General features: G+C 60.4%; 54 protein-coding genes and 2 pseudogenes (1 of these 56 cut by a window edge). 23 read left to right on the plus strand and 33 right to left on the minus strand.

Annotation, left to right across the window (positions count from 1 at the left end; genetic code table 11):
• From APH41_RS19760 to lptE, 6 genes are all read left to right on the plus strand, one after another.
• Positions 1-1,325, plus strand: a 1,325-nt coding sequence (locus tag APH41_RS19760) for a pitrilysin family protein (protein WP_054920893.1), incomplete at its 5' end; no start/stop codon positions are given.
• 68 nt (positions 1,326-1,393) lie between these two features.
• Positions 1,394-2,425, plus strand: a complete 1,032-nt coding sequence (locus APH41_RS19765) for a DUF5924 family protein (protein WP_003187399.1) — start codon at positions 1,394-1,396, stop codon at positions 2,423-2,425.
• 54 nt (positions 2,426-2,479) lie between these two features.
• The gene (locus tag APH41_RS19770) at positions 2,480-3,628 is read left to right on the plus strand and encodes an ABC transporter permease (protein WP_034129245.1); all 1,149 of its coding nucleotides are present in this window, start codon (positions 2,480-2,482) and stop codon (positions 3,626-3,628) included.
• Positions 3,625-4,428 (plus strand): ABC transporter ATP-binding protein, encoded by an 804-nt coding sequence (locus APH41_RS19775; protein ID WP_014716351.1) that lies wholly within the window; start codon positions 3,625-3,627, stop codon positions 4,426-4,428. Before APH41_RS19770 ends, APH41_RS19775 begins: the two co-directional genes overlap by 4 nt.
• Before the next feature lies 1 nt (position 4,429).
• Positions 4,430-5,368 carry an MlaD family protein gene (locus APH41_RS19780; protein ID WP_003187394.1) on the plus strand — a complete coding sequence of 313 codons (939 nt, stop codon included), beginning with the start codon at positions 4,430-4,432 and terminating at the stop codon, positions 5,366-5,368.
• Complete coding sequence (gene lptE, locus APH41_RS19785; RefSeq protein ID WP_054920896.1) at positions 5,365-5,976, plus strand: LPS assembly lipoprotein LptE; 612 nt, start codon at positions 5,365-5,367, stop codon at positions 5,974-5,976. Before APH41_RS19780 ends, lptE begins: the two co-directional genes overlap by 4 nt.
• Before the next feature lie 11 nt (positions 5,977-5,987).
• Here the strand turns inward: lptE and APH41_RS29480 are convergent.
• The 6 genes and pseudogenes from APH41_RS29480 to APH41_RS19805 all read right to left on the minus strand — a co-directional run.
• Positions 5,988-6,074: pseudogene (locus APH41_RS29480) on the minus strand (outer membrane lipoprotein carrier protein LolA); the annotation flags it as partial.
• 28 nt (positions 6,075-6,102) lie between these two features.
• Entirely contained in the window at positions 6,103-7,332 is a 1,230-nt protein-coding gene (locus APH41_RS19790; protein ID WP_054897227.1) for a nucleoside recognition domain-containing protein, read from the minus strand.
• Positions 7,333-7,429: 97 nt separating this feature from the next.
• Positions 7,430-8,761 (minus strand): glutamate/aspartate:proton symporter GltP, encoded by a 1,332-nt coding sequence (gltP, locus tag APH41_RS19795; protein WP_003187390.1) that lies wholly within the window; start codon positions 8,759-8,761, stop codon positions 7,430-7,432.
• Positions 8,762-9,474: 713 nt separating this feature from the next.
• Entirely contained in the window at positions 9,475-9,942 is a 468-nt protein-coding gene (locus APH41_RS19800; RefSeq protein ID WP_054897228.1) for an inhibitor of vertebrate lysozyme family protein, read from the minus strand.
• 2 nt (positions 9,943-9,944) lie between these two features.
• On the minus strand, positions 9,945-10,109 hold the full coding sequence (locus tag APH41_RS28390; protein WP_003187386.1) for a DUF1328 domain-containing protein: 165 nt from the start codon (positions 10,107-10,109) through the stop codon (positions 9,945-9,947).
• 77 nt (positions 10,110-10,186) lie between these two features.
• The gene (locus APH41_RS19805) at positions 10,187-10,471 is read right to left on the minus strand and encodes a hypothetical protein (protein ID WP_020301400.1); all 285 of its coding nucleotides are present in this window, start codon (positions 10,469-10,471) and stop codon (positions 10,187-10,189) included.
• A 389-nt stretch (positions 10,472-10,860) separates the two neighbouring features.
• On the opposite strand from APH41_RS19805, the gene algB reads away from it, so the two are divergent.
• Both algB and APH41_RS19815 read left to right on the plus strand, forming a co-directional pair.
• On the plus strand, positions 10,861-12,207 hold the full coding sequence (gene algB / locus APH41_RS19810) for a sigma-54-dependent response regulator transcription factor AlgB (RefSeq protein ID WP_034129241.1): 1,347 nt from the start codon (positions 10,861-10,863) through the stop codon (positions 12,205-12,207).
• A gap of 10 nt (positions 12,208-12,217) precedes the next feature.
• Positions 12,218-14,005, plus strand: a complete 1,788-nt coding sequence (locus tag APH41_RS19815; protein WP_054920898.1) for an ATP-binding protein — start codon at positions 12,218-12,220, stop codon at positions 14,003-14,005.
• 28 nt (positions 14,006-14,033) lie between these two features.
• On the opposite strand, the gene APH41_RS19820 is transcribed toward APH41_RS19815, so the two are convergent.
• The 6 genes and pseudogenes from APH41_RS19820 to APH41_RS29485 form a co-directional block, all read right to left on the minus strand.
• Positions 14,034-14,810 (minus strand): N-acetylmuramoyl-L-alanine amidase, encoded by a 777-nt coding sequence (locus APH41_RS19820; RefSeq protein ID WP_054920901.1) that lies wholly within the window; start codon positions 14,808-14,810, stop codon positions 14,034-14,036.
• Between the two features lie 89 nt (positions 14,811-14,899).
• Positions 14,900-16,957, minus strand: a complete 2,058-nt coding sequence (locus tag APH41_RS19825) for a diguanylate cyclase (RefSeq protein WP_054920907.1) — start codon at positions 16,955-16,957, stop codon at positions 14,900-14,902.
• Complete coding sequence (locus APH41_RS19830) at positions 16,954-17,832, minus strand: endonuclease/exonuclease/phosphatase family protein (RefSeq protein ID WP_003187377.1); 879 nt, start codon at positions 17,830-17,832, stop codon at positions 16,954-16,956. The genes APH41_RS19825 and APH41_RS19830 overlap by 4 nt, the downstream gene beginning before the upstream one ends.
• 10 nt (positions 17,833-17,842) lie before the next feature.
• The gene (gene dsbA / locus APH41_RS19835) at positions 17,843-18,478 is read right to left on the minus strand and encodes a thiol:disulfide interchange protein DsbA (RefSeq protein WP_003187375.1); all 636 of its coding nucleotides are present in this window, start codon (positions 18,476-18,478) and stop codon (positions 17,843-17,845) included.
• Positions 18,479-18,645: 167 nt separating this feature from the next.
• Entirely contained in the window at positions 18,646-19,272 is a 627-nt protein-coding gene (locus APH41_RS19840) for a cytochrome c4 (RefSeq protein ID WP_014716340.1), read from the minus strand.
• A gap of 33 nt (positions 19,273-19,305) precedes the next feature.
• A pseudogene (locus APH41_RS29485) lies at positions 19,306-19,513 on the minus strand (cytochrome).
• A gap of 192 nt (positions 19,514-19,705) precedes the next feature.
• On the opposite strand from APH41_RS29485, the gene yihA reads away from it, so the two are divergent.
• A complete protein-coding gene (yihA, locus tag APH41_RS19850; protein WP_054920909.1) occupies positions 19,706-20,347 on the plus strand; it encodes a ribosome biogenesis GTP-binding protein YihA/YsxC in 642 nt (213 codons plus the stop codon).
• A gap of 271 nt (positions 20,348-20,618) precedes the next feature.
• On the opposite strand, the gene polA is transcribed toward yihA, so the two are convergent.
• Positions 20,619-23,414, minus strand: coding sequence for a DNA polymerase I (gene polA / locus APH41_RS19855; RefSeq protein ID WP_054920911.1), 2,796 nt, complete (start codon positions 23,412-23,414; stop codon positions 20,619-20,621).
• Between the two features lie 74 nt (positions 23,415-23,488).
• Here polA and APH41_RS19860 point away from each other — a divergent pair, with 74 nt between their 5' ends.
• The gene (locus APH41_RS19860; protein WP_054920914.1) at positions 23,489-23,779 is read left to right on the plus strand and encodes a DUF2782 domain-containing protein; all 291 of its coding nucleotides are present in this window, start codon (positions 23,489-23,491) and stop codon (positions 23,777-23,779) included.
• 56 nt (positions 23,780-23,835) lie between these two features.
• Entirely contained in the window at positions 23,836-24,789 is a 954-nt protein-coding gene (locus tag APH41_RS19865) for a homoserine kinase (protein WP_054920916.1), read from the plus strand.
• A gap of 107 nt (positions 24,790-24,896) precedes the next feature.
• On the opposite strand, the gene APH41_RS19870 is transcribed toward APH41_RS19865, so the two are convergent.
• A complete protein-coding gene (locus APH41_RS19870; RefSeq protein WP_054920919.1) occupies positions 24,897-25,826 on the minus strand; it encodes a zinc ABC transporter substrate-binding protein in 930 nt (309 codons plus the stop codon).
• Between the two features lie 58 nt (positions 25,827-25,884).
• Between APH41_RS19870 and zur the strand changes: the two genes are divergently transcribed.
• From zur to APH41_RS19890, 4 genes are read left to right on the plus strand one after another with little or no spacing between them, the layout of a single operon-like run.
• A complete protein-coding gene (gene zur / locus APH41_RS19875; protein WP_014716336.1) occupies positions 25,885-26,367 on the plus strand; it encodes a zinc uptake transcriptional repressor Zur in 483 nt (160 codons plus the stop codon).
• Positions 26,367-27,137 carry a zinc ABC transporter ATP-binding protein ZnuC gene (znuC, locus tag APH41_RS19880; RefSeq protein WP_003187361.1) on the plus strand — a complete coding sequence of 257 codons (771 nt, stop codon included), beginning with the start codon at positions 26,367-26,369 and terminating at the stop codon, positions 27,135-27,137. Before zur ends, znuC begins: the two co-directional genes overlap by 1 nt.
• A complete protein-coding gene (znuB, locus tag APH41_RS19885; protein WP_054920921.1) occupies positions 27,130-27,918 on the plus strand; it encodes a zinc ABC transporter permease subunit ZnuB in 789 nt (262 codons plus the stop codon). Before znuC ends, znuB begins: the two co-directional genes overlap by 8 nt.
• A 37-nt stretch (positions 27,919-27,955) precedes the next feature.
• The gene (locus APH41_RS19890) at positions 27,956-28,675 is read left to right on the plus strand and encodes a PA5502 family lipoprotein (protein ID WP_054920923.1); all 720 of its coding nucleotides are present in this window, start codon (positions 27,956-27,958) and stop codon (positions 28,673-28,675) included.
• Between the two features lie 86 nt (positions 28,676-28,761).
• On the opposite strand, the gene katE is transcribed toward APH41_RS19890, so the two are convergent.
• Entirely contained in the window at positions 28,762-30,903 is a 2,142-nt protein-coding gene (gene katE / locus APH41_RS19895; RefSeq protein ID WP_054920925.1) for a catalase HPII, read from the minus strand.
• A 265-nt stretch (positions 30,904-31,168) separates the two neighbouring features.
• Here katE and APH41_RS19900 point away from each other — a divergent pair, with 265 nt between their 5' ends.
• From APH41_RS19900 to APH41_RS19910, 3 genes are read left to right on the plus strand one after another with little or no spacing between them, the layout of a single operon-like run.
• The gene (locus tag APH41_RS19900) at positions 31,169-32,176 is read left to right on the plus strand and encodes a methionine ABC transporter ATP-binding protein (protein WP_034129230.1); all 1,008 of its coding nucleotides are present in this window, start codon (positions 31,169-31,171) and stop codon (positions 32,174-32,176) included.
• The gene (locus APH41_RS19905; protein ID WP_003187354.1) at positions 32,176-32,850 is read left to right on the plus strand and encodes a methionine ABC transporter permease; all 675 of its coding nucleotides are present in this window, start codon (positions 32,176-32,178) and stop codon (positions 32,848-32,850) included. Before APH41_RS19900 ends, APH41_RS19905 begins: the two co-directional genes overlap by 1 nt.
• A gap of 51 nt (positions 32,851-32,901) precedes the next feature.
• A complete protein-coding gene (locus APH41_RS19910; RefSeq protein ID WP_003187353.1) occupies positions 32,902-33,672 on the plus strand; it encodes a MetQ/NlpA family ABC transporter substrate-binding protein in 771 nt (256 codons plus the stop codon).
• 129 nt (positions 33,673-33,801) lie between these two features.
• Here APH41_RS19910 and APH41_RS19915 read toward each other — a convergent pair whose 3' ends face one another.
• Genes APH41_RS19915 through APH41_RS19935 form a run of 5 tightly spaced genes read right to left on the minus strand, consistent with a single transcriptional unit; the run spans position 33,802 to position 37,725 of the window.
• On the minus strand, positions 33,802-34,437 hold the full coding sequence (locus tag APH41_RS19915) for an SCO family protein (RefSeq protein WP_054897237.1): 636 nt from the start codon (positions 34,435-34,437) through the stop codon (positions 33,802-33,804).
• On the minus strand, positions 34,434-35,333 hold the full coding sequence (gene cyoE, locus APH41_RS19920; protein ID WP_054920928.1) for a heme o synthase: 900 nt from the start codon (positions 35,331-35,333) through the stop codon (positions 34,434-34,436). The genes APH41_RS19915 and cyoE overlap by 4 nt, the downstream gene beginning before the upstream one ends.
• Positions 35,321-36,400 carry a heme A synthase gene (locus APH41_RS19925; protein ID WP_054897239.1) on the minus strand — a complete coding sequence of 360 codons (1,080 nt, stop codon included), beginning with the start codon at positions 36,398-36,400 and terminating at the stop codon, positions 35,321-35,323. The genes cyoE and APH41_RS19925 overlap by 13 nt, the downstream gene beginning before the upstream one ends.
• 10 nt (positions 36,401-36,410) lie before the next feature.
• Positions 36,411-36,995 (minus strand): hypothetical protein, encoded by a 585-nt coding sequence (locus APH41_RS19930; protein ID WP_054920930.1) that lies wholly within the window; start codon positions 36,993-36,995, stop codon positions 36,411-36,413.
• Positions 36,961-37,725 carry an SURF1 family protein gene (locus tag APH41_RS19935; RefSeq protein WP_054920932.1) on the minus strand — a complete coding sequence of 255 codons (765 nt, stop codon included), beginning with the start codon at positions 37,723-37,725 and terminating at the stop codon, positions 36,961-36,963. Before APH41_RS19935 ends, APH41_RS19930 begins: the two co-directional genes overlap by 35 nt.
• A 31-nt stretch (positions 37,726-37,756) precedes the next feature.
• On the opposite strand from APH41_RS19935, the gene APH41_RS19940 reads away from it, so the two are divergent.
• Entirely contained in the window at positions 37,757-37,960 is a 204-nt protein-coding gene (locus APH41_RS19940; protein ID WP_003187345.1) for a twin transmembrane helix small protein, read from the plus strand.
• Between the two features lie 6 nt (positions 37,961-37,966).
• On the opposite strand, the gene APH41_RS19945 is transcribed toward APH41_RS19940, so the two are convergent.
• The 4 genes from APH41_RS19945 to coxB all read right to left on the minus strand — a co-directional run bounded on the left by APH41_RS19945 (position 37,967) and on the right by coxB (position 42,346).
• Positions 37,967-38,854 (minus strand): cytochrome c oxidase subunit 3, encoded by an 888-nt coding sequence (locus APH41_RS19945; RefSeq protein ID WP_003187344.1) that lies wholly within the window; start codon positions 38,852-38,854, stop codon positions 37,967-37,969.
• A 35-nt stretch (positions 38,855-38,889) separates the two neighbouring features.
• On the minus strand, positions 38,890-39,441 hold the full coding sequence (locus APH41_RS19950; protein ID WP_054920935.1) for a cytochrome c oxidase assembly protein: 552 nt from the start codon (positions 39,439-39,441) through the stop codon (positions 38,890-38,892).
• 135 nt (positions 39,442-39,576) lie between these two features.
• Positions 39,577-41,160: a cytochrome c oxidase subunit I gene (gene ctaD, locus APH41_RS19955; RefSeq protein ID WP_003187339.1), complete on the minus strand. Its 1,584-nt coding sequence runs from the start codon at positions 41,158-41,160 to the stop codon at positions 39,577-39,579.
• Between the two features lie 58 nt (positions 41,161-41,218).
• The gene (coxB, locus tag APH41_RS19960) at positions 41,219-42,346 is read right to left on the minus strand and encodes a cytochrome c oxidase subunit II (RefSeq protein WP_032894328.1); all 1,128 of its coding nucleotides are present in this window, start codon (positions 42,344-42,346) and stop codon (positions 41,219-41,221) included.
• A 369-nt stretch (positions 42,347-42,715) separates the two neighbouring features.
• Here coxB and APH41_RS19965 point away from each other — a divergent pair, with 369 nt between their 5' ends.
• On the plus strand, positions 42,716-43,363 hold the full coding sequence (locus APH41_RS19965; RefSeq protein ID WP_054920938.1) for a hypothetical protein: 648 nt from the start codon (positions 42,716-42,718) through the stop codon (positions 43,361-43,363).
• A 130-nt stretch (positions 43,364-43,493) separates the two neighbouring features.
• Here APH41_RS19965 and APH41_RS19970 read toward each other — a convergent pair whose 3' ends face one another.
• The 6 genes from APH41_RS19970 to APH41_RS19995 all read right to left on the minus strand — a co-directional run bounded on the left by APH41_RS19970 (position 43,494) and on the right by APH41_RS19995 (position 51,072).
• The gene (locus tag APH41_RS19970) at positions 43,494-45,035 is read right to left on the minus strand and encodes a SulP family inorganic anion transporter (protein WP_034129222.1); all 1,542 of its coding nucleotides are present in this window, start codon (positions 45,033-45,035) and stop codon (positions 43,494-43,496) included.
• 85 nt (positions 45,036-45,120) lie between these two features.
• A complete protein-coding gene (locus APH41_RS19975; RefSeq protein WP_003187331.1) occupies positions 45,121-45,852 on the minus strand; it encodes a carbonic anhydrase in 732 nt (243 codons plus the stop codon).
• A 228-nt stretch (positions 45,853-46,080) separates the two neighbouring features.
• Positions 46,081-47,139 (minus strand): PA0069 family radical SAM protein, encoded by a 1,059-nt coding sequence (locus tag APH41_RS19980; RefSeq protein WP_034129221.1) that lies wholly within the window; start codon positions 47,137-47,139, stop codon positions 46,081-46,083.
• A gap of 82 nt (positions 47,140-47,221) precedes the next feature.
• A complete protein-coding gene (locus APH41_RS19985; protein ID WP_054897244.1) occupies positions 47,222-48,520 on the minus strand; it encodes a cytochrome c in 1,299 nt (432 codons plus the stop codon).
• Between the two features lie 12 nt (positions 48,521-48,532).
• Positions 48,533-50,317 carry a GMC family oxidoreductase gene (locus tag APH41_RS19990; RefSeq protein ID WP_032894333.1) on the minus strand — a complete coding sequence of 595 codons (1,785 nt, stop codon included), beginning with the start codon at positions 50,315-50,317 and terminating at the stop codon, positions 48,533-48,535.
• Positions 50,318-50,319: 2 nt separating this feature from the next.
• Complete coding sequence (locus APH41_RS19995) at positions 50,320-51,072, minus strand: gluconate 2-dehydrogenase subunit 3 family protein (protein ID WP_003187325.1); 753 nt, start codon at positions 51,070-51,072, stop codon at positions 50,320-50,322.
• A 275-nt stretch (positions 51,073-51,347) separates the two neighbouring features.
• On the opposite strand from APH41_RS19995, the gene APH41_RS20000 reads away from it, so the two are divergent.
• Positions 51,348-51,998: a dual specificity protein phosphatase family protein gene (locus APH41_RS20000; RefSeq protein ID WP_054920946.1), complete on the plus strand. Its 651-nt coding sequence runs from the start codon at positions 51,348-51,350 to the stop codon at positions 51,996-51,998.
• 108 nt (positions 51,999-52,106) lie between these two features.
• On the opposite strand, the gene APH41_RS20005 is transcribed toward APH41_RS20000, so the two are convergent.
• Complete coding sequence (locus tag APH41_RS20005) at positions 52,107-52,382, minus strand: YheV family putative zinc ribbon protein (RefSeq protein ID WP_020301415.1); 276 nt, start codon at positions 52,380-52,382, stop codon at positions 52,107-52,109.
• On the minus strand, positions 52,379-54,430 hold the full coding sequence (prlC, locus tag APH41_RS20010) for an oligopeptidase A (protein ID WP_054897247.1): 2,052 nt from the start codon (positions 54,428-54,430) through the stop codon (positions 52,379-52,381). Before prlC ends, APH41_RS20005 begins: the two co-directional genes overlap by 4 nt.
• Before the next feature lie 101 nt (positions 54,431-54,531).
• Between prlC and APH41_RS20015 the strand changes: the two genes are divergently transcribed.
• Both APH41_RS20015 and APH41_RS20020 read left to right on the plus strand, forming a co-directional pair.
• Entirely contained in the window at positions 54,532-55,074 is a 543-nt protein-coding gene (locus tag APH41_RS20015; RefSeq protein ID WP_054920956.1) for a gamma carbonic anhydrase family protein, read from the plus strand.
• Positions 55,071-55,730, plus strand: a complete 660-nt coding sequence (locus APH41_RS20020) for an HAD family hydrolase (protein ID WP_054920962.1) — start codon at positions 55,071-55,073, stop codon at positions 55,728-55,730. The genes APH41_RS20015 and APH41_RS20020 overlap by 4 nt, the downstream gene beginning before the upstream one ends.
• A 95-nt stretch (positions 55,731-55,825) precedes the next feature.
• Here APH41_RS20020 and APH41_RS20025 read toward each other — a convergent pair whose 3' ends face one another.
• Positions 55,826-56,758, minus strand: the 3' portion of a protein-coding gene (locus APH41_RS20025) for an aminopeptidase (RefSeq protein ID WP_054920964.1). 111 nt of this gene lie beyond the right edge of the window; the window shows 933 of its 1,044 coding nt (coding positions 112-1,044); its start codon lies off the right edge, out of view; it ends in the stop codon at positions 55,826-55,828.

The following is a 56,758-nucleotide window of genomic DNA, read 5'->3' on the forward strand; positions in this document are numbered from 1 at the left end:
ACCGCCTGCAAGTCGAGGGCTACACCTTGCCCAACGGCCTGCAACTGCTGCTCAAACCGGGCACCGAGCGTGGGCATGTCGCTATTCGCCTAGTGGTTGGTGTGGGCCTGGACGACTTCGGTTGCGAAGAAAAAGAGCTGCCGCACTTGTTCGAGCACTTGCTGTTCAGCGGTATCGACGGCGGCGGCGAAGGCGACCTCGAAGACCGCATGCAAGCCCTGGGCGGCGAGTGGAACGCCTACACCAGCAACGCCGACACCACCTTCGTGATCGAGGCGCCCGCGCAGAACCAACGCAAGGTGCTGGACCTGCTGCTGGCAATCCTCACGCGCACGCAACTGACCGACGCCCATATCAATGCCGCCAAGCAAGTGGTGGAGCGCGAAGACGGTGGCCATTATTCACACTTGCAACGCCTGCTGGATCGCCAAGACCTCGGTCACAGCGCCAGTAACCAATTGGCCGTGGAGTTGGGCCTCAAGTGCGCCGAACGCGCCGAGGTCAGCCACCTCACCCGCGACTCGTTGGAGAAGCTGCGCAAAGAATGGTACGCGCCGAACAACATGACCCTGATCGTCGTCGGCGATCTCGACAAACTGCTGCCCGCCTACCTGGAACGCACCTATGGTCAACTCGACCCAGTGGAGCCGAGCGAACATCGCCCCCTCCCGGAAATCCAGCATACCGCCGCCAGCCACCGCGACCTGATCCGCGGCTGGGTGGGCGATGGCGCCAAGCTGCACTGGCTGTTCCCAGAGCCTGTGCTGGACGACCAGCACGATGAAACCTACAACCTGCTCAAGGACTACCTCGACTGGGCGCTGTACCGGCAACTGCGCCTCAAGCACGGTTTGTCCTACGGCCCATGGGTGGAACGCGAAGTGCTCGGCGGCGTTGGGTTCCTCAGCCTGAATGCCGACCTTGAGCGAGAAAACCTCCCTGAAGCCGAGCAGGTCTTGCAAGACCTCAAGGCCCAGTTGCTCAAGGATGGCCTCGACCCAACGGTATTCACACGCCTGCAACAAGCCGCCATTGCCCGCCAAGCCTGGGCAGTGCAAGGCAACAGCGCACTGGCCGACTATTACTGGAGTGCGGCCGGCGACTACTCCAATGGACGTTTCAGCGACCCGGTCAAACGCATCAAGGCCGTGAGCCTGGCACAAACCAACCAGGCCATGCGCGAAGCGTTCCAGCAGCCGGGCTACTGGCGCATCGAAAAACCGCTGTTGAGTTATGACGCCTTGACCTGGATCGGTGCGGGCGTACTGGGCCTGATCATCCTTGGTTTGATCGGCCTGAGGCTTTATCGCAAACCTGTTGAGTAATGAGGCGCAGAATATCGGGCCAAGGCGTTATTCTGTCTGAGATTTTTCCCACAACCAGTGAACCGTCCATGCCGAACTTGCCGCCCCTCATCCAGCGCGTTATAGAACTGATCAAGCGCTACCCAGGGGTGATCGCACTCGGCGGTTTCATCTCGGGGGTGGGCAGCTTCATCCTGGTAGACCGCCAGCAGGGCATGGCCAGCTGGATTGCGGTGATCATGCTGGTGAGCTGGTTGTGGCTGATGCTGGAGAACAGTTTTACGCAACTGTTCACCAAGGTCTTCAATCGCGAGATCCCTGAACCGCTGCTGCGCTACGCCACCCAGATGATCCACCAGGAAAGTCTGTTTTTCGTCCTGCCGTTCTTTTTCGTCACCACCGCCTGGAACAGCGGCCAATCGTTGTTCACTGGCCTGCTCGGCGCAGCGGCGCTGGTGTCGATCATCGACCCGCTGTATTACAAATGGCTGGCGCCCAAACGCTCGCTGTTCCTGGCCCTGCACACCCTGACCCTATTCGCCGCGTTGCTGACCGCGCTGCCGATCATCATGCACCTGACCACCGCCCAGAGTTACAAACTGGCGTTGGGCGTGGCCATGGTCCTGTCGATCCCGAGCCTGGCCGTCAGCCTGCCGCTGCGTAGCCTCAAGGGCTGGGCGATGCTGCTGGGGGTAACGGCCGCCATCGGCTGCGCCGGCTGGTTCCTGCGCAGTTGGGTACCGCCCGCCACCCTGTGGATGACCGAAGTCGCCATCAGCACCCAACTGCAAGACCGCACGCCGGGCGACGACCTCAAGCAAGTCACCGCCGCCCAATTACGCAGCGGTGGGCTGTATGCGTACACCGCCATCAACGCACCACGCGGGCTGGATGAGCGGATCTACCATGTGTGGAAATTCAACGGCCAGGAAGTCGACCGCATTGCCCTGGACATCCATGGTGGGCGCAAGGAGGGCTATCGCGCCTGGACCCACAAGCAGAATTTCCCGGGTGACGCCGTGGGGCGCTGGCAAGTGCAGGTGCTCACCGAAGACGGCCAGGTCATCGGCGTTCTGCGCTTCAAGGTGATAGACACAGCACAAGCGGACAACCCAAAGTAAGCCGGATCGTGCTATTACGTAGCAATTGTGGATAGCCAAACAAGCTCGGAGCTTATGACCACTCGCACGACGGCCGGCGCGGCCCATCTTGATACGTCCAGCACCCCGCCTTCGCTACGGATTACCGGCGACTGGACGCTGGCCCACTATGCCCACCTGAAGAAGCTGTCGGCCACACTCGACGGCCAATATGACGCCGGCGCCCGCATTGACCTCAACGGCCTCGGTGCGCTGGATACCGCCGGCGCCTCGCTGCTGGTGGAGCTGCTGGGCCCTGCGCGCATCGAACATTCTGCCGAACAAACTGACTGCACCCTGGCAGCCGCCGACCGTGCCCTGCTCAAGACCGTCTACCGCTCCCTGAATGACTTTTGCGTACCGATCAAAGAGCCGGAAGAGGCCGCCGGCATTCAAGTGTTGGCTCGCATCGGCCGCGCAGTAGACACGGTCTGGCAAGACGCAATGAAGCTGTTGGGCTTTATCGGCCTGATCCTCGAAACCTTCGCCCGCGGTATTTGGCGGCCCAAGCGCTGGCGCCTGACGCCCATGGTCGCCCACATCGAACAGACGGGCCTGGATGCGGCGCCTATCGTCGCACTGCTGACCTTTCTGGTCGGCGCCGTCGTGGCCTTCCTTGGCGCCACCGTGCTCAAGAGCTTCGGCGCGACGATCTTTACCGTGGACCTGGTGGCGTTCTCCTTCCTGCGTGAATTCGGCGTGTTGCTCACCGCAATCCTCATCGCCGGCCGTACCGCCAGTGCATTCACCGCGCAAATCGGCTCCATGAAAGCCAACGAAGAAATCGACGCCATCCGTACCCTGGGCCTGGACCCCATGGAGCTGTTGGTATTGCCGCGCGTGCTGGCGCTACTGGTGGCGTTGCCGATGCTGACCTTCCTGGCGATGCTCTCGGGGATCGTCGGCGGTGGTGTGGTGTGTGCGGTGGCCCTGGATATTTCGCCGGCGATGTTTCTTTCGCTGCTGCAATCGGACATTGGCGTGCAGCACTTTCTGGTGGGCATGGTGAAGGCGCCGATCTTTGCCTTTTTGATCGCGGCCATTGGCTGCCTGGAAGGTTTCAAAGTCAGCGGCAGTGCCGAGTCAGTCGGCGCGCACACCACATCGAGCGTGGTGCAATCGATCTTTGTAGTGATCGTGCTGGATGCGGTCGCGGCGATGTTTTTCATGGAGATGGGCTGGTGAGTCGTCTACACCGTGCGCCCACTGAGGCGGTGATTGAAGTGCGTGGCTTGTGCAATCGCTTTGGCAGCCAAAGCGTGCATGAGAACCTCGACCTGGATTTGTACAAAGGCGAGATCCTGGCGGTGGTGGGGGGCTCTGGCAGCGGTAAATCCGTGTTGTTGCGCAGCATCGTTGGCCTGCGGCGCCCCAGCGAAGGCGAGGTACGGGTGTTCGGCAAAAACCTGCCGAGCCTGCCTGAACATGAACGCTCACTGGTAGAACGCCGCTTTGGCGTACTGTTCCAGAAGGGCGCGCTGTTTTCCTCGCTGACGGTGACCGAGAACGTGGCTCTGCCATTGATCGAGCACGCCGGCCTCAGCCGCGCCGATGCCGAGCACTTGGCGGCGGTCAAGCTGGCCCTGGCGGGGTTGCCGCTGTCGGCGGCCGACAAATACCCGGCCTCGTTATCCGGCGGCATGATCAAACGTGCCGCCCTGGCCCGCGCACTGGCCTTGGACCCGGACATCCTGTTTCTGGACGAACCCACCGCCGGTCTCGACCCCATTGGCGCGGCGCAATTCGACCAACTGATCCTCACCCTGCGCGATGCGTTGGGCTTGAGTGTGTTCCTGGTCACCCACGACCTCGACACGCTGTACACCATCACCGACCGTGTGGCGGTGCTGGCGCAGAAGAAAGTGCTGGTGGCCGACGCCATCGATGTCGTTTCGGAAACGGACGACGCCTGGATTCACGAATATTTCCACGGCCCCCGGGGCCGCGCGGCATTGGATGCCGCTCAATCGCTCAACGAGGTATGACATGGAAACCCGAGCCCATCATGTGATGATCGGACTGTTCAGCGTAATTGTGGTGGTCGGCGCGATGCTGTTTGGCCTGTGGCTGGCCAAGTCCAGCGTCGATACCGCCTTCCAGGATTACGAAGTGATCTTCAACGAAGCGGTCAGCGGCCTGTCCCAAGGCAGTGCGGTTCAGTACAGCGGCATCAAGGTGGGCGACGTGATCAGCCTGCGTCTGGACCCCAAAGACCCACGCCGAGTCCTGGCGCGCATCCGCCTGGCCGGGCAAACGCCAATCAAGGAAGACACCCAGGCCAAACTGGCCCTGACCGGTATCACCGGCACCTCGATCATCCAGCTCAGTGGGGGCACCCCGCAGAGCCCGGAGCTCAAGGGCAAGGACGGCAACCTGCCGGAAATCATCGCGTCGCCATCGCCTATCGCACGCCTGCTCAATAACAGCAACGACCTGATGACCAGCGTCAACCTGCTGCTGCACAACGCCAACCACCTGTTCTCACGGGAAAACGTCGAACGCCTGAGCAACACCTTGGACAACCTGCAACAAACCACCGGCGCCATTGCCGAGCAACGCGGCGACATCAAGGTGGTGATGCAGCAATTGATGCAGGTGAGCAAACAGGCGGGCGCGGCGCTGGAGCAAACCACCGTGCTGATGCGCAGCGCCAATGGTTTGCTCAGTGAACAAGGCAAGCAAGCCTTCGGCAGCGCCGAGCAGGCGATGAAATCCCTGGAGCAAAGCACCGCCACCATCAATACCTTGCTGACCAATAACCAGGACTCGGTGAACAGCGGCATGCAGGGCCTTAACGAGCTGGCGCCAGCCGTGCGCGAGCTGCGTGAAACCCTCGGCTCGCTGCGCGCCATCTCTCGCCGCCTGGAAGCCAACCCCAGCGGTTACCTGCTGGGCAGTGACAAGAACAAGGAGTTCACGCCATGAAGCGTGCTTACCACATGATCGTCCCCATGGCCCTGGCACTGGTCAGCGCGTGCTCGATCCTGCCCAAGCCGGACCCATCGGACGTGTACCGCCTGGCGTCCGCCCAACCGGCCAGCCAAGGCACGCCGGTGAGTTGGTCGCTGCGCGTGACCAAGCCGCAGACCAGCGAGTTTCTTGATAGCCCGCGCATCGCCGTAGTGCCAGATGGCAACTTGATCAGCAACTACGCGAATTCACGCTGGAGCGACCCGGCGCCGGTGCTGCTGCGTAATCGCCTGCTGGATGGCTTCCAGCGCGACGGGCGCGTGACGCTGTTGAGTACCGACGAGACCAACCTGCAAGCCGACTATGAACTGGGCGGGCAGTTGCAGGCGTTTCAGAGTGAGTATCGAGGCAAATCGGTGGAGGTGGTGATTCGTCTCGACGCGCGATTGGTGCGTGGGCGTGATCAAAGGATTATCGCCAGCCGCCGGTTTGAAGTGAGGCAGCCGATGAGTGACGCCAAGGTGCCAGCGGTGGTGGCTGCTTTTGGCCAGGCTGGGGATCGGTTGAATAAGCAGGTGGTGGATTGGGTAGTACAACAGGGTAATGCTGCGCCGAATAGATGATTCCGCCGCCCTGTAGGAGCGAGCTTGCTCGCGAAAAACCTGAGACCGCCTCGGGGAGTCTGGTGCCCCGCGTCACCGTTAACGTTTTTCGCGAGCAAGCTCGCTCCTACAGGGTGCGGCTCATGCTTAACCGAAGAACCAGTAGCACACCGAAATAGCCGCGACCACACCAGCAAACTCCGCGAACAACGCACATCCCACCGCATGCCGCGCCCGCTGGATGCCTACCGAGCCGAAGTACACGGCCAGCACATAAAACGTGGTTTCAGTACTGCCCTGTATCGTCGCCGCCACCAACGCCGCAAAGCTGTCCACACCCTGGGTCTGCATGGTCTCGATCAGCATCGCCCGTGCCGCACTGCCGGAGAACGGCTTGACCATTGCGGTCGGCAGAGCGTCGACAAAGCGCGTATCCAGGCCAGTCCAGGCCACCACATGGCGAATCCCTTCCAGGCCGAACTCCAAGGCGCCCGAGGCACGCAACACGCCAACCGCACACAGCATCGCCACCAGATAGGGCAGTAGGTTCTTGGCTACGTCGAAGCCTTCCTTGGCGCCTTCGACGAATGCCTCGTACACCTTGACCTTGCGCAACGCGCCGATCACCAGAAACAGCATGATCAAGCCAAACAGCGTGAGGTTGCCCAGGATCGACGACAAACCGGCCAGCGCTGTGGCAGACAGGGTCGCCAGCAGCGCCATGAAGCCGCCCAGTACCAGCGCGCCGGGGATCAGATAGGCCAGCACCACCGGGTCCCACAAACGCAGGCGCTGCATCACCGCCACCGACAGCAGGCCCACCAGCGTCGAGGCGCTGGTGGCCAGCAGGATCGGCAGGAACACCAGCGTCGGGTCCGCAGCGCCTTGCTGGGCGCGGTACATGAAGATGGTCACCGGCAACAGCGTCAGCGAGGACGCGTTGAGCACCAGGAACAGGATCTGAGCGTTGGTCGCCGTATTGGGGATGGGGTTGAGCTCTTGCAGCGCCTTCATGGCTTTCAGGCCGATGGGCGTGGCGGCGTTGTCCAGGCCCAGGCCGTTGGCGGCAAAGTTGAGGGTGATCAAACCGATCGCGGGGTGCCCGGCGGGCACTTCCGGCATCAGGCGGCGAAACAGCGGGCCGAGGGCCTTGGCCAGCCAATCGACGATCCCGGCTTTTTCGGCGATCCGCAGAAAGCCCAGCCATAACGTCAGGGTACCGAACAGCAGCACCATGACTTCCACCGATAATTTGGCCATGGCGAAAATGCTTTCGACCATCGCCGCGAAGATCCCGGCGTTACCGCCCACCAGCCATTGCGCCAGTGCTGACACCATTGCCACGACAAAGAAGCCAAGCCACAGGCCATTGAGCATCAGATAAGTCCCCCGAAAGATGGGGCGAATGATAACGGGGCTGGCAGAAACGACAAACCCCGGAATTTTCCGGGGTTTGTTTTCGATCAATCTGCAATCAGCTACGGGTGGCTTGTGCCGTAGGCAGGGCTTCCTTGCTGCGCCAGTGCGGCAGGGAATTCCAGTAGCGCTCGCCCTTGGCGTCGTCGTACATGCCTTCCCAACGGGAGATAACCAGTACGGCCAAGGCATTGCCGATCACGTTCAGGGCGGTACGCGCCATGTCCATCACACGGTCGACACCGGCGATAAACGCCAAGCCTTCCAGTGGGATGCCCACGCTGCCCAGCGTCGCCAACAACACCACGAAGGACACGCCCGGCACGCCGGCGATACCTTTGGAGGTCACCATCAGGGTCAGTACCAGCATCAGTTGCTGGCCGATCGACAGGTCGATGCCATACAGCTGGGCAATGAAGATGGCCGCGATGCTCTGGTACAGGGTCGAACCGTCGAGGTTGAACGAATAGCCGGTCGGCACCACGAAGCTGCAGATCGCTTTCGGCGCGCCGTAGGCTTCCATCTTCTCGATCACACGCGGCAGCACGGTTTCGGAGCTGGCGGTGGAGTAAGCCAATACCAACTCATCTTTGAAGATGCGGATCAGCTTGAGGATCGAGAAGCCAAACAGGCGTGCGATCAAACCCAGGACCGCGAAGGCGAAGAACAGGATCGCGACGTAAACCAGGATCACCAGCTTGGCCAGCGGCAGCAGCGAGGCGAAGCCGAAGTTGGCGACCGTCACCGCGATCAGCGCGAATACACCGATAGGGGCGTACTTCATGATCATGTGGGTGACTTTGAACATGCTCTCGGACACGCCCTGGAACATGGTCACCAGCGGTTCGCGCAGTTCAGGCTTGAGACTCGACAGGCCCAGGCCGAACAACACCGAGAAGAAGATGATCGGCAGCATCTCGCCACGGGCAACAGCGGCGAAAATGTTCGAGGGGATCAGGTTGAGGATGGTCTCGATGAACGCATGTTCATGCTGCACTTCGGCGGCAGTCGCCTGGTACTTGGAGATATCGACGGTACCCAGGGTACTCATGTCGATGCCAGCGCCTGGGTGGAACAGGTTGGCGAGCAACAGGCCCACCACGATGGCGATGGTGGTGACGATTTCGAAGTAGAGGATGGTTTTGACGCCGATACGACCGAGCTTTTTCGCGTCGCCTACACCGGCAATGCCGACGATCAGCGAAGAAATCACAATCGGGATCACGATCATCTTGATCAGGCGGATAAAGATATCGCCCGCCGGCTGCAACACATTGCTGATCCACCAGGCCTTTTCAGCACTGAAATGGTTGAGCACGGCACCGATTGCAATGCCCAGTACCAAACCGATGAGGATCTGCCAGGCGAGGCTTAGCTTTGCCTTCTTCATGTCATTACCCTTGCTTCAAGTGGACTTACGGCAAATGCGCCAGCTGCAACGCTCGAAAGCGAAAAAGTGTGTGCATCTGCCTCCATGGAAGGTCACCGCAGCGTGGCCGAAATGGCTTACTGGCAGGCGAAAAAAGGCGCAACTATTCCCATGCAAGGGAGCGACGTCTAATGCCGTAAACGCCTACCCTATGCCGAATCGGCATGGCTTTTTTTGAAAATATTTGTCCAAACGGTCAGTTCGTATCCGCCATTCGAGCGGGTGAATATGCCGTTAAGCAGCCAAATCAGGCTCGCGCAGAGATACTGGACGACTTCGATTGGCTGACAGAAATGTCTGAGAAATCCATCACCTAGGGCCGGAAAGATCCTATAGCGCGATTGAAAAATTCTCGATAGATGGTCACGCCGACATACCCAGTAATGGTTGGCCAGACGCAAAAAAACAAAACTGCGGCTATAGGCGGCATGAAACGCGGGAATGAGAGTCATAAGCCCGCCGCAAGTTCAGCAAGCTTGAGGTCTTGTGAACTTGCGTCGCAGCTTTTCGCCTGACCCGGCCCTTGCGCAGGTACTCCCTGTACCCGTAGGTCACGCCGATCCTGATCGATCAGAGCAACCCGGCCCCCTGGTCATGCATCACTCAAGGAGCGATGCAAACAGAAAGAAGCACAAGGGCTTCCTTCTATGGACGCCGGCTCCGTCAGACGGAACCTAGTACCAATTCGGATCTTTCTTGAGCTGTTCCATCAGCAGCTTTTGCATACCCTCGTCCGGCTTACCGAGGAAACGGTAATCGGCGTGCCGTGTCGGGGACTTGTCCGCTGGCAAACCCGCCGGGACTTCCACCAACATGGCGTAGGCATCTTCCTTGTCGAGGCTGAAGGCAACGATCAGGCGCTTGTTCAGGCAGGTGTCTGCGGTTTCACAAAGCGGCCCGACCAAGTACTTGTCGCCATCTTCCTCAACGGCATTCATTTGCTCGGCCGTGCCCGACAGGTTCATCACCCATTCGGGCAGGCGTTCCTCTTTCTTCACCACGTCTTGCCAGGTTTCACGGTACTGCGGATCCGCGCTGAGCAATTCGTTAGCCCGGGATTGGCCGTCGTTGGCGGCCATGGCCAGGCCGCTGCCGCCAAACAGCAGGGCGGCAGCAAGGGCTTTAAAAGGCAGGCTGACCATATTCAACCTCGGCCTTTGCGACCAAAGAAGAACGAAGCGATAAACATCACCAGGAAGACCACAAACAGGATCTTGGCGATGCCGGTGGCGGTGCCAGCGATACCACCGAAGCCCAGGACTGCGGCCACAATGGCGATGATCAGAAATGTGATTGCCCAACTCAACATGGTGATTCTCCTTATGCTTCTATAGGGGTAACAGCGGTGATACCGTGCAGCCGCTCAACACGAGCGACATTTTTTACCTAGAACACCCAACGGTCATGGGCCGGCAGTTCGTCCAGAGTGGAACCCTGGTCTACCAGGCTCAATTGCGGGGCAGTCACATCGGCGCTCGCGCTGCCAATGGAACGAAAATGGGTCTGGGTCATGACAGGACGTTCAAATTGCGGGGCTGGCTGCGCACGCTCCTGCCAATGCTGCAACTGCTGGCCGGCAATCAACGTGACCATCAAGGCCAGGCTGGCGAACAGGCCCTGCTGCAAGCGCAGCGGCGATACACGCAATTGGCTGAGGCTTTGGCGAGTCATGCTGCATTACTCCCGCATTCTGATTATTCGTTCATGACGCTCTTGGGGGAGATATTGCAGAGTGCATGCCAGCTTTATTGCAAAATAAAACACAATAAAATCAAGCACTTACACTTGCTCGATAGATTCGTCGCCTAGCATCCTGCACGATGCCTCCTTGCAGGCCGTGCGAAATGCACGATGGTCGGGGGTCGGAACCAGACACCCAGCGCACACATCGAAGGATCGAAGGGTGAAAGGAAGGGAAAATGCCTTCAGACGTCGTCTGTAGGAAGGCGCGCAGATAGCTGCACGAAGAAGCCTTTTATGAATCAGAATAAACCATGCAACTTGCCCGATTATTCCGGGACTAAACACCATCACATTTATAGTTAAGGAGTGCGGGACAGATGGATTCAGCCAAGGAACTTCAAGGCCGCATTCTTTTAGTGGATGACGAATCCGCGATCCTGCGCACCTTCCGCTATTGCCTGGAAGATGAGGGCTACACCGTCGCCACCGCGAACAGTGCCGCACAGGCCGATGCCCTGATGCAGCGTCAGGTGTTCGACCTGTGCTTCCTCGACCTGCGCCTGGGCGAGGACAATGGCCTGGACGTGCTGGCCCAGATGCGCGTGCAGGCTCCGTGGATGCGCGTGGTGATTGTGACCGCCCATTCGGCCGTGGATACCGCCGTGGACGCCATCCAGGCTGGCGCCGCCGACTACCTGGTCAAGCCTTGCAGCCCCGACCAACTGCGCCTGGCCACGGCCAAACAACTGGAGGTGCGTCAGCTCTCTGCGCGGCTGGAAGCGCTGGAAGGCGAGGTGCGCCAGCCCAAAGACGGCCTGGACTCCCATAGCCCGGCCATGATGGTGGTGTTGGAAACCGCGCGGCAGGTGGCCGGGACGGACGCCAATATCTTGATTCTCGGCGAGTCCGGCACCGGTAAAGGTGAGTTGGCTCGGGCGATACACGGCTGGAGCAAGCGCTCGAAGAAGTCCTGCGTGACCATCAACTGCCCTTCACTGACCGCCGAACTGATGGAAAGCGAACTGTTCGGCCATAGCCGCGGCGCATTCACCGGCGCCAGTGAAAGCACCCTGGGCCGAGTGAACCAGGCGGACGGCGGTACGCTGTTTCTCGACGAGATCGGCGATTTCCCCCTCACGTTGCAACCCAAGTTGCTGCGGTTTATCCAAGACAAAGAGTATGAGCGCGTGGGCGACCCGGTCACCCGCCGCGCTGACGTGCGCATCCTCGCAGCCACCAACCTGAACCTGGAAGACATGGTGCGCGATGGCCGTTTCCGTGAAGACTTGCTCTACCGCCTGAATGTCATCACCTTGCACCTGCCCCCGCTGCGCGAACGCAGTGAAGACATCCTGACCCTGGCTGACCGCTTCCTTGCCCGCTTCGTCAAGGAATACGCACGCCCGGCGCGCGGCTTCAGCGATAATGCCCGCGAAGCGCTACTGAACTACCGCTGGCCCGGCAATATTCGTGAACTGCGCAACGTAGTGGAACGCGCCAGCATCATCTGCCCCCAGGAGAAGGTTGAGATCAGCCACCTGGGGATGGCTGAGCAACCGGCCAACAATGCACCGCGTATCGGGTCGGCTTTGAGCCTTGACGAGCTGGAGAAAGCCCATATCGGCGCCGTACTTGCGACCAGCGACACACTGGACCAAGCGGCCCGCACACTCGGCATCGATGCGTCGACGCTGTACCGCAAACGCAAGCAGTACAACCTTTGAACAGGACCTTATGAAGCTCGCGATGAAACTGCGCACCCGGTTATTCCTGAGCATCTCAGCCTTGATTACCGTGGCTTTGCTGGGGTTGGTCCTGGGCTTGGTCAGCGTCATGCAAATGGCCAAGACCCAGGAATCGCTGATCCGCAGTAATTTCATCACCCTGGACCTGGGGCTCAAATTGCGTCAGAGCCTGGGTGACCAGTTGATCATGATGCTGGAGAAGCGTCCCGACCCAGACGCCCTGCAAGCCTCCACGCAGCATTATTTCGATCTGTTGGACCAGGGCATCGCCCATGAGCAGGTCGACGGCAAAAACCATGGCTTCAGCCAGGCACGCTCGGATTACCAGAATCTGCTCAAGGCGTTTGACCAATCCCAGCAGACATCACCGCCTGCGGGCAGCAAGGAAAAGCTCACCGAGACCTTCAACATACTGCGCAACGGCTTGATCGCCGACCACAAGCGGGCCCTGGAAAATATCAGTACCAGTGAGCATAAATCCCGTGAGCGCGCCTTGTTGATAGCGGGCCTGCTCGGGCTGGTAGGGCTCGCGGTGCTGATCATCGGTTTCGTCACGGCCCATGGCATCGCCCGGCGTTTCGGTGGTCCTATCGAAGCCTTGGCCAAGGCCGCCGACAAGATCGGGCAGGGCGACTTTGAAGTCACGCTGCCGATCTCCTCCGCAGCGGAAATGAACCTGTTGACCCGACGTTTCGGCATCATGGCCGAAGCGTTGCGCCAACATCAGGCCACTAACATCGATGAGCTGCTGGCCGGCCAACAGCGCCTGCAAGCGGTGCTCGACAGTATCGATGACGGCCTGTTGATGATTGATCGCCAAGGCTGCCTGGAGCACCTCAACCCTGTAGCGCAGCGCCAATTGGGCTGGGATGAGGAGCGGCTGGGTCAAGGCCTTGGCGAAGCCATGGGTCGTGCGGAAATGGATGAACAGCTGCAACTGGTGCTGCGCGGCGGCAACCTGGAGCGGGCCCCGGACGATCTGGAGGTGGAAGTCGAGGGTGAGTTGCGCCTGCTGACCTACAGCCTGACCCCGGTTAGCCATACACAGGGGCACATTCTCGGGGCCGTGATGGTGCTGCATGATGTGACTGAACAGCGCGCCTTCGAACGGGTGCGCAGCGAGTTCGTATTGCGCGCCTCCCATGAGCTGCGCACGCCGGTTACCGGCATGCACATGGCCTTCGGCTTGTTCCGTGAGCGGGCCAAGTTCCCACCGGACTCCCGCGAGGCGGACCTGCTGGATACGGTGAATGAAGAAATGCAGCGCCTGATGCAGTTGATCAACGACCTGCTCAACTTCTCGCGCTACCAGAACGGCCTGCAGAAACTCACCCTGGGCACGTGCGATGTCACCGACTTGCTGGAGCACGCACGGGCTCGGTTTGCTGAGCCTGCGAACGCCCAGCACATTGAGTTGCTGGTAGAAGCTCAACCTGAGTTGCCACGGCTGTATGCCGACCAAGTGCAACTGGAGCGGGTGCTCGACAACCTGTTGGGCAATGCCCTGCGCCACACCGCCGAAGGCGGGCAGATTCGCCTGCAGGCACGACGGCATGGCGAGCGGGTGATTATCAGCGTCGAGGACAACGGCGAAGGCATTGCCTACGGCCAGCAAGGGCGGATCTTCGAACCCTTTGTACAGGTGGGCCGCAAGAAGGGCGGTGCGGGCCTGGGCTTGGCACTGTGCAAGGAAATCGTGCAATTGCACGGCGGCCGCATGGGTGTGTACTCACGACCGGGGCAGGGTACGCAGTTCTATATGGCATTGCCCCTGTAGGAGCGAGCTCGCTCCTACCTGTACACCATCAGCGGTGATTCAAGGCCTTCAGGATCGCGGCGCTTTCAGCGTCTGGGGTGCCGTCAAACAATGACGGGCGAAAGCGCATCTGGAACGCAGCGATGACGTGCCTTGTGGCCACATCCAGCTCACCGGTCTGCGGCGTCTGGTAGCCCAGGCGCGCCAGCTCTTCCTGGAACCAGGTAATGCTCGGCAACTGCGCGGCGTACTGCACCTGGAACCGGGCCACTGCCTGGGCATCCGGCCACACGGCCAGACCTTCTGCCGCCAAGCGTTTCCAAGGGAACAACGGGCCTGGGTCCAGCTTGCGCAGTGGGGCAATGTCGCTGTGCCCGATGATGTTCTTGGGGTCGATGCCATTGCGCTTGCTGATGTCCTTGAGCAGCACGATCAGCGACTGCACCTGCGCTTCGGAATACGGGTACCACACACGCCCCGTCGGCGTATCACTGAACCCTGGGTTGACGATCTCTATGCCGATGGAGCTGGAGTTGAGCCAGGTGCGCCCCATCCACTCGCTTTCCCCGGCGTGCCAGGCGCGCTGGCTTTCATCCACCAGCTTGTAGATGGTGCCGGAGGCGTCGTCGCCGATCAGGTAATGGCTGCTGACCTGGCCATGGGTCAACAGCGCCAGGGAACGTTCAAGGTTGGTCGAGGTGTAATGCACCACAACGAACTGCACGCGGTTGTCGTGGTTGACCGAGGGATGGCTGGTGTTCAGGCGCGGGCCACTGGCGCAGCCGGCGAGCAGAAGAAACGCTAAAGCGATATACAAGGATTTCATGGCGAGAGGCATTACACTGAAAGACGATAATGCAACAGTGTAACGTAAGGTTCATGGCTAGGCGGTCAAATCACAAAATGGAACATCTTTTATGCCGCCTGCACCTGATTACGTCCCGCAGCCTTTGCCCTGTAGAGCGCCTCGTCGGCACGCTTGAGCGCCAGGTCACTGCGCTCGCCGGCCTGAAACTGCGCCACGCCCATGGACACCGTGATCGTTACCGGCTCGCCCTTGAAGTGGAACGGGCACGCTGCAATGGCCTCACGCAATACTTCACCTACGGCCAGGGCATCCGCCAAGGCTGAGTCGGGCATGAGCAGCACAAACTCTTCACCACCAAACCGCGCGATGAAGTCAGTCGGCCGCAGGCGTTTGCTCAGCACGTTGGCGATGATCTTCAAGACCTTGTCCCCTGCCAGGTGACCGTAGCCGTCGTTGATGCGCTTGAAGTGGTCCAGGTCGAGCATGGCCAGCGACAGGCTGTTACCGCGCTGATGCCAGGCGTTGACCTCGTAATCGAGGCGTTCGCTCCACGCCGCACGGTTGGGCAGCCCGGTGAGCGGATCGATCAAGGCCTTCTGGCGCTGCACCTCGAGGTGCTCGCGGTATCCCTGGGCCTCCTGCTCCATATGGGCCACGCGTTCAGCCAGGCCTTTGAGGCGTGCGGCCACTTCCTGTTCCCGCAGGTCACGCTGTTGCTGGTGTTCATCCATGGTGCCGAGCAAGCCTTCAAGGTGGCTTTCGAGCACCTGCTTGAGGCTGTCCAGGTCGGCGGCGTCCTGCACGCTGCTTTGCAGGCCGTCCACCTGCTCGCGAATCTGTGTGTCCAACTCCCGCGCGGCCAGGCTGCTGTCGGCGTGGCCTTCGCTGGCGACCTGCAAATGCCCTTGGAATGCCTCGAGACGCTCGTTGAGCTGCTTGAGATAAGCCTCGAACTCATGCTGGCCACTGTCGGTGACCGCCAGCATCAGCACGGCCAGGTCATCCAGGATCGGCAGCAGTTCGTACCAATTCAAACCATGGGCGAGACGCTCACGCATCGCCTCGGCCTGGGGCTGGTGACGTTCGGGCAGGGAAAGGTCTTCCAGCAGGCCGAGCAAAGTGCCTTCAATGTGCTTGGCCACCGAGCTGTAGGACGGTTCAGGCGAATCGGGCAGGGCGCAGGTGCCGTCCGGTTGCAGCTCGTCAGGCTCGGGGCTTTCCAGCACGGGGGGCAGCGACAGGCTGCCGATGGTGGTCTCATCCGGCGTTTCGACTGGAGCCGGCGGCGGTTCGATAAAGGCAGCGAGTGCGCTTTCGTGAGCAGGCTCCGCAACCGGTGGCGCCTGCACGTCGGGCTCCGGTAATTGCGCAGGCGCAATCGACGGCACCTCTGGAGCGTCGAATACCGGCGTTTCTCTGGCGACCTCTTGCCCTTCGGCCGCAGCAACAGGCGCAGCCTTCAAGGCCACGGGTGTGGGTGACAGCGGTGCAAAGGCACGCAAGGCTTGGGTCAGCTCTTCCGATTGCGCAAGTTCTTCCGGTTCGGGTGCGGGTTTGGGCGCTGCAGGCTTTGGCGCTGCCAATTGCATTGCCGGCAGTGGCTCAGCGTCAACCGGCAATGCTTCACTGGCGGCCTCCTTACTACCGAACAGGCGTTGCAACAGGCCCGGGCCTGGGCGTGCGGTATCGCCTTCAGGCTCCAGATTATTCAGCGCCTGCCCCTGCAGGCTGCTCAGCTCACTGAGTAGCAGGGGTATCTCCCGCGCTTGTGCCACGCGACCATCGAGTTGCTTGGCGAAGGTTTTCAGCGGGCGAGCCACCTCGCGGGGCAACGGCAGCTTTTGCAACTGGGTGACCAAGGCGGTGAGCGCGGTGCTGATCTGGTCGACACGGGTTTCGCGGCGCTGCTCCGAATCCAGCACGGCCTTTTCCAGGCGTGGCAGTAAAGCGGCGAGGGCAGCGTCCATGTCGTCCGTGCGCACGACATCGCGCATTTCCTTCATGCATTGATCGACGGCGCGGTCGGTGCCTTCAGCGGCCAGCGTGCTGCGCACCAGCCCGCGGCGCAGCAAATCGAGGCGGGCAGCCCAGCGGCGTTCGAGTTTGTCTTGTTGCTCGATGCTCTGGAGGTATTTCTCTTTCCAGCGCTGGGCGTCGTCGCTCATGCAAGGGGTCCGCGAGGGCCTGGGCTCAACGCGGGTAATGCATCAGCCGTGAGCGAACCCGGCAGACGAATCTCTACCGCGACCGGCAGGTGATCGGAAATGGGCTGCGCTAGCACCTGCACACTTTCCAGTGTGAGGCTTGGGCTGAGCAGGATATGGTCAAGACAGCGCTGCGGGCGCCAGCTGGGAAACGTGGCTTCGACTTGCGGGGCCAGTAACCCCAGGTCGCGCAGCGGAGAATTCTGCAGCAGGTCGTTGGCATGGGTGTTCATGTCACCCATGAGCACCTGGTGCTTGTAGTTACCAATCAATTCACGCACGTAGGCCAGTTGCAGGTTGCGCGTACGCCCCCCGAGGGCCAGGTGCATCATCACCACCACCAAGGCTTCCGGGCCTTCGCCAAAACGCACAAGGATCGCCCCGCGCCCTTTGGGGCCTGGCAAGGGATGATCTTCAATAGCCGTGGGTTTGAGGCGGCTGAGTACGCCATTGCTGTGCTGCGCCAGGCGCCCCAGGTTGCGGTTGAGTTGCTGATACCAGTACGGGAAGGCGCCCAGCTGAGCCAGGTGTTCCACCTGGTTGATATAGCCGGAGCGCAGGCTGCCGCCGTCGGCTTCCTGCAGGGCGACCAAGTCGAAGTCGCTGAGCAGGTCGCCGATTTTCTGCAGGTTACCGGTACGCCCCTTGTGGGGCAGCAGGTGCTGCCAGCCACGCGTAAGATAGTGCCGATACTTCTCGGTACTGTTGCCCACCTGGATATTGAAGCTGAGCAGGCGCAAGCGGCTGTCTGCCGGCAGGCCTGTGGACTCCAGGTGATGCTCGTTGACCTGCGGTTCATGCAGGCCAACGACACGCTCGGTACCCCAGCGGCGCATGGCGAGCCCCTTACTTGGCAGCGCGTTCTTTGGCAATCAGTTGGTCGGCAACGTTCAGGGTCGCTTCAGGACCACCGGTGCTGCCCAGGTCGAAACGGTATTTGCCGTTGACGATCAGAGTTGGAACGCCTTGCACGCCGTACTTCTGCGCGAGTTCCTTGGCCTGTTTGATTTGGCCCTGGATAGCGAAGGAGTTAAAGGTCGCCAGGAACTTGTCCTTGTCGACACCTTGAGTAGCAACGAAGTCAGCCATTTCGTCCGGTTTGGTCAGGCGCTTGCCTTGTTTCTGGATCGCTTCGAAGACAGCGTTGTGGACCTTGTGCTCAACACCCATGGCTTCCAGCGTCAGGAACAGTTGGCCGTGGGCGTCCCATGGGCCACCGAACATGGCAGGAATGCGACGGAAGTTAACATCCTTGGGCAGCTTTTCAGCCCATGGGTTGATAGTCGGCTCGAAGGCGTAGCAATGCGGGCAGCCGTACCAGAACAGCTCCACCACCTCGATCTTGCCGGGTACCGCAACCGGAACCGGGTTAGCCAGTTCAACATAGGTTTTACCGGCTTCAAGCGGCACATCGGCAGCTTGAGCGGTCATGCCGAAGAGGCTGGCAGTGACGAGAGCGGCGCTGAGGATCAGATTACGCATGCTTTACTCCTGGACAAATAAAGTCGCCTCACGCGACCTTTGTTGTGACAGGTCTACGCGGACATGAGTTCGTTAGTGTAACGGCAGCGGCCACAAAAAAGGGCGGCCTGAGCCACCCTTTTTATGCTTGCATCGCGGGATTAATCGAGCGTTAACGCCCAGCCCCGTCAGTGCAGGCCCTGGATATAACTGGAGAGGGCTGCGATGTCTTCGTCGCTCAGCTTGCGAGCGATGGTGCGCATGGTCATGGCGTCCCCATCGTTGGCCCGGCCGGCTTCTTCTTTGCGGAAGTCGGTCAACTGTTTGGCGATGTAGGTGGCATGCTGGCCGCTCAGGTGCGGGAAGCCTGCGGCAGCGTTGCCTGCGCCATTGGGCGAGTGGCAACCGGTGCAGGCGGGCAAGCCTTTTTCCAGATTACCGCCACGGAACAACTGCTCTCCGCGGGCGACCAATTTAGGATCGGCAGCTCCCACGCTACCCTTCTGGCTGGCAAAATACGCCGCGAGGTCCGCCAGGTCCTGATCGTTGAGATTGGTCAGCAGGCCGGTCATTTCCAGCACCGTGCGCTTGCCGTCCTTGATGTCGTGCATCTGCTTGCTCAGGTAGCGTTCACCCTGGCCGGCCAGTTTGGGGAAGTTCGGCGCCGGGCTGTTACCATCCGGCCCGTGGCAGGCACCACACACGGCGGCCTTCGCTTGACCGGCAGTGGCATCACCTTTGACGGGGCCCTCTGCAGCGACGGCAGCGCCTGTGATGCCCAAGGTCAACAGCAGACTCACGATCAGTTTGTTCATCAGCTAATCCAACTACGGCTAAGGGTTTAAGAGTTATCTACCGGGTTTACTCACCATCAAATCAATGACGGCCTGGTAATCCTCAGTACTGCAGTCCATGCACAAACCACGCGGCGGCATTGCCTTGAAACCCTGGGTCACGCACTGCTTCAGCCTGACCATGCAAACTCGGTTGATCCTGTGTAGCCTGAGCGCCGTAAAGCGGAATCAGGGCAGCAGAAGCGAGCAACCGTCGGTCCATACATCGACCTATTCAGGGTTTGAGAGCGTTTTGCGTTCTAATGCGCAATAAAGGTCTTTCGCTCCCGTGAACCTCATCCTTCGCTGGGACAAAGCACACACAAAATCTGCGGCATTATATACTGGCGCTACTGAAACGGAAACGACACCGCTTGCCGCACCCTTTCTCGGCACCGCCCACATCGGAAATCTCATGCAACTCAAGAACCCCATCCTCGGCCTGTGCCAACAGTCCACCTTCATGCTCAGCGCCGCCAAAGTGGACCAATGCCCCGATGACGAGGGCTTTGAAGTCGCCTTTGCCGGCCGTTCCAACGCCGGTAAATCCAGCGCACTGAACACCCTGACTCACGCCAGCCTGGCGCGCACCTCGAAAACCCCGGGCCGCACGCAACTACTCAATTTCTTCAAGCTAGACGATGATCGGCGTCTGGTCGACCTGCCGGGCTACGGTTATGCAAAAGTACCTATCCCGCTGAAGCTGCACTGGCAGCGTCACCTTGAGGCTTACCTGGGCGGTCGCGAGAGTTTGAAGGGTTTGATCCTGATGATGGACATCCGCCATCCAATGACCGACTTCGACTTGCTGATGCTCGACTGGGCTGTCGCCAGCGGCATGCCGATGCACATTTTGCTGACCAAGGCCGACAAGCTCACCTACGGCGCAGCCAAGAACACCCTGCTCAAAGTGCAGTCCGAAATCCGTAAGGGCTGGGGCGATACCATCACGATTCAGCTGTTCTCCGCCCCCAAGCGCATGGGCCTTGAAGAGGCCTACACCGTGCTGGCCGGCTGGATGGCATTGGCGGACAAGGGCGCAGAAATCGCCGAGTAACTTTTCTGCGAGCAAAAAAAACCCCGGACTTCTTTTGGGGAGGGGAAGTTCGGGGTTCAAGTTCCGGACCGCTAGGGCGGGGTCCAGAATTATCTGCCAACACTTAACACAACATAGGAGCATTGAAGGGCTTCACCACCCATTCAGTAACTCTGAGTGGCAGTTCACAGGTTAAGTTCCGACAGGCTCAAAAAACTATTGGAAATAACTGACGACGGTTTCCGATCTAAACCGCTTCGCCACCACTGACGGTGATGGCAAAGCCGCGGAATCAGTGCGCCTCGTCCCAGTTATCGCCTACGCCTACGTCCACCACCAAAGGCACGTCCAACTGAGCCGCCGCGCTCATATGCTCGCGAATCTTCTCGCTGACCTGCGCGACCAGGTCTTCACGCACCTCCAGCACCAATTCGTCGTGCACCTGAAGGATGACCTTGGCATCCAGGCCCGACTCGGTCAGCCAGTTATCCACCTGCACCATGGCTTTCTTGATGATGTCCGCCGCCGTGCCCTGCATCGGCGCGTTGATCGCTGTGCGCTCGGCCGCCGCGCGCTCCTGGGGCTTGTTGGAGTTGATATCCGGCAAGTACAGGCGCCGCCCGAAGAAGGTTTCGACATACCCCTGATCCGCCGCCTGGGCGCGGGTTCGCTCCATATATTCGCGCACCCCTGGATAGCGAGCGAAGTACACATCGATGTAAGCCTTGGCGGTCTTGGTATCGACGCCGATGTCCTTGCCCAGCTTCTGGGCGCCCATGCCGTAAATCAGGCCAAAGTTGATCGCCTTGGCGCTGCGGCGCTGGTTGGACGTGACCTCATTCAACTCGACCTTGAACACTTCGGCCGCCGTGGCCGTGTGCACGTCCAGGTCATTGCGGAAGGCGTTCATCAGGCCTTCGTCCTTGGACAAATGCGCCATGATCCGCAGCTCGATCTGCGAATAGTCCGCCGCCAGCAGTTTGTAGCCCTTGGGCGCGACAAACGCCTGGCGAATGCGCCGCCCCTCGGCGGTGCGCACCGGGATGTTCTGCAGGTTCGGATCGCTGGAGGACAAGCGCCCGGTCGCCGCGACGGCCTGGTGGTAAGACGTATGAATACGCCCGGTACGCGGGTTGATCTGTTCCGGCAGGCGGTCGGTATAGGTACTTTTGAGCTTGCTCATGCTGCGGTACTGCATCAGTACCTTGGGCAACGGAAAATCATCTTCGGCCAGTTTGGCCAACACTTCCTCAGCGGTGGATGCCTGGCCCTTGCCGGTTTTTTTCAGCACCGGCATGCCGAGCTTCTCGTACAGGATCGCCCCGAGCTGCTTGGGCGAGCCCAGGTTGAATTCTTCACCGGCGATCTCGTACGCCTGGCGCTCCAGCTCGACCATCTTGTTACCCAGCTCGATGCTCTGAATGCCGAGCAGGTCCTTGTCTACCAGTGCGCCCTGGCGCTCGATGCGTGCCAGCACCGGCACCAGCGGGATCTCGATGTCCGTCAGCACACTGGCCAGGCTCGGGATCGCCGCCAGTTGCGCGTACAAGTGCTGATGCAGGCGCAAGGTCACGTCGGCATCTTCGGCCGCATAGGGGCCGGCTTGCTCAAGGGCGATCTGATCGAACGTGAGTTGCTTGGCCCCTTTGCCGGCGATGTCCTGGAAGCTGACCGTGTCGTGGTCCAGGTACTTCTTCGCCAGACTGTCCATATCGTGCCGGGTCGCGGTGGAATTGAGCACGTAGGATTCGAGCATGGTGTCGAAGGCGATGCCGCGCACGGTAATGCCCTGGGCAGGGTCGCCACCAATGGCGCAGTTGGCCAGGATGTTCATGTCGAACTTGGCGTGCTGGCCCACCTTGAGTTTGGTCGGGTCTTCCAGCAGCGGTTTCAGGGCCAGCAGAACGGTGTCGCGGTCCAATTGATCCGGCGCGCCGATATAGGAATGGGTCAGCGGGATGTAGGCGGCTTCATGGGGCTGCACAGCAAACGAGACCCCGACCAATTGCGCCTGCTGGGCGTCGATGCCGGTGGTTTCGGTGTCGAAAGCAAACAACGGCGCATCGTGGAGTTTTTTCAGCCACACGTCGAAGGTAGCCTGGTCCAGAATAGTGGTGTAAACCGCCTCTACCGGTACTGATATAACAGCCTCGACCGGCATCTCGGCGGCCGGCGCAACCTCGCTCGCCGACTTGAGCTCGACACGCTTGGCATCGCGCTGGATTTCGTCGTACCAGCTCTTGAACTCAAGCAGCGTGTACAGCTCCAGCAGCTTTTCGCGATCCGGTTCGATCAGGTGCAAATCATCCAACCCGATATCCAGCGGCACATCGATCTTGATCGTCGCCAACTGATAGGACAGGAATGCCATCTCCTTGTGCTCCTCCAGCTTGGCCGGCAGGGTCTTGGCCCCACGGATAGGCAGGGTCGGCACAATATCCAGCTGCTCATAAAGCTCTTTGAGGCCGCCATTGACTCCCACCAGCAAGCCGGAGGCGGTCTTGGGGCCAATGCCCGGAACGCCGGGAATGTTGTCGGACGAATCCCCCATCAACGCCAGATAGTCGATGATCTGCTCCGGAGCGACGCCGAATTTCTCCTTAACGCCCTCGATGTCCATCGAGCTACCGGTCATGGTGTTGACCAAGGTAATGTGGCCGTCCACCAGCTGCGCCATGTCTTTGTCACCGGTCGAGATCACCACCGGGCGGCTGGCGGCCGCGCTGCTGCGGGCCAGGGTGCCGATCACGTCATCGGCCTCGACGCCCTCGACGCACAGCAACGGGAAGCCAAGAGCGATCACGCTTTGATGCAGCGGCTCGATCTGCAGGCGCATGTCATCAGGCATGCTCGGGCGGTTGGCTTTGTATTCGGCGTACATCTCATCGCGAAAAGTCCCACCCTTGGCGTCGAAAACCACCGCAAATGGGCTGTCCGGGTACTGCTTGCGCAGGCTTTTGAGCATGTTCAACACGCCCTTGACCGCACCGGTGGGCAGGCCTTTGGAGGTGGTCAGCGGTGGCAGCGCGTGGAAGGCGCGATACAGATAAGAAGAACCGTCCACCAGGACGAGGGGCGCTTGGCTCATGAGCAGGATCAACCTTTTCGGCGGGTCAGGCGCTAGAATAGCCGGACCAATGAAAACAAAGGGACAAGGTTATCATGCGTACATTCAATCGCCTGCTGTTGACCGGTTTGATTGCACTCGCTCCGATGGCTGCCATGGCGGCAGACAATGCCCCTGGAGGTGATCCGGAAGTTACCATTCGCACGGAAGGCGACAAAACCATCCAGGAATACCGCCAAAACGGCTTTCTGTACGCGATCAAGGTCACCCCGAAGGGCGCACCACCGTACTTTCTGGTACGTGCGGACGGCACCGACGCGAACTTCATCCGCTCTGACCAGCCGGATATGCTGATCCCGTCATGGAAGATCTTCGAATGGAAATGATTTCTTAATTTTAACCGGCGCTGCCCACCGCAGCGCCCGTAACGGCAGTTTTAACCATGTCTGTGTTCACCCCCCTGGCTCGGCCTGAGCTGGAAACCTTTCTCGCCCCTTATGGGCTCGGCCGCCTGCTTGATTTCCAGGGGATTGCCGCCGGCAGCGAAAACACCAATTTCTTTATCAGCCTGGAGCAGGGCGAGTTCGTCCTGACCCTGGTTGAGCGTGGCCCGGTGGCAGAAATGCCGTTCTTCATCGAACTGCTCGACGTGCTCCACGACGCCGACCTGCCTGTGCCGTACGCCCTGCGTACCACCGACGGCATCGCTTTGCGCGAACTCAAGGGCAAACCGGCCTTGCTGCAACCGCGCCTGGCGGGCAAGCACATCAAGGAGGCCAATGCACAGCATTGCACCCAGGTTGGCGAATTGCTCGGCCACCTGCACTTGGCCACCCAGGGCGAAAAGGTACTTGAACGCAAGACCGACCGCGGCCTGGATTGGATGCTCTGCGAGGGCGCGCAACTCATTTCGCACCTCAACGAGGCCCAGCAACGCCTGTTGCGCGATGCGCTGGCCGAGATAGACGCCCACAAGGCCGACATCCTCGGCCTGCCGCGGGCGAATGTGCACGCCGATCTGTTTCGCGATAACGCGATGTTTGAAGGCACGCACCTGACAGGCCTGATCGACTTCTACAACGCCTGTTCGGGGCCGATGCTCTACGACGTGGCCATCGCCTTGAATGATTGGTGCTCGGATGCCGATGGCGTGATTGACGGTCACCGTGCCCGGGCGCTGCTGGGCGCTTACGCGGGGCTACGGGCGTTTACCGCGAAGGAAGCCGAGCTATGGCCGACCATGCTGCGCGTGGCGTGCGTACGGTTCTGGCTGTCCCGGCTGATCGCGGCCGAATCATTTGCAGGGCAGGATGTGTTGATTCATGACCCGGCTGAGTTCGAGCACCGCTTGGCGCAGCGTCAACAGGTCACGGTCCACCTGCCGTTCGCACTTTAAAAGACCGACTCGGCCAATGTGGGAGCTGGCTTGCCTGCAATAGCAGTATCGACTGATACTGCGCTATCGCGGGCAAGCCCACTCCCACAGGGGTTTTGTGTTGCGTGTTAGAGCGACTCCAGGCAACCGGCCAAGTCATTGCCGAGCCTTTCCAGTACCTGCTCATAACCCTGCGCGGTAGCTGGCGTATAGCCACCCAACGCATCCAATTCCGCCAACTTCACCGGCAACCCGGCCACCAGGGTTTCGGCCAAGCGAGGTCGCAACGGCGGCTCGCTGAACACGCAAGTCTTGCCCACTTCCTGCAAACGCGCGCGCATCGCCGCTACGTGCTGCGCGCCCGGCTGCACTTCGGCGGCCACGCTGAACACGCCAGCATGCTTCAAACCGTACGCCTCTTCGAAGTAATCAAAGGCTTCGTGGAACACGAAATAAGGTTTGCCATCAACGCCCGCCAAACGCTGCTTCAGGCGCGCATCCAGCGCGTTCAGGCGTTCTTCGAAGGCCTTCGCATTGCTCTGATAACGCTCGGCATTGGCTGGGTCGGCAACGCTCAGATCGGCCGCCATCCGAGCGGCGATCACACGTGCATTGACCGTGGACAGCCACAGGTGCGCATCCACACTGCCTGGGCGGTGATCGTGATCATGTTCGTCGGCTTCATCGGCATGAGAGTGGCTATCTTCGCCGAAGACGCGCAGTTTCATGCCTGGCAGGTCCTGCACGGCCACCGTTGCCGCTGTACGGCTTTTAAGCACACGCGGCAAAAACGTTTCCATGTCTGGCCCAATCCAGTACAGCAGGTCGACCGACTGCACGCGCCGTACGTCGGATGGGCGCAAAGCAAAGTTATGCGGCGACGCCCCCGGCGGCAGCAATACCTCTGGAACAGCCACGCCGTCCTGCACGGCAGCGGCAATCAGTTGCAAGGGCTTGATGCTCGTCAGCACCTTGACCTCGGCCTGAGCGGCACCCGCAACGAATAAACTGGTGACAAATACGACAAAAACGGGAAAAAGTCGGGACACGATGACCACTCGATGGCGTAGGAACGGGTAACATAATAACGTCTCTATCAAATATCTGTCGCCGCTCATGCCTAAAACACCGCTTGCCAGCCGTCCCCACGACCACTCTCACTGCGTGCACACCGCATTGTCAGAGGCCGACACCCTGTGCGCAAAGAAAGGCTTGCGCCTGACCGCCTTGCGTCGCCGGGTGCTGGAGCTGGTGTGGCAGAGCCACAAGCCTTTGGGCGCGTACGACATTCTCGGCGTCCTCAGCGAGCAGGACGGCCGCCGCGCCGCGCCGCCCACCGTTTACCGTGCGTTGGATTTCCTGCTGGAAAACGGCCTGGTGCACCGTATCGCCTCGCTTAACGCCTTTGTCGGCTGCAACCACCCGGAGCACGCGCATCAGGGCCAGTTCCTGATCTGCCGCGAGTGCCACGCCGCCATTGAGCTTGAACAAAAAAGCATCAGCGACGCCATTATCAAAAGCTCTGCCGACGTCGGCTTCAAGGTCGAAGGGCAAACGGTCGAAGTGGTCGGCCTGTGCGCAGGCTGCCAGGGGGTTTGATGAGCAATGCGTTAATCCGCCTGGAGCAGGTCGGGGTCACGTTCGCCGGGCAAAACGTGCTGGAGAACATCGCACTGAGCGTGGAACCGGGGCAAATCGTCACCCTGATCGGCCCCAACGGCGCTGGCAAGACCACCTTGGTGCGCGCCGTGCTCGGGCTGCTCAAGCCCCACAGCGGCACGGTTTGGCGCAAGCCCAAGCTGCGCGTGGGCTATATGCCGCAAAAGCTGCATGTGGACCCGACATTGCCGCTCTCCGTATTGCGCTTCCTGCGCCTGGTGCCTGGCGTAGACCGCGCCCGCGCCCAGGCTGCGCTTAAGGAAGTCGGCGCCGAACACGTCATCGACAACCCGGTGCAAAGTATTTCCGGCGGCGAAATGCAGCGCGTGCTGCTGGCCCGCGCCTTGCTGCGCGAGCCCGAGCTGCTGGTACTCGATGAACCCGTGCAAGGTGTCGATGTCGCCGGCCAGGCCGAGCTGTACAGCCTGATCACCCGTCTGCGCGACCGCCATGGTTGCGGCGTACTGATGGTCTCCCACGACTTGCACCTGGTCATGAGCACCACCGACCAAGTGGTCTGCCTCAACCGCCACGTGTGCTGCTCCGGCCACCCGGAACAGGTCAGTGGCGACCCGGCGTTCGTGGAGCTGTTCGGCAAGAACGCCCAGAGCCTGGCGATCTACCATCACCACCATGACCACGCCCATGACCTGCATGGCGCCGTCGTCGATACCCCCCACGTTCATGGAGATAGCTGCAAGCATGGCTGATTTTCTGCTCTACGCCCTGCTGGCAGGCTTGGCTTTGGCACTGGTGGCGGGCCCATTGGGCTCGTTTGTGGTCTGGCGGCGCATGGCCTATTTCGGCGACACCTTGTCCCATGCCGCCTTGCTGGGCGTGGCCATGGGCTTTCTGCTGGATGTAAGCCCGGCCATCGCCGTGACCGTCGGCTGCCTGTTGCTAGCCGTAGTGCTGGTGACCCTGCAGCAACGCCAGCCACTGGCCTCCGACACTCTGCTGGGCATCCTCGCGCCCAGCACCTTGTCCTTGGGCCTGGTGGTGCTGAGCTTCATGCATGAAGTGCGCATCGACCTGATGGCCTACCTGTTCGGCGACCTGCTGGCGATCAGCCCGACCGACCTGGCCTGGATCCTCGGCGGCAGCGCTGCGGTGCTGGTGTTGCTGGTGGCCCTGTGGCGCCCGTTGCTGGCGATCACCGTGCATGAAGAACTGGCCAAGGTAGAAGGCTTGCCCGTCGCAGGCCTGCGTATGGCCTTGATGTTGCTCATCGCCGTGGTGATTGCTGTCGCGATGAAGATTGTCGGCGTATTGTTGATCACGTCGCTGCTGATCATTCCAGCCGCCGCTGCCCAGCGCCACGCTCGCTCTCCGGAGCAGATGGCAATTGGCGCCAGCCTCCTGGGGATGCTTGCAGTGTGTGGTGGCCTGGCGCTGTCCTGGTTCAAGGACACACCGGCCGGGCCGTCGATTGTGGTTACGGCGGCCGCCCTGTTTCTGCTGAGTTTTGTCCTGCCCCGTCGAGGGGTGTAGACTTGCTCGCTTTTTGCGCAAATAGAGAGTCGCAGGAATGAAGCCGTTCACCTCCCGTTATCTGCTCCTTGCCGCATTTTCACTGCTGCTGGGCGCCTGCCAAAGTACGCCGCCCGCTGCCCCCCAGGCTCCGGATCCGCGGGCTGCGGCCATCGCGCAGCTGGAACAAAACCTGGCCAGCAGCGAATTGGCCACCGCCGAAGACCAACTGGCTGCATTGCAGGCCCAATCGCCCAATGACGCGGCACTTGAGGCCTACCAGCGTCAATTGGCCGAAGCCTACCTGCAACGCAGCCAGATCGTGCTGCAAAAAGGCGACGTCAACGCGGCCGCCACGGCCCTGAGCCGTGCCCGCGCCTTGATGCCCAAGGCCCCTGCGCTGACCGGTGGCGTCAACAGTGCCATCAGCCATGCGCGCAAAGCCGAATTGGACCAGGCAGAAGCTGCGTTGAAAGCCGCTGAGGCCAAGCCTGCCGCCAAGGTCATCGACCCCGCAGCGCCGAGCACCACCGTGGCGCTGAACCTTGCGGATGTTGAAGACATGCGCCATCAGTTGGACGCCATCGCCACCGATGTGGTGAATTACCAGTGCGACGTCAGCATCCAGGTGCCACGCACCCAGGATTACCCGTGGCTGGCCACGTTACTGACCAAGCGGGTCAAGCGGATTGATTCGGGGTATGACCTGAAGATTCACCGGCAGATCCTGAAACATATTCCGGCGCAGGTTGTGCTGATTCCGCGCAAGACGGACTAAAAGCATCGCAGGCAAGCCAGCTCGCACATTTGAAAAGTGTGGGAGCTGGCTTGCCTGCGATGAAGATCTAACAAACAACCGATAAGTTAAGCCGGAATCGCCTTGGATTTCGGCTCACGCGCCCACACTCGATGCTGGGCAATCGCCGCAAAGAAGGCCTTGAACGCCTTGGCATCCGCGCCCACGATCAACCCCGCATCCTCCTCCAGTTTCAGCAGGTCCAGCAACGGCTTCATATCGCTGGCTACCGCAATCGCCTTCAGGTGTTTGTAGGCTTCCAGTACGTAATGCAACGCCACGCCATCACCGCTCAGCGCCTTCACGGACTCTTTGCCACCCGGGATAAACACTGCGTCGAAGGCAATGGACGGCATGCCTTCCATCGAGGCGTCGACCGGCAGCGTCTTGCCCTGCGCGGTGGTCACCGGCGCCGAAGTAGGCCCCAGCAACTTGGCATGGGCGCCTTCAGCTTCAAGCGCGGCTTTTAACGCGTCAATGGCCGCACCATCAACGCCGTTGGCTGCCAGAATCGCCACTTTGCGCGTTTTGATATCGCCCGACAGCAAGTTCACCTGGCTCAAGGCTGGCGATTCTTTCAACAACGTTTCACGGGCAGGCACGGTGCCCTTGGTCGGCGCCGGCAAGCCCAGATTCTGCGCAACGCGCTTGGCCAGCTCCAGGTCGATATTGGCCAGGATCTCGTTGACCTGGCGCGCACGGATGAACTCGCGCTCCACCTTGCCCAGCTCAAAACTGTAGGCCGCGATAATGTGCTCTTTCTCGTGGTGGCTCATGCTGTTGTAGAACAGCGTCGCCTGGGAGAAATGGTCACCGAAGGATTCGCTGCGCTCACGTACTTTGTTGGCATCGACGCGCTCGTAGTAGGACTCAAAGCCACCATCGGTAGGACCAGCAGGGGTTTCTTTCGGCCAACCACCATCAATAGAGTTTGGCTCGTAGGACGCACGACCCTTATCAATCACGGTGCGATGCTGAGCGTCGCGCTGGCCGTTATGAAAAGGCACGACAGGCCGGTTGATTGGAATCTCATGAAAGTTCGGCCCGCCCAGTCGGCTGATCTGGGTATCGGTGTAGGAAAACAGACGGCCCTGCAGCAATGGGTCGTTGGTGAAGTCGATGCCCGGCACGATGTGACCCGGGCAGAACGCAACCTGCTCGACTTCAGCGAAGAAGTTGTCCGGGTTACGGTTGAGCACCATTTTGCCCAGCGGCGTGATCGGTACCAGTTCTTCTGGAATGATCTTGGTCGGGTCGAGCAAGTCGAAATCAAACTTGTGCTCGTCTTCTTCGGCCACGATCTGTACGCCCAGCTCCCACTCAGGGTAATCGCCGCTTTCAATCGCTTCCCACAGGTCACGACGGTGGTAGTCCGTATCTTTACCGGCCAGCTTTTGCGCCTCATCCCATACCAGCGAGCAGGTGCCGACTGTTGGACGCCAGTGGAACTTCACGAAGCTGGACTTACCTTCGGTATTGATCAAACGGAAGGTGTGTACCCCAAAGCCCTGCATGGCGCGCAGGCTTTTTGGAATGGCGCGGTCGGACATGGCCCAGATCACCATGTGCGCGGATTCCGGTTGCAGCGAAACAAAGTCCCAGAACGTATCGTGGGCCGAACCGCCGGTAGGAATCTCGTTATGAGGCTCGGGTTTCACCGCGTGGACGAAGTCAGGAAATTTGATCGCATCCTGGATGAAGAACACCGGCATGTTGTTGCCCACCAGGTCGAAGTTGCCTTCGTCGGTGAAGAACTTCACGGCAAAACCGCGCACGTCACGCACGGTGTCGCCGGAACCACGCGGGCCCTGCACCGTGGAAAAACGTGCGAACACCGGGGTTTTATGCTCAGGCGTGCGCAGGAAACCTGCCTTGGTCAGCGCCGAATGGTCGCCGTAACTCTGGAAATAGCCATGGGCCCCCGTACCACGGGCATGCACGATGCGCTCGGGGATACGCTCATGGTCAAAGTGCGTGATCTTTTCACGCATGATGAAGTCTTCCAGCAGCGAAGGGCCGCGGGCGCCGACTTTCAGGCTGTTTTGGTTGTCGGAAATCTTCACGCCCTGGTTGGTGCGCAGGGCCTGGCCGGTCGCGTCGGAACGGAATTCTTCCAACGCCTGCAGCTTGGCGTTGGTGTTGCCACGGTCCAGGGTATCAGTGCCCGCGAGTTCACTCTTCGGCGGGGTGGCTGGCTTCTTGGTACTCATCAGTCAAAACTCCTTATTCAAAGTGGCCAGAGCGGTCCCCGGCTCGTTTGAGCAAAACCCCAGGCACGGCACCTGGGAAATCGAGTTGCTTAAGTAGTGACTGACTTGGTTTTGCACCGTTCCTTTTTTATGACCTTTGATCGCGTTATTGCCAAATGACTGGATGAATACGAAATAAATGCTAAGAAACGCTATACGGACAGGCTAAAATGCGCGCCCGGCTAACCGCTGATCCCTTTTCAATGCGCCCCACAAGGTTCGCTACGTGATCGAGTTTCAAAACGTCCATAAAACCTACCGCGTCGCCGGTAAGGATATCCCCGCCCTGCACCCCACCAGCCTGCGCGTCGAGAACGGCCAGGTGTTTGGCCTGATTGGCCATTCGGGTGCCGGTAAAAGCACCCTGTTGCGCCTGATCAACCGTCTGGAAGAGCCCAGTGGCGGCCAGATCAAGGTGGATGGCGAAGAAGTCACTGCGCTGGACGCCAACGGCCTGCGGCGCTTTCGCCAGCAGGTCGGGATGATCTTCCAGCACTTCAACTTGCTGGCGTCCAAGACCGTGGCCGACAACGTCGCGCTGCCGCTGACGCTCGCCGGTGAACTGTCGCGCAAGGAAATCGACCAGCGTGTGGCTGAGCTGCTCGCCCGCGTCGGCTTGTCGGACCACGCCAAGAAGTACCCGGCGCAGTTGTCCGGCGGCCAGAAACAGCGCGTCGGCATCGCCCGAGCCCTGGCGACCAAGCCAAAAATCCTGCTTTGTGACGAAGCCACCAGCGCCCTCGACCCGCAAACCACGGCGTCGGTCCTGCAACTGCTGGCCGAGATCAACCGCGAGTTGAACCTGACCATCGTGTTGATCACCCATGAAATGGACGTGATCCGCCGCGTATGCGACCAGGTCGCCGTCATGGACGCCGGGGTAATCGTCGAGCAAGGCTCGGTGGCCGACGTGTTCCTGCACCCCAAGCACCCGACCACCAAGCGCTTCGTACAAGAAGCCGAACAGGTGGACGAAGGCGAGCAGCGCGACGACTTTGCCCATGTGCCAGGCCGTATCGTGCGCCTGACGTTCCAAGGGGACGCGACCTATGCGCCACTGCTGGGTACCGTCGCACGGGAAACCGGTGTGGACTACAGCATTCTTGCCGGTCGTATCGACCGCATCAAAGACATCCCTTACGGGCAACTGACCCTCGCCGTCACCGGCGGTGACATGGAAGCCGCGTTCGCACGCTTCACCGCCGCCGACGTTCACATGGAGGTCCTGCGCTGATGGACGTTTTCCTGAGTTTCTTCGCCAATATCGACTGGTCTGAAATCTGGCTCGCCACCGGCGACACCATGACCATGCTGTTCGGCTCGCTGTTCTTCACCGTGCTACTGGGGCTGCCTCTGGGCGTGCTGTTGTTCCTGACCAGCCCGCGCCAGCTATTCGAACAAAAAGGCCTGTACGCGCTGTTGTCGCTGATCGTGAATATCTTGCGCTCGCTGCCGTTCATCATCCTGCTGATCGTGATGATTCCGTTCACGGTACTGATCACCGGCACGTCGCTGGGTGTCGCCGGCGCGATCCCACCACTGGTCGTCGGTGCCACGCCATTCTTTGCTCGCCTGGTGGAAACCGCCCTGCGCGAAGTGGACCGTGGCATCATCGAAGCCACCCAGGCCATGGGCGCCACCACCCGCCAGATCATCACCAATGCCCTATTGCCCGAGGCCCGCCCTGGCATCTTCGCGGCGATTACGGTGACGGCGATTACACTGGTTTCCTACACCGCGATGGCTGGTGTGGTCGGGGCTGGCGGCCTGGGCGACCTGGCAATCCGTTTTGGCTACCAGCGTTTCCAGACCGATGTGATGGTGGTCACTGTGGTGATGCTGTTGATTCTGGTGCAAATTCTGCAAACCGTCGGCGACCGGCTGGTGGTGCATTTTTCTCGTAAATAACGGCCATTGCCGGCACATAGCCGGCAGATGCCCGAACAAGGAGCTTGCTGGATGAAAAAACTACTGGTTGCTTTCGCCGCCGTGGCTGCGTTTTCCGCCCACGCCGAGACTATTACGGTCGCTGCTTCGCCGGTGCCTCACGCCGAAATCCTCGAATTCGTGAAGCCTGCCCTGGCCAAAGAAGGCGTGGACCTGAAGGTCAAAGTCTTCACCGACTACGTGCAGCCGAACGTACAGGTGGCTGAAAAGCGCCTGGATGCCAACTTCTTCCAGCACCAGCCGTACCTGGATGAATTCAACAAGGCCAAAGGCACTCACCTGGTGAGCGTCGGCGCTGTGCACCTGGAACCTCTGGGCGCTTACTCCAGCAAGTACAAAAAACTGGCCGACCTGCCTGACGGCGCCAACGTGGTGATCCCGAACGACGCCACCAACGGCGGCCGTGCGCTGTTGCTGCTGGCCAAGAACGGCCTGATCACCCTGAAGGACCCGACCAACATCCTGTCGACCATCAAGGACATCACCGGCAACGATAAAAACCTGAAATTCCGCGAACTGGAAGCCGCCACCCTGCCGCGCGTGCTGACCCAGGTCGACCTGGCGCTGATCAACACCAACTACGCCCTGGAAGCCAAGCTGGACCCATCCAAGGATGCCCTGGTGATCGAAGGCAGCGACTCGCCTTACGTGAACATCCTGGTGACCCGCGAAGACAACAAGGATGCGGACGCGGTGAAGAAGCTGGTTGCAGCCCTGCACACGCCTGAAGTGAAGAAATTCATCGAAGAGAAGTACAAAGGCGCGATCAAACCGGCGTTCTGATTTCTCCTGATCTGATCGTTCCCACGCTCCGCGTGGGAACGCCTCTCGTGACGCTCTGCGTCACGCTTGGGGACGCAGAGCATCCCTAACTGCATTCCCACGCAGAGCGTGGGAACGATCATCAGGTGCTCACTTGCGCTGTAGCAACCCCGGCAACTGCGCCACCAGCTTCTGGTTGTTCAACGGCGCACGAATAAACCCACGCTGAGTACCATCCGGGCCGATCAGTGCCAGGTTACCGCTGTGGTCGACTGTATAGTTCGGCTTGCTGGTATCCGCCGGAATGAAGGGAATGCTCACCGCATTCGAGACCTTCTGCACATCCTCCACGTTAGCGCCAGTCAGGCCTTGGAACTGTGGGTCGAAGTAACCCAGGTACTGCTTGAGCTGCGCCGGGGTATCGCGGTGTGGATCGACGCTGACCAGGATCACCTGCAACTTGTCCACAGCCTCTTTGGGCAGCTCACTCTTGATCTGGCGAAGCTGGGCGAGGGTGGTCGGGCAGATATCCGGGCAGAAGGTGTAACCGAAAAACAGCAGGCTCCACTTGCCCTTCAACTCATTGACCACCACCGGCTGGCCTTCCTGGTCGGTCATGGTCACCGTTGGCAACTGGCGGCTTTGCGGCAGCAGAATGATGCCGGCGTCGATCAGCGCAGTGGGATCGCCCTGGCCTTTGCCCGAGAGCACTTTGTTGACGGTCAGGCCCATGATCAACGCCACCAGGGCCACGAGGATGAAGACGGTTTTTTGAGTTCGAGTCATAGGTTCAACAATAAGTAGTGGTCTACGAGCAGGGCGATAAACAGCAGCAGCAAGTACCAGATAGAGTACTTGAACGTGTTGATCGCCGCGTGCGGCTGGCTGCCACGGTACAACACCCAGGCCCATTGCAGAAAGCGCGCACCCAATACCAGCGCACAGCCCAGGTAGAGCAGCCCGCTCATGTGGATAACGTAGGGCATCAGGCTCACCGCCAGCAGGGCGAAGGTGTACAGCAGGATATGCACCTTGGTGTAGTGTTCGCCATGGGTGACCGGCAGCATCGGGATGTCGGCCTTGGCGTATTCCTCTTTGCGGTGAATGGCCAGGGCCCAGAAATGTGGCGGAGTCCAGGCGAAGATGATCAGCACCAGCAGCAAGGGTTCGGCACTCACATGCCCAGTAACAGCCACCCAACCCAACAGCGGCGGCGCCGCACCGGCCAGACCGCCGATGACGATATTCTGCGGCGTTGCTCGCTTGAGAAAGCCGGTATAGATCACCGCATAACCCAGCAGCGAAGCCAAGGTCAGCCAGGCCGCCAGCGGGTTGGTGTACGCGAGCAGCAGGGCTAATCCTGCAATAGCCAGGAACAACGCAAACGCTAACGCCGCCATCGGCGAGACACGCCCCTCAGCCATCGGCCGCTTGTGAGTGCGCGCCATCACGGCATCAATCCGTCGATCGACCACATGGTTCACCGCCGCCGCGCCGCCGGCACACAGGGCAATGCCGAGGTTGCCGAACACCAGCACTGTCCAGGGCACCCCGGCGCGGGTGGCAAGGAACATGCCCACCAGCGAAGTAATCAGCATCAGCACCACTACTTTGGGCTTGGTCAGCTCCAAATAGTCACGCCAGATCGCCCGGTCGCGACGTGCGCCGATCACGGTCGCCATGGCAGCTCTCCTTTAAGGGTGATAAGGCCCGACACCTGTTTGCGCGGGATAAAACGCCAGCCGAACAGGCGCGGGTGACGCACCCGAACCAGGCTGGTGCGCGCGTGATAATTGACCAGCACCAGCGTCAACAACAACGCTGCCCCGCCGGCGTTGTGTGCGACCGCCACCGGCAGGGGCAAGCCGAACGCCACATTGCTCACCCCCAGGCAGATCTGCGCAGCCAGGGCGATCAACAGCAGGCCGGCCAGGCGCGTCATCCCTACTGCTCGCAGTTGCCAGGCCAAACCGAGCAGCACGAGCGTGACCAGCACGGCGCCGATGCGATGCGTCAGGTGGATAGCAGTGCGCGCCTCGCTGTCGAGCTGCCCGCCCAGGTAATTGGGGCCGATGTGCTGGGTCAGGTGAAAACCATTGGCGAAGTCTGCCGTCGGCCACCATTGGCCATGACAGGTGGGCAAATCGATACAGGCCACCGCCGCGTAGTTGGAACTGACCCAGCCGCCCAGGGCGATCTGCCCGATCACCAGCACCAGGCCCGCCGTCGCCCAATATTGCAGGCGCTTGGGCACGACCAGCGCCGGTAGTACGCCGGACAGCCGCAGGGTCAGCAGAAACAGCAGGCTCAAGGTCGCAAAGCCGCCCAAAAGGTGCCCTGTGACCACTTGCGGCCAGAGCTTCAAGGTCACGGTCCACATGCCAAACGCCGCTTGGGCGAACACCACCGCCAGCAGGAACAGCGGCAGCTTCACGGGCTGGCCCGGATCACGTCGATGACGCCACGAACGCGCCGCCAGCAGCGCGATCAACAGGCCCAGGCTGCCCGCGAAGTAGCGATGGGTCATCTCGGCCCAGCCTTTGTCGGCCTCCACCGGCGTGTCGGGAAAGTGCAACTCGGCATGGGCCAGTTGGGCTTCGCTTTGCGGCACGCTGATAAAGCCATAGCAGCCCGGCCAGTCCGGGCAGCCGAGACCGGCGTGAGTCAGGCGGGTATAGGCGCCGAGCAGCACGACAAACAACGCCAGAAGCGTGGCAAACAGCGCGAGGCGAAATCCAGGCTTGGCCATGAGGGTGCCCTTATCCGATGTTCGACAGTTTCAGCAGCAAGCGCAGGTCGTTGAGCAAGTCCTTGCCCTTGACCTTGGCGTCGTAGCGCAGCACCAGATTGCCGTGGGGGTCGACGATCCACAGTTGCGCCTCGCCGGGCGCAGCAGCGTTCCTGGTAAAGGTCGACACATCCAGCGGGTAGCGCTGCAGCTGTGGATATTCGGCCTTGAGCTTGGCCTCGTATTCGCTGCTCAACGGTTGCGCGCCGGCCAGGGCATGGCTGGCACGGGATGCATCCCGGCCAAGGCTGATCTGCAGCTGGCGCGCCAGGTACACCAGTTGCTGGCAATTGGCAGCACAGGCGGTGGGGGCGGTGACCAGCAGTTGCCAGCGCTGTTCATCGGCCTGCACGCCAATGTCGGCGCGGGTCTGGCCGTTGCCGATCAGTTCGCCGTGATAGCTGCGGCTGTCCGGCACCCAGAACTGCAATTTGTACATGAAGGTGGCCAGCGCCATCGGGCCGATCACCATCATCAGGATCAAAATCAGCTGCCAGCGCCCCTTGCGCCGATCAGGCGTGTCAGATGTGCTGGGTGGATTCATGGCCGCTCCCATGGGGCTTCTCCTTTTTGTTATGCCATCCGAGGTAGAGGTAAAGCGCCAGCAACGCCATGGCCATGGCGAACCATTGCACAGCGTAGGCCAGGTGTTTTTCCGGGCCCATGGCGACGACGGGCCAGGTGGTTTCGTAGGTACCGGGGCCCGCTTCGGCGCGCAGTTCATAGTCAAAACCGCTGCGCCCCAGTTCGTCCCACAGCGCGGCGGGGTGCAGTGCGGTAAGCAGGCGCGGCCATTGCGTGCTGGCCGGGTCGGCATGCAGTTGGAAGGTCTCGCCGGGGGCGACGTACACCCAGGCGTCGAGGTTCAGCGTCTGTTCAGGAGTAGTAAAGGCGGGCGCGATACGCCGGTCCGGCCAGGGCAGCCAGCCGCGATTGAGCAACAGCCACAGGCCGCTGGCCTGGTCATGAAAGGGTTGCAGCAACTCGACACCGGCCTTGCCGTCACGCATGCGGTTATCCAGCAATACGCTGTGTTCACCATCCAGTTGCCCGCGAAGGTGAACACGACGGAAGGCTGGATCAGCCATGTCATTGAGCTGCGTACTGCTGACCGGCTCGGCGGCGCGGCGCTCGGCATAACGGTCTACCAACAGTTGCTTTTCGTGCCCGCGGGACAATTGCCAAAACCCCAGGCCCACCATCAATGGCAGCAACACCAGTACCACCAGCGTCGGCGCGATGCCCGGACGAAAGCGTTGCATGGCACTGGCTATACTCGATCTCATCGCCCCTCCCCAATTAGCCCGGAGCCAGACCATGCTCAAAGCCGCCATTGCCCTGATGCTGATCGCGACCGTCGTGAGCCTGTTCAGTGGCTTGTTCTTCCTGGTCAAGGACGAGGGCAACTCCAACCGCCTCGTCACTGCCTTGACCGTGCGTGTCACCCTGGCCGTGATCACCGTGGGCTTGATCGCCTGGGGCTTTTTCAGCGGCCAATTGGTCTCTCATGCGCCGTGGTAAGCGGCGTCAGAGCACATAGACAAAGAAAAACAGCCCGATCCACACCACGTCCACAAAGTGCCAATACCAACTGGCCGCCTCGAAACCGAACTGGTGCTCGGCATTGAAATGCCCGCGCAGGATGCGCATCAGCATCACAAACAGAATGATGGTGCCGATGGTCACGTGGGCGCCGTGAAAGCCCGTGAGCATGAAGAACGTCGCGCCGTACACGCCTGAACCCAGGGTTAGGCCCAACTCTTTGTAGGCGTGGATGTATTCCTCGGCCTGGAATCCAAGAAACGCCAAGCCCAGCAGCACGGTGATCGCCAGCCAGAGTTTCAGTGCGCCACGATGGCCTTTGCGCAGGGCATGGTGGGCAATGGTGATGGTCACGCTGGAACTCACCAGCAGGATGGTATTGACCAATGGTAGGCCCCAGGGGCTGATGGTGCCTTTGGGCGCAGGGTAGAGCTTGGGGTCGGGGTTGTTCAGCAGGGGCCAGGCAAACTCGAAGTTCGGCCACAGCATGTGCGCAATGCCCTTGGGCCCCTCGCCCGCCAACCAAGGCCCAGCCCAGACGCGCACGTAGAACAGCGCACCAAAAAAGGCGATGAAGAACATCACCTCCGAAAAGATGAACCAGGTCATGCCCCAGCGGAACGAGCGGTCCATCTGGGCGCTGTACAGCCCAGCACGACTTTCCTTGATCACCGCGCCAAACCAGCCAAACAGCATGTAGGCCAGCAGCAAACCGCCGACGAAAAAGATCCACGGCCCGTGGGATTCAGGGCGCGCGGCCTTCAAGTCGTTGAACCACACGGCCAGGCCATACACGGTGACCAGCAGGCCAATCGTGGCAATTATTGGCCATTTGCTTTGCGCTGGTACGTAGTACGTATCATGAGTCGACATGTATTCGCTCTCCTGATTGAGGGGGCAAACAGTAGCTAGCCCCCGGTCCTGACGGCCACGGGCGGCTGGCGCGCAGTGATATCGAACAGCGTGTACGCCAGGGTCAAATGCTTCACATCCGTGGGCATCGCTCGGTCGACGATGAAACGTACGGGCATCTCAATGCGCTCACCGGGCTGCAACACTTGCTGGGTGAAGCAAAAGCATTCGGTCTTGTGGAAGTACATCGCCGCTTCGGCCGGGGAAATACTGGGTATCGCCTGGGCGGTCATCGGCTTATCAGTGGGGTTGTAGGCCACGAATAGCATCTCGTTGACTGCTCCGGGGTTGACCACAATCTCATCGGCCTTGGAGTGAAATTCCCAGACCATGTCGATGGCGTTGGTGGACAGAAACTGCACCCGCACTTGGCGCGAGGGGTCAACCATTTGCTCACCCTCGTACTGCCCGGCGGTCTTGCCGTTGATGCCGAACGCCTTGCACATCACGTCGTAGATCGGCACGAGGGCGAATCCGAAGGCGAACATTGCCAGCACCAGGATCAGCAGGCGGGTGACCAGGCGCTTGAGCGGTACGGAGTCAGCCATAGCGCCCACCTGGCTTTGGACTTTCTGTGGGAGCTGGCTTGCCTGCGATGAGGATCTCAAAGCCGGTAGATTCAGCGCCTGACATAACGCCATCGCGGGCAAGCCCGCTCCCACAGGGGGAGTATAGGGAGGGCTTCATTTGACCTCCGGCGGCGTGGTGAAGGTGTGATACGGCGCCGGCGAGGGCACGCTCCACTCCAGGCCTTCGGCGCCATCCCACGGTTTGGCCGGCGCAGGCGGGCCGCCACGGATGCACTTGATGACAATGAACAGGAAGAAGATCTGCGTGGCGCCGAACATGAAGGCACCAATGGACGAGACCATATTGAAGTCAGCGAACTGCAGGTTGTAGTCCGGCACCCGGCGCGGCATACCGGCCAGCCCCACAAAGTGCATGGGGAAGAACGCCATGTTCATGCCCACGAAAGACAACCAGAAGTGCAGCTTGCCCAAGGTTTCGTCGTACATGTGGCCGGTCCATTTCGGCAGCCAGTAGTAGGCCGAAGCGAAGATCCCGAAGATCGCGCCGGGCACCAGTACGTAATGGAAATGCGCCACCACAAAGTAGGTGTCGTGGTACTGGAAGTCCGCCGGGGCAATCGCCAGCATCAGCCCGGAGAAGCCGCCGATGGTGAACAGGATCACAAAGGCCACCGCAAACAACATCGGCGTCTCGAACGTCAGTGAGCCTTGCCACATGGTGCTGACCCAGTTGAACACCTTCACGCCCGTAGGCACGGCGATCAGCAAGGTGGCGTACATGAAGAACAGCTCACCCACCAGCGGAATGCCCACCACAAACATGTGGTGCGCCCACACGATGAACGACAGGAACGCGATGCTCGCGGTGGCGTAGACCATCGAGGTGTAGCCGAACAGCGGCTTGCGCGAGAAGGTGGGGATGATCGAGCTGACCGCGCCAAAGGCCGGCAGGATCATGATGTACACCTCGGGATGCCCAAAGAACCAGAACACATGCTGGAACAGCACGGGATCGCCACCACCGGCCGCGCTGAAGAAGCTGGTGCCGAAGTGGATATCCATCAGCATCATGGTCACGCAGCCCGCCAGTACCGGCATCACCGCGATCAGCAGGAACGCGGTGATCAGCCAGGTCCACACGAACAGCGGCATTTTCATCAGGGTCATGCCCGGCGCACGCAGGTTGAGGATGGTGGCGACCACGTTGATCGCGCCCATGATCGAACTGATGCCCATCAGGTGGATGGCAAAGATAAAGAACGTCACGCTTTCCGGGGCATAGGTGGTGGAGAGCGGGGCGTAGAAGGTCCAGCCGAAATTCGGCCCGCCGCCGGGCGTGAACAAGGTGGACACCAGCAGCAGGAACGCCGCCGGCAACAACCAGAAGCTGAAATTGTTCATGCGCGGCAGGGCCATGTCCGGCGCGCCGATCATCAGCGGGATCATCCAGTTGGCCAGGCCGACAAACGCCGGCATCACCGCGCCGAATACCATGATCAACCCGTGCATGGTGGTCATCTGGTTGAAGAACGCCGGCTGCACGATCTGCAGGCCCGGCTGGAACAACTCGGCGCGGATCACCATGGCGAACGAGCCGCCGAGCAGGAACATGGTGAAGGCGAACCACAGGTACATGGTGCCGATGTCTTTGTGGTTGGTGGTCAGCACCCAGCGCATCAGGCCCTTGGCGGGGCCGTGTGCGTGGTCGGCATGACCATGGTCGATCACGGTGCTCATGGCCGTTCTCCTGCAAGCGAGTGAGCGGGACGATTCAGGGCATTGGCAATGAAAGTCGTCATTTGCTTTCCGCCTGTTTCAGAGCCAGCACGTCTTTGGGCGTGACCATGTCGCCTTTGTTATTGCCCCAGGCGTTACGCTCATAGGTCACCACAGCGGCGATATCCACTTCCGAGAGCTGCTTGCCGAAAGCTGCCATCGCGGTGCCGGGCTTGCCGTGATACACGATGCTCAGATGGTCTTTGGCCGGCCCGGTGGCGATTTTCGAACCCTTGAGCGCCGGGAACATCGGTGGCAAGCCTTGGCCCTCAGCCTGGTGACAGGCCACGCAAGTGGTGTGATAGACCTTGTCGCCACGCGCCACCAGTTCGTCCAGCGTCCACTCCTTGGAGGTCAACTCCTTGAGCTTGGCGGCCTCCTCCTTGCGCTCGCCCAGCCAGGTGTCGTAGTCGGCCTTGGACTTGACCTCCACCACGATGGGCATGAAGCCATGGTCCTTGCCACACAGTTCGGCGCACTGACCACGGTAGATGCCGGGCTTCTCGACGCGGGTCCAGGCCTCGTTGACGAAGCCAGGGATAGCATCGCGCTTGACCGCAAAGGCCGGCACCCACCAGGAGTGGATCACATCGGCGGCGGTCACCAGAAAGCGCACCTTGGCGCCCACCGGCAATACCAGCGGCTGGTCGACTTCCAACAGGTAGTGCTCGCCCTTGGTGGCCTGGTTATGGATCTGCTCGGCGGGTGTGGCCAGGTTGCTGAAGAACTCCACATCCTGGCCCAGGTATTTGTAGTGCCACTTCCACTGATAGCCGGTGACCTGGATATCGATATCCGACTCACTGCTGTCGTAGATGTTGATCAGGGTCTTGGTGGCCGGAATGGCCATGGCCACCAGGATCAGCAAGGGCACCACGGTCCAGAGGATTTCCACGGTGGTACTTTCGTGGAACTTCGCCGCTACCTGGCCCGTAGACCGGCGGTGCAGGATCATCGACCAGAACATCGCGCCAAACACGACGATGCCGATCACCACACAGATCCAGAAAATGGTCATGTGCAGGTCAAACACAGCGTGGCTGACTTCAGTAGCCCCTGGCGCCATATTCGTAGTCCAGGCGGCGTGCGCCTGGCCGAATACCGACCACAACAGGAGGCCCATCCAAACGTGTGGATGTCGCGTCATTGCGGGTTCCCCTTTATGTTTCTTGTTATCCCGCCGGTTTGCACCTGCGGCGAAGGGAGCGGCTTCCATACTGCTTACAACCGCCAAGCCTTGCCTGCGTCATGCAGTTGGGCGTCATCAGCTAATTGCGTACAAAACCGAGTATAGACAGCCGTAGCAACCCCGCAATGTGTGGGGGCAAATCAATAGAAACAGACAGACGGAGCCCGTAAAATGGGCGGCGGAATCGTTTATCCGACGAACGATGGCATTTCGATATAACCCCTGCCTATAACCATGAAATAATTATGACAAATGCGTCTTAGGCGCTCGTATAAACGAACTACCTTATCTTCTCCCTTTTCCTACGCCTGCTTCACTGGAGCCTTCATGAACACCGCCGCATTGCGCGAGCAGATTTCCCGTGCCCATCAACACGAAGCCAGCACCGGCCAGCTCGTCAGCCAGCTGAAGAAACAAGTGCCGCACCTGCATTCGTCCATCGCCTTGGCTGACGGTGATCGCAATATGGTCATGACCCGTTTTGTGACCGCTTACATCGATCTGGTTCCTGATTTGCTCGACGCCGCCAATGACGTGGCCCGTGAGGCCGGGATTGAAAGCCAGATCAAACCGGTACTGAAAATCGCTGAACATTTTTTCCTGCAGCCGCCAGCGATTCTGGCCGGACACGACGGCCTTGATGGCCTGCTGGATGAGGCCTACCTGGCGCATCGCCTGGTCGAAGAAGTGAACGATCTGTATATCAAGCATTTTGGCCAGCCGCTGATTCCAGCGGATACCACCGTGGCCAACGTGATCGCCCATCAACTGATCGGTGAAGACTTCGCCAACCAATTGGATGAAGCCGTGCACCTGGCGGTGGATGAGATGCTTAACGAGGAAAGCTTTGCGCTGGAATCGGTCGAGGCCTATCGCGAACAGCTCAAGAGCCCGCAGACCGAAGCGTACTGGAAGCGCTGGCCATGCCTGTCGCGCCAGCTTGGGGTTGAGCTGTCGCTGGATCAACCTGCGTAAATCGTCCGGCTTACAAAGATCAACTGTGGGAGCCGGGCTTGCCCGCGATTGGCGGAGTATCAGCCAACAGATTAGTTGACTGAACCAGCGCCATCGCGGGCAAGCCCGGCTCCCACAGTTTTTTGAGAGGTCAGGCAGGCGCTGAGCCGATCCCCACTGTCGTTCTCACCCGACCTTCCAGCCGACGCTTCAAACCGCGAGCCTCGATCACCAACGTCGAGCCCTTGGCCGCATTGGCCCGGCCCCATTCTTCCAGCAACTCCAGGCAAGAGTGGTCGATGTAACTCAAGTTGCTCAACGGCACATGCAGGGTGGTCCCCGCAGGTACCGCCGACAACACTTGAGTCAACGCCGGCACCTTCAGAAAGGTCGCCGCCCCCGTCAAACGCAGCTCCATCTCACCTTCCTGGGGCAGGTCGATCAGACTGACTTTCAGGCGCGACGCCTTGAACGCCAGCTTCACCAATGTAAGCCCAAACCCCACCAGCACACCGGTCAGCAAATCGGTGAAGATGATTGCCAGTGCCGTGGCCGCATAGGTGAACATCGGCATCCGCCCATAGCGGCCCAGCGCCTTGAACGCCTTGATGTCTACCAACTTGATGCCGGTGTACACCAGCACACCCGCCAGGCTCGCGACCGGAATGCTCTGCAGCACGCTCGACAGCAAGAGCACGAAACCCAGCAGCCATAGGCCATGGAACATCGCCGACAGACGCGTGGTTGCCCCGGCCTGGACGTTAGCCGAGCTGCGCACGATCACGCCGGTCATGGGCAAAGCGCCAACCAGACCGCAGAGCATGTTGCCCACCCCTTGGGCCGACAATTCCTTATCGAAATCCGAACGTTGACCACTGTGCATGCGGTCCACCGCTGCGGCAGACAGCAGGGTTTCGGCACTGGCAATAAACGCCACGGCGAATGCCGCGATCAGCAACTGTGGATCCGCCAGGTTCAGCAAGTCGCTGGGGCGCAGCCAGTCGATAGCGTCCGCCAGGTTTTCCGGGACTTCCACGCGCTTGACCTGCAACGCCAGCACCAGGCTGGCAACAGTCGCCAGGCCCACGCCAAGCAACGCGCCAGGTACAAACCGCAGTTGTTGCGGGCGGAATTTGTCCCACAGGTACATCACCAACATCGTCGACAAACCAAGTACGCCAGCCTGCCAGCCGAGCCCGCCGCCGAAGGTAGGAATTGCTGCAGCCAGCGCTGCCGGGAAGCCGGCCAGGTTATCCAGCCCTGAAGGCTTGGGCGCGCCGTCGAGCATCACATGAACCTGCGACAGCACGATCAACACGCCAATCCCGGCCAACATGCCGTAGACCACCGCCGGCGCGGTGACGCGAAACCAGCAGCCCAGGCGCAAACGCCCGGCAACCAATTGCAGGAAGCCGGCCAGCAACAGGATCGGCCCCAGCATCAGCATGCCGTGCTGGCGCACCAGCTCGAACACCAGCACCGCCAGACCCGCCGCCGGGCCGCTGACTTGCAGCGGCGAGCCGGCCAACCAGCCCACCACCAGGCCGCCGATGATGCCAGTGATCAGGCCCTTGGCCGGCGGCATGCCGGACGCAATCGCGATGCCCATGCACAGTGGCAAGGCGACCAGAAAAACAACCACCGAGGCGAGCAGCTCCCGTGGCAATACAGCTTTCAATTGAGCAGCACGCATGATGACTCTCCCGAGGCATTCGCCGGGCGCGGTAAAGCCTGGCTGCATCCATGGCAGCCACCGCATTACCCGGCAGGGAAGTGTTTTAGAAGCGCGCTTTAGGCGTCGCTGAAGGGATCGGCTCGGTGCCGTTCAGCGGTCGGAACGCCGCTTTGTCCGCATCGTAGGCCCGAATTTCGCTGGTCTCGATGTTGTAGATCCAACCATGGATAAACAAATGACCATTGGCCATGCGCGAAGCCACGGAAGGGTGGGTACGCAAATGTTGCAGTTGGGCGATGACGTTTTCTTCGGTCAGCACCGCCATGCTCTCGCCTTCGTTGGCGCAGTCGCAGTTGTCATGGACCATGGTCTTGGCGACCTCGGCGTGACGCAACCAGGCCTTGACCGTCGGCATCTTTTCCAGACTGTCGGGGTTGAGCACGGCACGCATGGCGCCGCAGTCCGAATGCCCGCACACGATGATGTGCTGTACGCCAAGGGCGAGCACAGCGTATTCGATAGCCGTGGAAACACCGCCGTTCATCTGGCCGTAGGGCGGCACCACGTTACCGACGTTACGGGTCACGAACAGGTCGCCTGGGGAGCTCTGGGTGATCAGCTCGGGCACGATGCGCGAGTCGGCGCAGGTGATGAACATCGCCCGTGGGCTCTGGGCGGTGGCGAGTTTCTTGAAGAGTTCTTCCTGCTGGGGGAAGACGTCGTGATGGAAATGCAAAAAGCCGTCAACGATATGCTGCAGCGCTGCATCGGCGGATTCCGCCACCTGAGGGGCTGAAGCCGACGCAGCCAACGGCTGTTTATCCTTGTCACTCATGATTCATCCTCTTGATCAATGCAGGGGAGGGTTCAGGTCAGTTCGACGCCATGGCGGTGAAATAGTTGTAAAACAAGCACCGGCCAGGCTGCCGACTCATCAGTCACTCGCTGAACAAGGTAAACGTCGAAACTTAACTCAAACTGAATGAACCGCTCTAGAACGCGGGTTTCAGTGATGTCAAAACGCGACTATTCCTACAGCAAAGGTGCACGTCTCTCCCTCAGTCTACAACAAAGCCATCTGCCTGCCCGGTGGGCAAAACGCCGTGCAATCAAGGTTGAACCCTTCCCGCCGATTCAGCCCCAGACGCTTGATCGCCTTGCTGAAACGCTGCGCCAGCAAATCGGCAAACGGCCCTTCACCGCGCATACGCACGCCAAACCGGCTGTCATACACCTCACCCCCGCGTACTTGACGCACCAGGCTCATCACATGGGTTGCTCGCTGGGGGTAATGGGCCGCCAGCCACTCCTCGAACAACGGCGCCACCTCCAACGGCAGGCGCAGCATCATATACGCCGCGCTTTGTGCGCCGGCCGCGTGAGCTTCGGTAAGCAGGCTTTCCAGCTCGCTGTCGTTGATCATCGGGATCATTGGCGAACAAAGCACGCCCACCGGGATGCCTGCGTCACGCATTACCCGAATCGCCCGCAGCCGTGCCTTGGGGGCCGCCGTGCGCGGTTCCAGGATGCGCTTGAGCTCGTCGTCCAGGCTGGTGAGGCTGATCATCACCCCCACCAGGCGCTGGCGGGCCAACTCGGTCAGCAGGTCGAGGTCGCGCAGGATCAGCGAGCCCTTGGTGATGATCGTCACTGGGTGGCGGTAGCGCAGCAGTACTTCAAGGGTTTGCCGGGTGATCCGGTATTCGCGCTCGATTGGCTGGTACGGATCGGTATTGGAACCCAGGTTGATCGGCGCACACACGTAGCCCGGCTTGGACAGCTGCTGTTCCAGCACATCGGCCGCGTTGCTCTTGGCAATCAATCTGGTTTCAAAGTCCAGCCCGGGCGACATGTCCCAATAGGCATGGCTGGGCCGCGCATAGCAGTAGATGCAACCATGTTCACAACCACGATACGGGTTGATCGACCGATCAAACGGCAAGTCCGGCGAGTTGTTGCGGGTGATGATGGTCTTGGCCGTTTCGATACGCACTTCGGTGCCTTGGGTCGGCGGCACTTCCTGGTACCAACCGTCGTCCTCGGCCACGCTGACGGTGGGTGCAAAGCGATTATGCAGATTGGTGGCCGTACCCCGGCCACGGGGCGGCAGCGCAGTAGACATGAAAACGCCTCGATACTGTTTTTATATACAGTATCGAGGCGCGAGGTTTCTGACCAGTGCCGTTGGGCGGCCAGCGAACTTATCAGTGCTTTTGCGTCACCTGCCCCAAGTCATCGCCCGAGGTGGTGTGCAGATCGTTTTTGCGCAGGTCCGCCACATCGCTCGCCTTGACCGGCGCGCCCTGGTTGCCCCAGCTGCCACGGATAAAACTGACCACATCCGCCACTTCCTGGTCCGACAGACGCCAGGCGAACGCTGGCATAGTGAAGGTTGATGGCGCCGCATGGGTGGCCGGCAAGGTGCCGCCGTTCAACACAATGTTGATCAACGACGTGGCATCTGCCGTCTGCAACACCGGGTTGCCCGCCAGCGCCGGGAATACCCGCGTATAGCCATGGCCGTCGGTACGGTGGCAGGCCGCGCAGTTGTCGATATACACCGAGGCGCCCGGCTTGCTGTCATCACCTTTCCAGAGCGCTTCGGCTACCTGCTTGTCGTACTGGTGCGGCTGGTCCTTCGGATCGACTGCCGGCAGGCTCTTGAGGTATCGCGCGATAGCGGTCAGGTCATCTTCCGACATGTACTGCATGCTATGGACGACCACATCGCTCATACCGCCGAACACCGCACTGCGGTCACTGCGACCGGTCTTTAGGAACTGCACCAGCTGCTCTTCGCTCCAGCTGCCGAGGCCGTCCTTGTGGTCGCCGCGCAGGCTTTTGGCAATCCAGCCTTCCAACGGCGCACTGCCAGAGAGGAAGGCGCTGCCGTCCGTGGCACTCAGGGCTTTTTCCTGCATGGTCAGGGCACGCGGCGTATGGCAGGCGCCGCAATGTCCGAGACCTTCCACCAGGTAGGCACCGCGATCGATCACCGGGTCGGCAGCGGCTTGCGGCTGCTGCGCCTCGACTGCCGGGGCAAACATCCAGCGCCAGGCCGCCAACGGCCAACGCATGCTCAAGGGCCAGGGAATATCGCTGTCCTTGTTTTCCTGGGCAACCGGTTCGACCCCCTTCATAAAGTACGCATACAGCGCTTGCATATCGCTGTCGCTGACACGTGCATAAGACGGGTAGGGCATCGCCGGGTAAAGCGTACTACCGTTCTTGGCGACACCATGGCGCACGGCCTTGTCGAAATCCTCGAAGCTGTAGTCGCCCAGGCCGGTCTTGTCCGGGGTGATGTTGGTGGAGTAGATCACGCCAATAGGCGTTTCCATTGGCAGGCCGCCAGCGAAGGGCTTGCCACCCTTGGCGGTATGGCAGGCAACACAGTCGCCGGCGCGCGCCAGGTATTCACCCTGCTTGATCAGATCGGTTTCGGCGGCGCTGATCGAGCAACTGCTGAACAGCGCCAAGGAGGCGATAACGAGTGCTTTCATGGTCATCGCTCCTTATGCCTGAACCAGCGGGCCGGGGTTTTTGAGGTACTGCTCGCGAATCGCTCGTGCCGACCAATAGGTCAACGCTGCCACCAGGCCGGTCGGGTTGTAGCCCAAGCCTTGTGGGAAAGCGGAAGCACCAGGGACAAAGACGTTGTGCACATCCCAGCTCTGCAAGTAGCGGTTCAACGCACTGGTTTTCGGGTCGGTGCCCATGATCGCGCCGCCGTTGAGGTGGGTGGTCTGGTAGGAGGCGGTATTGAAATGCTCACCAACCTTTTTACCCAGCACGGCGATGGCCTTGGGGTTCATGGCCTGGGCCACTTTGCCCATTTTTTCCATCATGAAGCGGTTCATCTTGATGTCGTTTTCTTGCCAGTCGAAGGTCATGCGCAGCAGCGGCAGGCCGTAGGCATCGCGGTAAACCGGGTCCAGATCCAGGTAGTTGCTCCGGTAGGATTGATGGGCACCGTGGGAATCCATTGAGACCTGATGGGTGTAATAATCGGCGGTGGCGCGCTTCCAGGCACTGCCCCAGGCTGGCGTACCCGGCGGGTTGGACGTACCGGCAATCGGCCGGCTGCCCGCCTGGTTGACCCACATCGGCGAACCACCCACGAAGCCGTGGGGGCCATGGTCAAAGTTGTCGGCGTTGAAGTCGTCGATGGCCACGCCATTGCCGCCCGCGCCGATAAAGTTGTTGGTGTGGGTGTCCTTGTCGAAGAACGCCTTGATGGTGCCCATGTTCTGGTAGGCGAAGTTGCGGCCTACCACACCCTCGTTGGTAATCGGGTCGTAGGGTTTGCCGATGCCGGACAGCAGCATCAGGCGCACGTTATGGAACTGGAAGGCGCCAAGAATCACCAGGTCAGCCGGTTGTTCACACTCGCGGCCCTGGGCGTCGATGTAGGTCACGCCGGTGGCTTTCTTCTTGGTGCTGTCGAGGTTGACCTTGAGCACGTGGGAATTGGGCCGCAGCTCGAAGTTGGGCACCTGGCGCAAGGCCGGCAGGATGTTCACGTTCGGCGAAGCCTTGGAGTACATGTAGCACACGTAGCCACTGCAAAACCCGCAGAAGTTGCACGGGCCCATCTGCGCACCGTAGGGGTTGGTGTACGGCCCCGACGTATTGGCCGAAGGCAGGTTGTAAGGTTTGTAACCTACGTCGGTCGCCGCTTTCTGAAACAGCTGGGCGGAGACGGTATTTTTCTGCGCCTCCAGCGGGAACGGGTTGGAGCGATCCGGCGCGTAGGGGTTGCCGCCACGGCCTTCACCGACCAGTTGGCCCTTGACCGTCCAGGCTTGGCCGGAGGTGCCAAAGACTTTTTCCGCATAGTCGAAAAACGGCTCCAGCTCTTCGTAGCTGACGCCGAAGTCCTGGATGGTCATGTCCTTGGGAATGAAGTTCTTCCCGTAGCGCTCTTCGTAATGGCTGCGCATGCGCAGCTCAATTGGATCAACGCGAAAATGCACGCCGGACCAGTGCAGCCCCGCACCACCAACGCCATTGCCCGGCAAGAACGCGCCCAACTGACGATTGGGCAGGGCGACGTCATTCACGCTGTGGCGAATGGTCACCGTTTCTTTGGAGATGTCTTGGAACAGCTTCTTACGCACGCTGTAGGTCAATTCGTCGATGACCTGGGGATAGTTGCCGTCTGGATAAGTGTCCTGCATCGGGCCGCGCTCCAGCGCTACCACGTTGAGGCCCGCTTCTGTCAGCTCTTTGGCCATGATCGCGCCCGTCCAGCCGAAGCCCACAATCACAGCATCCACTTTCTTCATGATGGTCGCCACGTTTACGCCCTCTCGCCGCGAATGGAAACAGCCGGGAAGGGGTATTGCTCGTTGCGTTCCACCCAATCCATGAAATCGGCGCGGGCGCCGGGGAAGCCGATCATGGTCCAGCCGACCATGCCTTTATTACCGCCGTGGATAGGGTCGCAGAAGAAGCCTTCCTTGGTGTTTTGCAGCAAAAGGTTGAAGAACATCTTGGGCGGCACCGCGTCGAAGTGCGCAGCGACTTCACTGCCGCCAGCCTCCAGGCGTCGCAGCATATCGTCTCGGGTAGCGCTGTCTTGCGCAGCAAAAGCCTTACCGTTGAACGCTTTCGACCACGCATCCGTAGCAGCAATGCCGAGGCGATAGATCTCCTTGGGTACCAATTTACTTTGCCAGCCCATCTCCGGCGCCGCATCAGCGTTGAACGGGCCTTGCATGAACCACAGGGCGCCACTGGCGTAAGGGGTGTTCATCTGGCGGTCGATGTATTCCGGCGCGCCAGCTTCCAAGGCACCTGGGCCTTGGGCGTCAGCGGGAATCAAGCGCTCGACGGCGGCGTTGATAAACGCCCATTCCTCGGCCGTGAAATAACTTGGCTCGTAGGCTTTGTCGCTGACCGCGGGTTTGGCCGGCTCGGCCTGGGCCGGTTCCGGAGTGGCCATTAACATCGAACCGCCAAGGCCGGTGCTGGCAACCGTGACCACCGGGATCAAGGTCAAGGATTTGCGTAAAAAGTCACGCCGGGGGTTGTCTTGATCTTGATCAGACATAGGTACACCTCATCATGTGGTCACGGGTTTATCCGCCGCTTCTGGGAGCAGCGTGAAGGCTTTGCCGCTAATTGGATCCAAGCAGACACAGCACAATGGCAAACATTAGTTACAAATGATAGCAGGCTAAGAATTCAGAGGCGTCGATTCGGTGACAAAAACACCGGATCAGATCGCAAGCATCACGATTCTTTGACACGGACCTCACGCCGTATTGACCCGCTTTAAGTGAATCTGCGGCCCATCAGCCACTTCCTAGCTCGGTCACGACGTTCATGTTCAACACACGCTTACTCCTCGTTCTCGGCCTGGCGCTCATGAGCCTGTTCAGCACCGTACAAGCCGATGAGGCTGCGTCGATCCGCTCGCCGGAGTGGGCCCAGCCGGTGGGTAACCAATACAACCTGCACCAGATGACACCCACGCTCTATCGCAGCGCATTGCCGGATGGACGTGCGCTGCCGTTATTGCAAAAACTCAAGATCGTTACGGTCATCAACTTCCTGCCAGAATCTGATACGCAGTGGCTCCAATCCTCTGATATCAAACAGGTGCAGTTGAGCTATCGAACCAACCACGTCGACGATGCCGACGTGCTGGCGGCAATCAGAGCGATTCAGGCAGCAGAGGCCGATGGCCCGGTGTTGATGCATTGCAAGCACGGCGCCGACCGCACCGGCCTGATGGCAGCGATGTATCGGGTGGTGATTCAAGGGTGGAGCAAGGAGGACGCGCTGAACGAAATGACCTTGGGCGGCTTTGGCAGCAGCAATGGTTTCAAGGATGGCGTTCGCTACATGATGAAAGCCGATGTCGACAAGTTGCGCACAGCTTTGGCGAATGGGGATTGCAGCACCAGCGCCTTTGCGTTGTGCTCAATGAAAGGCTGGATCAGCACAACGGGTAAGGAAGAAAAAAAATTGTAGGAGCGAGCTTGCTCGCGAAGAACGTTAACGATAACGCGCGTTTTCCTGGATAAACGCCGCGCTGTTGAGTTCTTCGCGAGCAAGCTCGCTCCTACAGTGAGTGCCGGCTTAGTCTTTTTTCAGCTTCGGGTTCGGGAAGAACTGCACTGCCTGCACCTTAGGATCGGCCGGCGCTTTCAACGCGGTGGTATTGACCCTAGTGCCCAATTCCTTGGGCACCGACAGGCCTTGATCATTCAGCGTATCGGTATACCCGCAGGCCACGCATTCGCGGTGCGGCACGCTGTCTTCGGTCCACATCTTCAACTTGTCCGGCTCGCTGCACGCCGGGCAGACCGCCCCGGCGATAAATTGCTTTTTGGTAATCACAGGCCCTTCACTCATGCTGCCGCGTCCTCACTCAAGCCGCTGTGGCGCAAGAGTGCGTCAATCGACGGCGCGCGTCCGCGGAAATCGACGAACAGCACCATCGGCGCCTGGGAGCCGCCACGGGCCAGGATGGCTTCACGGAAGGCACGCCCGGTCTGGGCGTTGAGCACGCCGTCTTCCTCAAACTTGGAGAACGCGTCCGCCGACAGCACTTCCGCCCATTTGTAGCTGTAGTAACCCGCCGCATAACCGCCGGCGAAGATGTGAGCGAAGCTGTTGGGGAAGCGGTTGTAGGCCGGTGGGCGCATGACCGAGACTTCATCGCGCACGCCTTCAAGTACCTGGGCCACGCTGCGACCATCGCCATGGGTGGCGTGCAGTTCAAAGTCGAACAGCGAGAACTCCAGCTGACGCACCATCATCAGGCCGGACTGGAAATTTTTCGCCGCGAGCATTTTTTCCAGCAGGTCCTGGGGCAGGGGCTCGCCGGTTTCGTAGTGGCCGGAGATCAGCGCCAGGCCTTCAGGCTCCCAGCACCAGTTCTCCATGAATTGGCTCGGCAGTTCCACCGCGTCCCACGCCACACCGTTGATACCGGATACGCCGGCGTGCTCCACGCGGGTGAGCAGGTGATGCAGGCCGTGGCCGAATTCGTGGAACAGGGTGGTGACTTCATCGTGGGTCAGCAGGGCAGGCTTGCCACTGTCGGCCGGGGTGAAGTTGCACACCAGGTTGGCCACGGGGCTTTGCAGCACGCCATCAAGGGTACGGCGGCGGTCACGGGCACCGTCCATCCAGGCTCCGCCACGCTTGTTGGCGCGGGCATACAGGTCGAAGAAGAAGCGTCCGACGTGCTCGCCGTTCTCCTTGATCTCGAACAAGCGCACATCCGGGTGCCAGGTGTCGAAGCCTTTAAGCTCAGCGATCTCGATGCCGTACAGGCGCTGCACAATGGCAAACAGGCCGCCCAGCACTTTGTCGATGGGGAAGTAGGCGCGCAGCGCTTCCTGGGACACGCTGTAGCGCTGCTCACGCAGTTTTTCGCCGTAGAAACCGCTGTCCCAGCTCTGCAGATCAGCGCAGCCTTGCTCGGCGGCGTAGGCCTTGAGTTGCTGCAGGTCCTGGGCGGCGAACGGCTTGCTGCGCTTGGCCAGGTCGCGCAGGAAGCTCAGCACCTGGTCGCTGGATTCGGCCATCTTGGTGGCCAGGCTCAGCTCGGAGAACGACGCATAACCCAACAATTGGGCCAGTTCCTGACGCAGGTCGAGGATCTGCTCCATCACCGGGCCGTTATCGTTCTGACCGGCATTCGGGCCCTGGTCCGACGCACGGGTGCAGTAGGCGGCGTACACCTCTTCACGCAGGGCACGGTCCTGGGCGTAGGTCATGACGGCGTAGTAGCTGGGGAATTCCAACGTGATCAGCCAGCCGTCGAGGCCCTTGGCCTGGGCGGCGGCAGCCATTTGCGCCTTGGCCGAATCGGTCAGGCCGGCAAGTGTCGCCTCATCAGTGACGTGCTTGGTCCAGGCCTGGGTGGCGTCCAGCAACTGGTTGGAGAATTTGCTGCCCAATTCGGACAGCTTGCTCTGCACCTCGGCGTAGCGTTTTTGCTGCTCCGGCGGCAAATCAATACCCGACAGGCGGAAGTCACGCAGGGAGTGTTCCAGAATGGTTTTTTGCGCCACATCGAAACCGGCAGCTTCCGGGCTGTTGGCCAGGGCTTCGAAGGCCTGGAACAGCTCACGGTTCTGGCCCATTTCGGTGGAGTAGGCGCTCAATGCCGGCAGGCACGCCTCGTAGGCTTCGCGCAGTTCGGCGCTGTTGCACACGGCATTGAGGTGGCTGACCGGGCTCCAGGCTGCGCCAAGGCGATCATTGAGTTCATCCATGGCCAGGACCAGGCCTGCCCACGTCGGATTTTTACCCTGGCTTTGCAGGATCTCTGCGATTGCCACGCGGTTGTCGGCGAGGATCTGTTCGATGGCCGGCTGCACGTGCTCGGCACGGATCGCCGAGAACGGCGGCAGGTCGTAGGACTGCAAAAGAGGGTTGTTCGCGCTCACGGTGGGCACCTTGGCTGAAGAAACATGTAGAACAAAGATGGGGCCATCTTAATTACAATCAACACCCACCGCAGCTATCAGCAGAAGAGAGAGAGGCTATCGTGACCCTTCGCACCTATCAGAACCACACGCCAACCCTCGGCGCCGGGGCGTTTGTCGATATTTCGGCGGTGGTGATCGGCGATGTCGAAATCGGCACTGACAGCTCGGTTTGGCCGCTGACAGTGATCCGCGGCGACATGCATCGCATCCGCATCGGTGCGCGCACCAGCGTGCAAGACGGCTGCGTGCTGCACATTACCCATGCGGGGCCGTTCAATCCGCAGGGTTACCCGTTGCTGATCGGCGACGATGTGACCATCGCCCACAAAGTCATGCTGCATGGCTGCACCGTGGGTAACCGCATCCTGATCGGCATGGGCAGTATCGTGATGGATGGCGCCGTGGTCGAAGACGACGTGATCATCGGCGCCGGCAGCCTGGTGCCGCCAGGCAAGAAACTCGACAGTGGTTTTTTGTATGTGGGCAGCCCGGTCAAACAGGTTCGCGCATTGACTGACAAAGAACGCGCCTTTTTCACCTACACCGCTGCGAACTACGTGAAGCTCAAAGACCTGCACCTGGCTGAAGGATTCGATCAATGACCCTGCATCACCCCACCGTCCTGTTCGACCTGGACGGCACCCTCACCGACCCACGCGAGGGCATTACCCGTTCGATCCAGTACGCCTTGGCCAAACTGGGCATTGATGAGCCCGACCTGACCAAACTCGAACGCTTCATCGGCCCGCCCTTGCTGCAGGCGTTCATGCAGTTTTACGCCTTCGACGAGGCCAAGGCATGGGAGGCGGTGAATTTCTACCGTGAGCGCTTCAAGGTCACCGGCCTGTACGAAAACCGCGTGTTCGACGGCGTCATGCCGTTATTGGAAGAGCTGAACAGCCAAGGGCGTCAGCTTTACGTAGCCACCTCCAAACCGTGGGAATTTGCCCGCGAGATTGCGCGGCATTTCGACTTTGCCAAGTACTTCAAGGTGATCTACGGCAGCGAACTGGACGGCACGCGTACCAACAAGGTCGAGTTGATCGCGCATTTGATGCGTGAGGAACGGCTGGACCCGGCCACCACCTTGATGATCGGTGATCGCAAGCATGACCTGATCGGCGCACGCAGTAATGGGCTGGATTCGGCCGCCGTGGGGTATGGGTTTGGTAGTTTTGAAGAGCTGAGTGCCGAGGCACCGACCTGGCATTTCGAGACGTTGGACCAGATGCATCAGGCGTTTTTGCAGCGTCCTTGAGACCGCTTTCGCAGGCAAGCCAGCTCCCACAGTTGACCGATTTTCAACATGAGGATGCGGTCAACTGTGGGAGCTGGCTTGCCTGCGATAAGGCCCTAACGGCCAACCCTCTCCAACTGCCTCAACGCCGCTTTACGCTGCTCCACCGGCAGCCCACCCAACTTCTCCACCGCCGCATAAAACCTCACCCAATCCCCGCCTTCCCGCGCAAACAACGCCGCAAACGCCGGCACCCATTGGTCATACAACCCAAACGGCAAAAGCCGCGCGTTATTCATCGGCTGGTTAATCCAGGCGTCATAACGCTTGTCACCACCCCATTGGCTATCACGCAGGTGCCGGTATTCACTACGCAACTGCTCGAATTGCGCCGCTTTGGCACGGCGCATCGCGTCCGCTGCCAACGGCTGCGCGTACAACGCCTCCAGGCGTCTACGGGTATCGAGAATCAGCCGGATAAATTGATCGCGTTGCTTCAACGCCGCATCGCCGACAGGCGCCAGGCCCCGCGCCGCACGCCATTGGCGCGTGCCCTCCTGCTCGACAAAACTGGCATAGGACTCGTTGAACTCGGTGTCATCCTTCACGTAGAAGCGCTGGTGGGCCAGCTCATGGAAAATCAGCGTGGCAAGGCGCTCATCGCCCCAGCTCATCATCGAGCTCATGATCGGATCGTTGAACCAGCCCAGGGTGGAGTAGGCCTCCACGCCGCCGATCGACACATCCATGCCCTGTTGCCGCAACAGCGCCGCCTCGCCCCGGGCCGCACCTTGGTTGTAGTAGCCGCGATAGGCGACGCAACCGGCGATGGGAAAGCAATGGTTCTGGGGTGACAGAGAAAATTCCTGCGTGGCGAAGACATTCCAGACCACATAGGGTCGGCCAATATCGGCATAGAGCCGGTAACTTTGATTGTCCGGCAGATGCAGGTGTTCACTGGCAAAGGTTCGAGCTTTCTGCGATTGAGCCAGATGCTCGCGCAGCAGTGGCGGGCGAGCAGGGTCGGCGATGACCTCGGCAACCGGCTC

This window comes from Pseudomonas sp. NBRC 111138, assembly GCF_001320835.1.
GTDB classification, from domain to species: Bacteria; Pseudomonadota; Gammaproteobacteria; order Pseudomonadales; family Pseudomonadaceae; genus Aquipseudomonas; species Aquipseudomonas paracarnis.

Coding starts and splice junctions, on each gene's coding strand:
- APH41_RS19770 (WP_034129245.1), top strand. CDS start 2,480: ATGACCACTCGCACGACGGCCGGCGCGGCCCATCTTGATACGTCCAGC.
- dsbA (WP_003187375.1), bottom strand. CDS start 18,478: ATGCGTAATCTGATCCTCAGCGCCGCTCTCGTCACTGCCAGCCTCTTC.
- APH41_RS19820 (WP_054920901.1), bottom strand. CDS start 14,810: ATGAAATCCTTGTATATCGCTTTAGCGTTTCTTCTGCTCGCCGGCTGC.
- yihA (WP_054920909.1), top strand. CDS start 19,706: ATGCAACTCAAGAACCCCATCCTCGGCCTGTGCCAACAGTCCACCTTC.
- cyoE (WP_054920928.1), bottom strand. CDS start 35,333: ATGGCGACCGTGATCGGCGCACGTCGCGACCGGGCGATCTGGCGTGAC.
- APH41_RS19915 (WP_054897237.1), bottom strand. CDS start 34,437: ATGACTCGAACTCAAAAAACCGTCTTCATCCTCGTGGCCCTGGTGGCG.
- APH41_RS19995 (WP_003187325.1), bottom strand. CDS start 51,072: ATGTCTGATCAAGATCAAGACAACCCCCGGCGTGACTTTTTACGCAAA.
- APH41_RS19830 (WP_003187377.1), bottom strand. CDS start 17,832: ATGCGCCGCTGGGGTACCGAGCGTGTCGTTGGCCTGCATGAACCGCAG.
- APH41_RS19970 (WP_034129222.1), bottom strand. CDS start 45,035: ATGCGTGCTGCTCAATTGAAAGCTGTATTGCCACGGGAGCTGCTCGCC.
- APH41_RS19800 (WP_054897228.1), bottom strand. CDS start 9,942: ATGGTCAGCCTGCCTTTTAAAGCCCTTGCTGCCGCCCTGCTGTTTGGC.
- APH41_RS19935 (WP_054920932.1), bottom strand. CDS start 37,725: ATGAGATCGAGTATAGCCAGTGCCATGCAACGCTTTCGTCCGGGCATC.
- ctaD (WP_003187339.1), bottom strand. CDS start 41,160: ATGAGCACCGTGATCGACCATGGTCATGCCGACCACGCACACGGCCCC.
- APH41_RS19825 (WP_054920907.1), bottom strand. CDS start 16,957: ATGAGCGACGACGCCCAGCGCTGGAAAGAGAAATACCTCCAGAGCATC.
- APH41_RS19865 (WP_054920916.1), top strand. CDS start 23,836: ATGTCTGTGTTCACCCCCCTGGCTCGGCCTGAGCTGGAAACCTTTCTC.
- APH41_RS19950 (WP_054920935.1), bottom strand. CDS start 39,441: ATGGCTGACTCCGTACCGCTCAAGCGCCTGGTCACCCGCCTGCTGATC.
- APH41_RS19815 (WP_054920898.1), top strand. CDS start 12,218: ATGAAGCTCGCGATGAAACTGCGCACCCGGTTATTCCTGAGCATCTCA.
- APH41_RS19840 (WP_014716340.1), bottom strand. CDS start 19,272: ATGAACAAACTGATCGTGAGTCTGCTGTTGACCTTGGGCATCACAGGC.
- APH41_RS28390 (WP_003187386.1), bottom strand. CDS start 10,109: ATGTTGAGTTGGGCAATCACATTTCTGATCATCGCCATTGTGGCCGCA.
- APH41_RS19940 (WP_003187345.1), top strand. CDS start 37,757: ATGCTCAAAGCCGCCATTGCCCTGATGCTGATCGCGACCGTCGTGAGC.
- APH41_RS19905 (WP_003187354.1), top strand. CDS start 32,176: ATGGACGTTTTCCTGAGTTTCTTCGCCAATATCGACTGGTCTGAAATC.
- APH41_RS19930 (WP_054920930.1), bottom strand. CDS start 36,995: ATGGGAGCGGCCATGAATCCACCCAGCACATCTGACACGCCTGATCGG.
- APH41_RS19910 (WP_003187353.1), top strand. CDS start 32,902: ATGAAAAAACTACTGGTTGCTTTCGCCGCCGTGGCTGCGTTTTCCGCC.
- APH41_RS20005 (WP_020301415.1), bottom strand. CDS start 52,382: ATGAGTGAAGGGCCTGTGATTACCAAAAAGCAATTTATCGCCGGGGCG.
- APH41_RS19860 (WP_054920914.1), top strand. CDS start 23,489: ATGCGTACATTCAATCGCCTGCTGTTGACCGGTTTGATTGCACTCGCT.
- polA (WP_054920911.1), bottom strand. CDS start 23,414: ATGAGCCAAGCGCCCCTCGTCCTGGTGGACGGTTCTTCTTATCTGTAT.
- APH41_RS19985 (WP_054897244.1), bottom strand. CDS start 48,520: ATGAAAGCACTCGTTATCGCCTCCTTGGCGCTGTTCAGCAGTTGCTCG.
- znuC (WP_003187361.1), top strand. CDS start 26,367: ATGAGCAATGCGTTAATCCGCCTGGAGCAGGTCGGGGTCACGTTCGCC.
- katE (WP_054920925.1), bottom strand. CDS start 30,903: ATGAGTACCAAGAAGCCAGCCACCCCGCCGAAGAGTGAACTCGCGGGC.
- APH41_RS19945 (WP_003187344.1), bottom strand. CDS start 38,854: ATGTCGACTCATGATACGTACTACGTACCAGCGCAAAGCAAATGGCCA.
- APH41_RS19765 (WP_003187399.1), top strand. CDS start 1,394: ATGCCGAACTTGCCGCCCCTCATCCAGCGCGTTATAGAACTGATCAAG.
- algB (WP_034129241.1), top strand. CDS start 10,861: ATGGATTCAGCCAAGGAACTTCAAGGCCGCATTCTTTTAGTGGATGAC.
- znuB (WP_054920921.1), top strand. CDS start 27,130: ATGGCTGATTTTCTGCTCTACGCCCTGCTGGCAGGCTTGGCTTTGGCA.
- APH41_RS19790 (WP_054897227.1), bottom strand. CDS start 7,332: ATGCTCAATGGCCTGTGGCTTGGCTTCTTTGTCGTGGCAATGGTGTCA.
- APH41_RS19805 (WP_020301400.1), bottom strand. CDS start 10,471: ATGACTCGCCAAAGCCTCAGCCAATTGCGTGTATCGCCGCTGCGCTTG.
- zur (WP_014716336.1), top strand. CDS start 25,885: ATGCCTAAAACACCGCTTGCCAGCCGTCCCCACGACCACTCTCACTGC.
- APH41_RS20020 (WP_054920962.1), top strand. CDS start 55,071: ATGACCCTGCATCACCCCACCGTCCTGTTCGACCTGGACGGCACCCTC.
- APH41_RS19965 (WP_054920938.1), top strand. CDS start 42,716: ATGAACACCGCCGCATTGCGCGAGCAGATTTCCCGTGCCCATCAACAC.
- coxB (WP_032894328.1), bottom strand. CDS start 42,346: ATGACGCGACATCCACACGTTTGGATGGGCCTCCTGTTGTGGTCGGTA.
- APH41_RS19780 (WP_003187394.1), top strand. CDS start 4,430: ATGGAAACCCGAGCCCATCATGTGATGATCGGACTGTTCAGCGTAATT.
- gltP (WP_003187390.1), bottom strand. CDS start 8,761: ATGAAGAAGGCAAAGCTAAGCCTCGCCTGGCAGATCCTCATCGGTTTG.
- APH41_RS19890 (WP_054920923.1), top strand. CDS start 27,956: ATGAAGCCGTTCACCTCCCGTTATCTGCTCCTTGCCGCATTTTCACTG.
- APH41_RS20000 (WP_054920946.1), top strand. CDS start 51,348: ATGTTCAACACACGCTTACTCCTCGTTCTCGGCCTGGCGCTCATGAGC.
- APH41_RS19925 (WP_054897239.1), bottom strand. CDS start 36,400: ATGGCCAAGCCTGGATTTCGCCTCGCGCTGTTTGCCACGCTTCTGGCG.
- lptE (WP_054920896.1), top strand. CDS start 5,365: ATGAAGCGTGCTTACCACATGATCGTCCCCATGGCCCTGGCACTGGTC.
- APH41_RS19975 (WP_003187331.1), bottom strand. CDS start 45,852: ATGAGTGACAAGGATAAACAGCCGTTGGCTGCGTCGGCTTCAGCCCCT.
- APH41_RS19980 (WP_034129221.1), bottom strand. CDS start 47,139: ATGTCTACTGCGCTGCCGCCCCGTGGCCGGGGTACGGCCACCAATCTG.